A 57,671-nucleotide genomic window follows, 5' to 3' on the forward strand; every position below is an offset into this window, starting at 1 on the left:
ACCACCGCCGACATTGCCCGCGGCGATCAGTTCCTTGCCCTTCTTGACCAGGGCATCGAAATCGGGGCTGCGATCGGCCTTGCACGGGGTCATCAGGGCCGGGATCACGCCGGAGAAAATGCTGGATGTCATCTGTCTATCCTCTTGGCTGCAAGTGCATCGGCAACGATGTCCAGCCGCATTCCCGGCCGCACGTCACCCTGTCTCAGCATCCATACATCTTTGTATTCAATTTGTCGACAAGAAATATATAATGATCGGAATTCATGAATCGGGCCGCCGGCTGCCGTCAGCGACAGTTTCACCCCCGAAACCTGTATCGGGAAAGCGCTCTGCAAGGCTCGGGTGATTTTCGACCGGCAAATTGTACGTCCCGCAGAAAGCCGGAGCGTGGACGCCCCGACCTCCCACGGGAGGAGCCTCAAGATCCGGACACAGTCTTCCTGTGCAACGGCTCCTTCCGGTGCCAGTTCTCAAGAATCCTGCCATCCGTATGCTTCTGTTGCGCCCAGCGGATTCCGTTGGAGATCACCCTCAGAACATGCTGGTTATGATATACAGGATAGGTTTCGTGGCCGGGACTGAAGAAGAAGATGCGGCCGCGACCGCGCTGGAAGGTACAGCCGCTGCGGAACACTTCGCCGCCGGAATACCAGGAGATGAAGATCAACTCGTCAGGCTGGGGAATATCGAAGGGCTCGCCATACATTTCCGAAGCTTCGACTTCAAAATACGGGGGGAGCCCCTCCGCGATCGGATGGGAGGGATTGATGACTCACACGCGTTCGAGATCGCCTTCGGGGAGCTCGCGCCAGGAAAGGTTGGCATTCATTCCCATCAGGCGTCGGAAAAGCTTCGAATGATGGCCGGAGTGTAGGATCAGGAGGCCCATGCCCATCAACACGCGCTGCTGGATGCGGTCGATAAGCCCGTCGCTGACCTCATCATGCGCCACATGCCCCCACCAGAGTAAGACGTCGGTATCGTCTAGTAGCGAATCCGGCAGCCCCTCCTCCGGATCGTCCAAAGTCGTCAGCCGGATATCGAAATCCGAGCTTTCAATTCCGCTGGCGATCGCCCCACCCATTCCATCGGGATAGAGCTTTTGCACGATCTCATCGGTTTGCTCGTGCCGGCCCTCGTTCCAGATGGTCACTTTTATCGTCATTTCATGCTCCCCAGGCGGGCTTCAGGAGATTTATGCTCGGCAAGCACCTGCAAAAGGTGACGGGTCCGCGGCACATTCGCCGGCAAGAAGAACGCTCTTCAACATCTCTCCCCTTAGCTCCTCCCGCGACCTCCAATCACCACAACAATGTACACACGTACAGCAATAATTTTCGACACCGCGGTCAACCTATCACCAGATATATAGTTATCAATATGTTTTTCATTGAATATTTTTCGTACAGAGGCTACCAATCCTTATGCAAACGTGTGCGCAAATGGAGAAGTTTATGTCAAAGCCCGTTCGTCTTGCGGTCATCGGAGCCGGGCTGAAGGCCGCAGAATATGCCCGCAGCTGGGTGCGCATGCCTGAAATCGAATTCGTAGCGGCAGCCGATGTCAGCGAGGCATCGCGTCGACGGTTGGCCGACATTTGCGGCGCTGCAGGCTGCAAAGCGCCGCGGGACTTCGACGATTTTCGGGTGATGCTTGCTGAATGCCGGAACGATCTTGACGCCGTCTATGTATCGACGCCCCATGCCTCCCATGCCGAACAGGCGCTGGCCGTCACTGAAGCCGGCCTCGATCTGTTCCTGGAAAAGCCGATGGTGACTTCGGTGATCGAGGCAAGGGCGCTGATCGAGGCCAGATCGAAGGCCAACAACGTCGCCGTCATCGCATTCAACGGCGCGCTGTCACCACTCGTGCAAGACACCTACAGGCGCGCATCCGCAGGCGAATTCGGCGAGCTGGTCAGCGTGTCGGCAACCATATGGGAGGGCTGGTCCTCGCAGTATAACGGTCATTGGAAGCAGAAGCCCGAGCTTTCCGGCGGTGGCTTCATGTTCGATACCGGCGCGCACATGATGAATACCGTGTGCCTCCTCGTTTGCTCCGAATTCGAACGTGTATCCGCCTATATGAACAATTACGCCAAACCCATCGACATCACCTGCGCGGTCGCAGCGCGTCTCGAAAACGGCGCCCTGGTGACCTTCAACGCAGCAGGCGAAGGCCCTCCGGGATGCGCGTCGCACATGACATTGTTCTATTCGAAGGCGATCGTGCGAATAGACGCCTGGGGCGCCTGGCGCGAAATCGAGCAGAACGGGAAATCTAGCACCCGTGAGATTGCCGAGGCTGCCCATCAAGAGAATCCGTTGAAATCCTTCCTTCGTATTCGTCGCGGCGAGGAGGAAAACCTCTCCACCGTGGAGAATGGGCTTCGCTTTGCGCGCCTCTGGGATGCTATCAAGAGATCTGCGGCACGTGACGGAGAATCGGTGAGAATCTCCGATATCGGCTAGCCGATAGGAAACGGGAATGAACAAGCGCATCACCTCGAAGGAAATCGCAAAGCTCGCCGGGGTCTCTTCCTCGACGATCTCAAGGGCTTTTTCGGGGGATCAGCGGATCAGCGGTCGGACGAGAAAGCAGATCATGTCCATCGCCGAGGAGCATGGCTATCGTCCGAACGCGATCGCCCGTTCATTGAACAGCCAGCGGTCGCGATTGGTCGCCCTCGTCGTGAATTCGATAGAAAACCCGTGCGAAGGCCAACAGCTGCAATATCTGGCCCAGCGGCTGCAGGAGCGCGAGTTGCTGCCGATCCTGCTTTGCTGCGCGGGATACGACGATCGGGCGCACCTCATGCGCATGGCTTCCGCCTATCAGGTGGACCATGCTGTCATTTTCTCCGACATGGTTTCCATGGCGGACGCCATACAGATCTTCCGAACCGCCCGGCCGATCATGGTCTCCTTCGAGCCTATTTCCGATCCCAACATATCGCAACTGCTCGTCGATGGCTCGAAGGCGGCGGCGGAGGTAATCGAAAAGGCGTTGTCTGCGGGCCGCAGCCGCTTCGCATATCTGACCGGCCGCAACTCCAGCTGGATAGACAAGCAACGCAAGCGCTGGTTTGCCGATGCGCTTGCCAGACATGGTCTCGGCTTCATTGCCGAGAGCCACGGCGACTACTCCTACGACTCGGGCTTCAAGGAAGCCGTCATGCTTCTTCGCCGATCACCGGTCGACGCAGTGGTCTGCGGCAACGACGTGATGGCGATCGGCGTTCGCGATGCGGCGACGAAGGTTCTGGGGAGGAGGGTTCCCGAAGATCTTGCGATCATCGGACAGGATGGTGTCAATCTCGCAATGTGGGAATGCAACGACCTAACCACGCTTGCGCTGGATTACCCCGCCTACATGGATACGATCATCGGCTTCATCGAGGATCAGGCCCTCGGCAGGGAAAGCGCGACCATCGTCACCCACGAATATTCCGTTCGCTGGGGCTCTACCTGCTAGGGGCTCTGGCGTGCGCCCGTGATCTCTCATCTCATCACGACGCCAGGCTCGTAGTCGCGAACGCCAGCACGGCATAGCGACCAATCTTGGCAATCGCGACGAGCAAAAGAAACGTCGGCAATGGCTCGCGCAGCGCGCCAGCAGCGACAGTGATCGGATCACCAACAATCGGGAGCCAACTTGCCAGCAGCGACCAGCGGCCGTAGCGGCGATACCAGCCCTGCGCCCGCTCCATCGCACTTTCACCGACGGGGAACCAACGTCGATGGCGAAAGCGCTCGATCCAGCGCCCCAGGCCCCAATTCACCAGCGAGCCAAGTACATTGCCGAAGCTCGCGACGGCAACAAGCATGAAGGTCGAATAGGACCCAGTCGCAGCATGCCGACAAGCACGGCCTCGGACTGCATGGGCAGGATCGTTGCCGCGGCAAGCGCTGCCACGAACAGGCCGAAATAGGCTGCAAGATCGATCATGGCTCAACAAATCCCGTAGTCATCTTGCACCGCACAGGGAGCCAGTCCGTCTCCAGGAGCATGTCGTTGACGCTCTCTTTCATAATGCCTCTATCTTTCAGGAGAAGGTGCGTGTCAACGAGCCCTATCGCCTGGCGACCAAAGGTCCGAAACAGATCTGCTTTCCGGTGAGGAACAGCCGTGATATTCGCTTGCCCGCAGCAACTCTCGCGAGTATCCCTCGGCGGACAATGTCATAGTTCTCTACATAAGCTGAGCAATCAATGAACCCGATCTCCGACGATGCCTGGTCCCCATGGCCGCCTTCCGACCTTGCGGGCCGATTGAAGCATGCGTCCGGCGTTTGGTATGTGGTCGGCGGATGGGCGCTGGACCTTTGGCACGGCACTCAAACGCGCGAACACGAGGATCTGGAGTTTGCGATCCTGCCTGAGAGCATGCAGGAGTTTCGCGAAGTATTGGGAGAGCTGGATTTCTTCACCGTTCATTCGGAGGTCATCGAGCATCTCGCTCCGACTGAAGTGCCGCCAGCGCATGTTTCGCAATTGTGGGGCCTGGATGCTCGCAACGCATGTTGGCGCATCGACATGATGCTCGAAAGAGGAACGTCTTCGACCTGGATTTACAAGCGTGACCCGTCCATCCAGGCGCCTCGTTCCGAGATCATCCGGATCAGCGATACGGGAATACCCTATCTGGCACCCGCCGCCGTGTTGCTGTTCAAGGCCAAATATCTCCGGGACAAGGACGAGGCGGACTTCGCGCGTGCCCTGCCCCGGCTCGATTTTGCCGAAAGGGAAACGCTGCGGCGGTGGCTGGATTTAGCCCATCCGAACCATCAATGGCTGGCAGCACTTTGATCCAACGGCCGAGGCTACGGTGACCCGCAGCCTAGAAACGCAAAAGCCCGCGCCGGCAGGGCGCGAGCTTGCGAGGAGCTATCCCGCTTAAACCTGCTCTGCTTAGCGGCGTGAGCCGAAGGGGCGGAGCGTCATATGGCGATTGACGTCTTTGTAAAGCAGGTAGCGGAACGGCCCTGGGCCTCCGGCATAGCACGCCTGCGGGCAGAAGGCGCGCAGCCACATGAAGTCGCCGGCTTCCACCTCGACCCAATCCTGGTTCAGGCGATAGACCGCCTTTCCCTGTAGCACGTAAAGGCCGTGCTCCATCACATGGGTCTCAGCAAAGGGAATGACGGCGCCCGGCTGCAAGGTGACGATCGTCACATGCATGTCGTGGCGCAGATCGGTCGGATCGACGAAACGCGTCGTCGCCCACCGCCCATCCGTGTCGGGCATCACTGAAGGTGCTATATCTTTTTCGTTGAGGATCAGCGGCTCGGGATGAGCCAATCCTTCAACGGACTCATAGGCCTTGCGGATCCAGTGGAACCGCGCATGGCCACCAGAGCGGTTGTGGAGCGACCACTTCAGGCCCGGCGGCAGGAAGGCATAGCCGCCCGGCTGGAGAACGTGCTTGCCGGTCGGCAGCGTCAGTTCGATCTCGCCATCGACGACGAAGAGCACGCCTTCGGCCTCCGGATCCTGTTCCGGCCGATCGCTGCCGCCGCCCGGCGCCACTTCCATGACATATTGCGAAAAGGTCTCGGCAAAGCCGGAGAGCGGGCGGGCGATCACCCAGCAGCGCGTATCGTTCCAGAAGGGAAGGAAGCTGGTGACGATGTCCTGCATGACCCCTTTGGGAATGACCGCATAGGCCTCGGTGAAGACGGCTCGTCCCGTCAGGAGATCGCTCTGCGGCGGGTGGCCGCCAAGGGAGGAATAATAGATTTTTTGCATCGTCTCGCCCTTCGTTCTCACAATTTCCCGGGAGGCTGCAGCCTTCGCCCCATCTCTCTATTGGATGGCGGCAAAGCCTTAATACTGCGTCACTTCGCTCCCGCCTTTTCCAACAATGTCGCGATCTTGTTGTAACTGCGGCCACGAGCATGCTGCAACGGTGTCACACCTTCATGATCAGCAATATTGACATTCGCCCCAGCGTTGATCAGCAACTCGACGATTCGCAGATGACGCGGACCACCGTCGCTGAGGATAATGGCCTCCAGTAGGGCCGTCCAGCCGAGCCGATTGATGTGGTCGACATTGACGCCCGCCTTAATCAGCGTATCGACCGTCTCGACATGGCCGCGCTCCGACGCCGGAATGAGTGCCGTGCCGCCATAACGGTTTACGCTCGCAAGGTCCGCCCCATGGGCAAGTGTGAGCTTGAGGATCTCCAGGTGGCCGCGGGCGCCCGAATAGAGATAGGGGCTGTCCTGAATATCGTCCTTAGCATTGACGTTGGCGCCGGCCTCGATCAGTGCGCGTGCGGCATTTACCTTGTTGCCGTGCGTGGCGACAAGCAAAGCGGTGGCGCCGCTTTCGTCCCGTGCGTCGATATTGGCACCGCCCGCAAGAAGCCGTCGGATAGCCGCAACATCGTCCATAGCAGCCGCATTGTGCAATCGAAGATCCATGGAGTTACCGTTAGCAAGAAGAGGAAGGTAAAGAACCGTGAGGAGGAGCCATGCAGAGAGCAAGGCCAGCTTCCATAGGTGCCGCCACAATGGCCTGCCAGGAACAGAGGCGGCAAAAAGCAGCGGCAGCGCAAATCGAATATCCCAAACCCGGTTCATTCGGCATGAAAGCTCTCGATTGACGATCGGCTAGGCGCAGTTGCGGCGCGACATTTCCTTGACGCGAGGATAATCATAGGCATTGACCTTCGAGGTCGTGTAGCCAGCGCCGACAAGTGCTTCCGCAAGCTTGATGGCGGCCGTGACACCGTCGATGACTGGAACGCCGGTAGCCGCCTGCAGTCGATCGCAAAGGGAAGACATGCCCGCGCAGCCGAGAATGATGGCTTCGGCGCGGTCTTCTTTCTTGGCCCTCTCGATTTCGGCGACCAGCAGGCGCTCTGCCTGTACGGGATCCTCCTCCAGGCCAAGCACCGGCAGGTCGATGGCGCGAACATTGCGACAATGGCGTTCCGCACCGTAATCGCTCACCAGATCCTCGATAATGGGGATGGAGCGCGGCAGCGTCGTGATGATCGAGAACCGGCGGCTTATGGTCATGGCCACCTGTACGGCCGCCTGGCAAATGCCGATGACAGGCCCGCGGGCGACTTCGCGCGCCGCGTGAAGACCGGGATCATCGAAGCAGGCGACGACATAGGCATCGACCCCGAGCATCTCGCCCTTAAGGATTTCGGCAAGCATTCCCGGCACGGCAGCGGCCTCATCTGCACCGCCTTCGATGCTGACTGGCGTGTCCAGCGGGTTCACCGCCGATACTTTCGTATCCTGCTGCTTGACCCGCAATGCGCTGTCCAGCGCCTGGGACGTCATGGAAGCCGTGGAGTTGGGATTGATGAGACGAATATGCATGAGAAGGACCTTTCATCCATCCTTAGTCGCGCTGCGGCTTTATGAAGTCGGTGATTGGGGGAGCCTTAAGGACGAACTGGCGATCCGAAACGATGTAGTTGTCGGCATGCAGGCGGGCAATCGGTTGATAATGTTCCGGGTCGACGTAGTGACCTTCGGCGTCGAGACAATTGCGCCGCACATGCATGTGGACGACTTCGCCCAGTACCAGCGTGCGCCGCGGATAATCGATGAGGCGCTCGACCCGGCATTCGAAGACGCAGGGAGCCTCCTGGACAAAGGACGCATCGATCTTGCGGCAGGCGCTCGGCGTGAGGCCGGCCATGGTGAGCTCATCGAATTCGCTGTCAAAACCCAGGCCGCAGACCAGCATCTGCTGCGAGATCCCCATGTCGACCATATTGACCACGAATTCCTGGGTCCGCCTTATGTTGGCGAGCGTATCCTTTTCCTCGCCGCTCAGGCGCGGCTGTATGCCCAGCACCACGATCGGCGGATCGTGCGAGAACACGTTGAAGAAGCTCATCGGGGCCGCATTGTTGTGACCGGCGGGCGAACGCGTCGTGACCAAAGCGATCGGACGTGGCCCGATGAAGTTCGTCAGAAGCCGATATCGGCTTTGAGGCTCAAGCTCGGCAAAGTCGAATTCCATTGCGCCATCCTGCAGATTGATTTTGATTGACAATATAATTCCATATTGTAGACAATTTTGCAATCAAAAACCGATTGTTGTGATTGACTTTTCCCCTCGCTTCGCGCTTCTCTAGCCGCAACGAGGAGTGAGATTCATGACCGACCAAACAGGGGTCTCTGTTCAGCAGATTGTCGAGAAAGTCTGGCTGTCTATCGCCGAACGACGGCTGAGACCCGGTGTCCAGCTCAAGGAAGAGCAGATGGCCACCATCTTCAACGTCAGCCGCGCGCGCATTCGCCAGGCACTGGCACTGCTGCAGCGCGACGGCCTCGTCGCCATCATCCCCAATCGTGGCGCCTTCGTGTGCAAGCCTTCCGTGGAAGAGGCCCGTGACGTCTTCTTCGTGCGCCGAACGGTCGAGCGCTGCGTGGTGGAGCGGCTCTGCAAGGGAATCTCCAAGGCCGACATCAAGCGTCTGCGCGACCATGTCGCCAAGGAGCGGATCGCCAATACGCAGGACATCACCACCGACATCATCAAGCTTTCCGGCGGCTTCCATCTGCTGCTGGCGGAGACGGTCGGCTCGGATTTCCTCTTCGCTACCATGCGCGACCTGATCTCCCGCTCCTCGCTGATCACGGCCGTCTACCGCAACACCAACCGCTTCAATTGCGGTCCCGACGAACATGCCGAGATCGTCGAGGCCATTGTCGGCAACGATGCGGACAGAGCAACCCATCTGATGGCTCACCACCTCGAGCATGTCGAATCGGAACTCGACCTGACCGAGATCCGCGACCTCTCGCACGACCTGCGCGCCGCATTGGCCTGAGCCGGCCGAAACGTCCGCCTCGATCACGCGTCCGTCACGAGATGGCAGGCCACCCTCGTTCCATTCGACAGCCTGCGAACCTCAGGCACCTCCGCCGAACACCTCACGGTGGCAAGCGGGCACCTCGGATGGAAGGTGCAGCCCGATGGTGGCTTCAGGGGGCTAGGTACCTCGCCGCCCACCAGCTCCTGATCGCGCTTCGGGGCGTCGATGCTGGGGATGGTTTGCAGCAGAAGCTGGGTGTAGGGGTGTCGCGGGCGGGCGAAGAGTTCTTCCGTATCTCCTTCCTCGACGATCCGACCCAGATACATGACGGCGATGCGGTCGGACATGTGCCGCACGACGCTCATGTCGTGGCTGATGAAGAGATAGGTCAGGCCCAATTCGTCTTGCAGCCGGCGCATGAGGTTCAGGACCTGTGCCTGCACCGAAACGTCGAGCGCGGATGTCGGCTCGTCGCAGACGAGGAATTCCGGCTCGCTGGCAAGCGCGCGAGCAATCGATATGCGCTGACGCTGCCCGCCGGAAAACTCATGCGGAAACTTCTCGCCGTCCGAAACGGAAAGACCGACGGTCAGCAACAGCTCCTCGACCCGCTCCGTGATCTCGGCTGCGGTTTTACGCAGCTTCAGCTCGCGCAGCGGCTCGGCGATGATGTTCTTCACCCGCCAGCGCGGATTGAGCGAAGCGTAAGGATCCTGAAAGATCATCTGAGCGGACAGCGGCTCTCCGCTGCGCCCGGGCGAAAAGCGGATCTCGCCGCCCGTGGGAGCGTAAAGCCCGGTCACGAGCCTTGCCACCGTCGATTTGCCGCAGCCGCTTTCGCCGACGATGCTGAGGCAGCCGCCCGCCGGCACGGTAAAGCTGATATCGTTGACGGCCTGAAGAAACTGGCGCGGCTTTCGTTCCACAACCCGGTTGAGCCACGGAGCAGAAACGTCGAACGTCTTGACCAGCCCGTCGACGGTCAGGGCGGCCAAATTTCGAGAGGAAGTCGTCATGCGGTGCCTCCCGCGTTAAGCCAGCAGGCGCTTAAGCCATTGCCGGCCGGCATCAGTTCGGGCCGCTCGCGCCGACAGCGCGGACCGGCGGATTTGCAGCGTGGATTGAAAGCGCATCCTTGCGGGATCGCGTCGAGCCGCGGCATCGAGCCATCGATCTGGTTCAGCTTCTTTACCCGCGCTCCGAGCGAGGGAATGGAAGCCATCAGCCCCTGCGTATAGGGATGGCGCGGCGCATGGAGCACCTGCTCGACCTCGCCGATTTCGATGAGTCTGCCTGCGTAAAGCACAGCCACGCGGTCCGCAGCCTCGGCGATCACGCCCATGTCGTGCGTCACCAGCATCACCGCCGCCTGCTTTTCCTTGCACAGCCGGCGGAGCAGCGAAATGATCTGCGCCTGGATCGACACATCGAGCGCCGTGGTCGGCTCGTCAGCGATGATCAATTTCGGCGAGGCCGCAAGCGCAAGGGCAATGACAACACGCTGGCGCATGCCGCCGGAGAACTGGTGCGGATAGTGATTGACCCGCTCCTCCGGCGAGGGAATGCCGACATCCCGCAATAGCTGTACGGCGCGCGCCTTTGCCTCGGCCTTGCCGAGTGACAGATGCTGGCGGATCGTTTCCGAAAGCTGCGCGCCGACGGTGAACAGCGGGTTCAGCGACGTCAAGGGATCCTGAAAGATTGCGCCGATCTCGCGGCCGCGAACGCGCTCCATCGCCCGGTCGTCGAGCGTGTCGATCCGCTGCGTACCGAGCCAGATTTCGCCACCAGCGATACGGCCTGGACGCTCAAGAAGCCCCTGGATGGCAAGGCCGGTCATGGATTTACCCGCACCCGACTCCCCGACGACGCCGAGGATTTCGCCGGCCCGGATGGACAGGCTTATATCCGACAGCGCCGTAACCGTGCCCCGGCGGTTTGGAAACTCCACCTTCAGGTTTCGGACGTCGATAACAGGCTGTTGTGCCTCAAGCATGGCTCTCCACCTCGATCGGATAGCTGGGCGGGAAGATCTCCGAAACGGGCGGATGGTTCCAGCTTCGCTCGGGATACTTCGCAATCAGCCCGTCATACTGGGCCTGCGCCTGAACGCGCGCCTTTTCCATATCGAAGCCGGCCAATTGCCGATCCAGCATGGATACCCGGCCGTCGACGAAGACAGCGCGCGTCACCTTGCCGGAACCGCCAACGACCAGTGTCGTGATCGGATCGACCGATGGCGCCATGATCGTGTCGTCCAGGCTGAAGACGGCGATGTCGGCACGGGCTCCCGCCTGCAGATGGCCGAGATCGGAGCGGCCGAGCGCCCTGGCCCCGCCGAGCGTAGCCGCATCGAACAGGTCGGCAGAACGCACCCGGTCCGGCGCATGATCGCTGATGCGGCAGGTGATGAGCCCGGCAAGTAGGTTCATCAGCATGTCGGACGGCGTCGTATCCGTGCCCATGGCGATGTTGATGCCGCGCTTGCGGCAACTGGAGAAGGAATTGAGGATCGAGCCGCTGCGGGCGGAAACCAGCGGGCAATGGACGATGGAAACGCCGTTTTCGGCATAAAGCCCGAGGTCTTCTTCTGTGGCATTCGTTGCATGAGGCGCAATCATCCGGTCGCTCAGCAGCTTATGCTTGGCGAGCCAGACGGGAGCGGTCGAGCCATGCAACATGCGCACCGTGTCGACTTCCATCGTGCCCTGCGCCATGTGCAGGCGGAACTTGCAGCCGAGATCGCGCGCGGCCGCATCGGTCCGCTGCAGAAGGGCAAGCGTCGACGTCTCCACCCGATCCGGCGCCAGAAGGCCGCGCACGAGATCGCCATGCCGACCATTCTGCCGCTCGATATAGGCGACGGCGTCCTTCAGGCCCTGAAAGCCGCGCTCTTCGTCGAAGACCGGAACCATCTTGCCCGGCGCTTCCAGCACCATGCCGCCCGAGCGATAGGCGGGGCTGAGATAGACGCGCAAGCCAAGATCGCCGGCAGCCTCAGCCGCCGCGTCGAACTCGGCGACGGTCTCGCCCCATTCGCGATAGAACAGCGAGGCGATCGGAGCGGCGGTGGTGATGCCGTTCAGCAGCAGCTGTCCGAAGGCAAAACGCTTCTGGAATGCCAGCTCTTCCTGCGAATACATCTCGTAGGGGCCAGCTTCCACATAGCTGCGCGGCCAGACGCGTCCCTTGGCCCAGCCGGGATGGCAGTCGATGCCGAGGATGGTGGTATCGAAATCGGACAGGGCATCGAGGTCGATCAAGCCGGGGCTGATAACAGCATTGCCGAAATCGATGCGGCGCGCGACTTCGCCGGAAAAGTTGTGGCCAACGAAGAGAATGGCGCCGTTTTCGAACACGACCTGGCCGTTGCGGAGCAGCCTGTGGCTGCCTTCCTTGTGGCCGACGACCCAGTTCGCGGTGATCAGCGTGCGCCCTTCCGGGCACTGGCCGAGCGAGAGACTTTCCATTGCATGTGCCATCAGGGCATCTCCACCACGGCTTGGCCGCCGCGTGCCGTTACACGGCCACCCTTGACCACGAGCGGGCGGGGCGCGATATCGACGACGGCGTGAGCGAGCGTTTCACCGGCGAGCAGGGTGAAATCGGCGTCACAGCCGACCTTCAGGCCGTAGTTCTCGATCTGCATGACATCGGCGCCGCCCTGCGACACGACATGGAGGACGTGTTCCAGATCGCGGTCGGAGCGCAGTCCGTTCTTCATACCGATGACCTGGGCGCGATCGAGCATGTCCGGGTGGCCCCAAGGACCCCAGGTATCACGGATGCCGTCACAGCCGCCGCCGACGCGAACGCCCGCTTCCTTGAGGCGCATGATCGAAGGCACGGCTGCCGAAGGCGCGCCCGTGGTGAGGATCGCCACGTCCAGTTTTGCAATCTCGTCGATCAGTTTCCCGACGCGCAGATAGTCGTTCATGCCGAGCGCAAAGGCATGGCTGATCGCCACCTTGCCCTGCATGCCGTTGGCGCGGATACGCTCGAACATCAGTTCCATCGTGAAGGCGCCGAGCTCGCCCGCCTCGTGCAGGTGAATGTCGATCGGAACGCCGTGTTTGGTGGCAAGGGCAAACAGGATATCCAGCTGGCCCTTGGGATCGCGGTCGATGCCGCAAGGATCGATGCCGCCCAGGACTTCACAGCCCTGGCGCAGAGCCTCGTCGAGCAATTCCACAGTCCCGGGCATGACCATCACGCCGGACTGCGGGAAGGCGACGATTTCGATATCGATGATGCCCTTGAGCTTCTCGCGGGTTTCCCATACGCCTTCAACGAGCCGCAAACCATGGGTCGGATCGATATCGACATGGCTGCGGATATGCGTGCCGCCGTGCGCCGCCAGACCGATGGCATGTCGCATGGACTGACGATGCGGATCGATGCCGATTTCCAGACGGTGCTCGCGCTCGAAATCGATGCGTTCGCGCAGGACAGCGGCACGATTATTGACATGCCACGGCATGCCCCAGGTGGTCTTGTCGAGATGGGTATGGGCGTCGATCAGGCCGGGTGCGGCGATTGCGTTGCCGCCATCCTCGATCGCCATGCCCGGCTCGGCTTCAAATGTTCCAAAACCGGCAATCTTTCCGTCTCGGATCAGGATGTCGCAGGTTTCGCCGGCCATGGGCCTGACATTGCGGAGCAGAAGATCGTTCATGAACTTACCTCAGTTTGGGATTAAGGGCGTCGCGCAGCCAGTCGCCGAGCAAATTGACGGCCACGACCAGCAGGCAAAGCTGAATGACGGGGAACAGCACGATCCACCAGGCGCCGGAAAACAGGAGCTGGTTACCGATGCGGATGAGCGTGCCGAGTGACGGCTGGCTCGGCGGCATGCCGATGCCAAGGAAGGACAGCGTGGCTTCGGTAAGGATCGCCATGCCGAAATTGAGCGTCGCCGCCACCATGATCGGCGTAAGGGTGTTGGGCAGGATGTGTTTGGCCATGATGCGGCGGGCGGGCACGCCGATCAGTCTCGCCGCCTGGACATAGTCCTTGCCGGACTCAACGATCGCCTGCGCACGCACCGTGCGGGCATACTGCACCCAGCTCGACAGCGCGATGGCAAAGACAAGCACGGCCGAAGCGCCGATCTCTCGCAAGCTTTCCGGCAGCATCTGCCGCACGACGGTGGAGACCAGGATCGCAACGAGAATGGTAGGAATGGACAGCATGATGTCGCCGATGCGCATCAGCAGATTATCGATGAAACCGCCGAAGAAGCCGGCGACCAGACCGGCGACGAGACCGATCAGCAGCGAAAGCACGACCGAGGCAATGCCAATGACGATGGAGATGCGCGTGCCGTAGAGAACGGCAGACAGCATATCGCGCCCTTGAGTATCCGTGCCGAGAAGATAGGGCATTTCGCCGCCCTCGTGCCAGATCGGCGGCAATTCCGCCTTCCACATATCGAGCTGCGCGCCGTCATAGGGATTCTGCGGTGCAATCAGCGGCGCCAGCAACGCCGTCAGGATCAGTATGGCAAGGATCGTCGCGCCGATGATCGCCGCCTTGCTATGGGTGAAGGACCACCAGAGGTCGCTGCTGCGAAGGCGCTTGAACAGCGACGGACGCAGGGGCTTTTCCAGTTTCGACGTTTCGGACAGTTCCATGGTCATCGAGCGGGCTCCTGGTTTCGATCAGCGTGCGGTGCGCAGGCGGGGATCGATCACCGCATAGGCGATGTCCACCAACGTGTTGAGAACGACAAAGATGAAGGAGATGATGCAGAGATAGGCCGCCATGACAGGAATATCGAGGAAGGTAACCGCCTGGATGAACAGCATGCCCATACCCGGCCACTGAAACACCGTCTCGGTGATGAGCGCGAAGGCGATCAGCGATCCGACATTCATCGCCGTCATGGTGACGACAGGCATAAGACAGTTGCGCAAGGCATGGCGGAAATAGATGCGCCAGCGCGGAATGCCGCGGGCGCGGGCAAACTTGATGTAGTCGGAGCGCAGTCCTTCGAGCATCTCGGCGCGCACCAGACGCATGACGAGCGTGATCTGGTAGAGCGAAAGCGCAATCGACGGCAAAATGAGCGCGGCACGGCCGGACGAGCTCAAGAATCCAGTCGACCACCAGCCAAGCTGCACCACGTCGCCGCGACCGAAAGCGGGCAGCAATCCCAAAGTGACCGAAAAGCCGAGAATAAGCAGAATGCCAACGACGAAGCTCGGCAGGGACACGCCGACGATAGAGAGGAACTGCAGCCCCTCCGTATACCACTTGCCGCGCTTGATCGCCGTCAGCACGCCCAAAGGAATGCCGAACACCAGCGAAATCAGCGTTGCAACGAAAACGAGCTCCAGCGTGGCGGGGAAGCGCTCGCCTATCAGCGGCAGCACTTTCTGGCCATTGCGGTAGGAGACGCCGAAATTGCCCTCCGCCGCATTGACGACGAACCGCACATATTGCGTCGGGAGGCTGTCATTGAGGCCAAGCCGTTCGCGCAGTGCCGCGCGATCCGCTTGAGACGTTTGTTCGCCGACCATCAATTCGACCGGATCGCCTGCGAGCCGGAAGATCAGGAATGCCAGCAAGGCAACGGCAAGCATGACCAGGATTGCATTCCCGAGACGCTTGATGATGAAAACCAGCATGGGGACCTCTAAGCTTCGCTTCGGTCTCCGACAGACTTATCTGGGCGGCCCGAGGGAATTCACGTTCAGCAATGGGGTGGGGAAAATCGGCGGCAGCGAGCTACCAAATGCATGCCGCATATTGCTTGAAGCCATCATCGCTGACGGCCACGGCAATGCGAGCATCGCTTGCTGCGGACCTCCTCCCTCACTCTCTTGGTGAACCATTAACGCAGATATTTCGATGTTGTCAACGAGATTGTCGACAATATAGTACGCTAATGTTGAACAGAGAGACCCTAACTGGCCGGAGCCCTGCGTGGGAGGGCTATCTGCGGGATAACGCGATTGCGACAATTCCTGTCGACGGGAGAAATCGGCAAAAAGGAAGAGAGCGCCCTGCGGGATCGCAAGGCGCTCTCTCTTATTTCGATGCTAGGACGTGCCGGCCGTTATTGGGCCATTTGCGTCAGCCAGAGGCGCGGCTTGTTGTCGGCACGGAAGTCGATGCTCTTGACCTTGCCCAGAACTGCCCAGGCGATCGGCTGTTGATGGAGCGGTACGAGCATGACCTGGTCCTTGGCGATCTTCAGCGCCTGCCCTTCCAGGGCGAGCCGCTTCTCATTGTCCGGCTCCTGCGCTGCCTGCGCTACCAGCTTGTCTAGATCCGGATTGGACCAGCCACCGTAGTTCGATACGCCCATGGCGCCCTTGCGGGTGGACAGAACCTGCGACAGCAGCGAGTAGGCATCGAGCGTCGGCTCGTTGGCCCAGCTCAGGTTGAAAACATCGGCTTTGCCATTGCTGCGCTTGGGCGTCTGCACTGCACGCGGGCCGATATCGATGTTAGGCTGAAAGCCGCTGCGTTTCAGCATGTTGGCGAGGCCGGAGCAGATATCTTCTTCGTTGATGCTCTCGTCGTTCATGCAGGTGTAGGTGAAGGCGAGATTCTTCTGGCCGGCGTCGTCCAGCAGCTTTTGCGCGAGCTTGGGATCAGCAGGCTTGAAGGTATCGAGATCCTTCGCATAGCCGGAGATTTCGGGTGCGATCAGCGAGCCGGACGGACGGGCCAGGCCACGCATCACCTTCTTGTTGATCAGATCACGATCGACCGAGGCTTCGAAAGCCTGGCGCACGCGGATATCGCTGAACGGATTCGGCCGACCGTCTTCCAGCTTTTCCTTGCGATTGAAGGCGACAAAGACGGTGCGCAGTTCCGTGCGCTTCTTCACCGTGATGTTCGGCGTGGACTCCAGACGAGGCAAATCCTGGATCGGTGCGGAATCGATGAAGTCGATCTCGCCCGAAAGCAGAGCGGCGACGCGTGTGGCGGCCGAGGCGATCGGCACGAACTCGATGCGATCGAGATTATGCTTCTTCTGATCCCACCAGCTGGTATTGGCAACCAGCACCGTCTTGGCGTCAGGAACACGGCTGTCGAGCTTGAACGGCCCGGTGCCGTTGGTATGCATCGTGGTATAGCCTTCGACCTTTGATGCAAAATCCGTCGGCTTTTCGCTGTTATTGTCCTTCAGCCACTTGGCATTGAAGACGAAGATATTGGTGATGTCGTTCAGGAACAGCGAGGTGGGTGCGGAAACCTCAATGTCGACAGTGTAGTCATCGACCTTCTGAATGCCGGCATAGAGCGGAATATTGCCGCGCAGCGGCGAAGCAGGATCCGAAGCGCGCTTGAACGATGCGACGACGTCATCGGCGGTGAAATCGGCGCCGTCGTGGAATTTCACGCCCTTGCGCAGGCTAAAGCGCCAATGCTTGTTGTCGATCAGCTTCCACTCGGTGGCAAGCGCCGGCTCGATCTTGAAATTCGCATCATAGCGAACCAGCCCCTCATAGATGTGATTGAGGAAGGCGAGGTTCGACGTGGACGGAACCGAATCCGGATCCAGCGAGTAGATGTCCGCCCTGCTACCCCAGCGCAATGTCGCAGCATCGACGGGCGCGGCCAGCGCAGCTGTGGCCAGTGCGGCGATGATGATCTTCTTCAAGCCAATCAATGTTTCCTCCCTCAGTTATTTGCTGGGTCCCGATCTGACGAGCCTGCCCAGTTTGACCGGAGTATCAATGCGGCACCCGCTATTGTCAATTAAATTGTTGACAATTATCGTACCCAAAATTCGGCCAGATCGGCGCCAAATCGGACAACTGAAATATCGGAGGAAAATATGGAAGACCTGCTTCTGCTGCATGGAACGATTGTTACCGTCGACAAGGAGCGGCGGATCATAGAGGATGGCGCGCTCGCGATTTCCGGCGATCGGATTGTCGACATTGGCACCGCAGAGGAGCTGGCACCCCGTCATGCCGGGAAAAAGGTGATCGACTGTCGCGGCAAGATGATCATTCCCGGCCTCATCGACGCGCACGGCCATGCGGGCCATGCACTGATCCGCAGCATCGCCGCCGATACCAACTCCCTATGGATGCGGGTAGTGACGCCGACCTACTATCATTATGTTACCCGCGACTTCTGGTATGCGGACGGACTTGTGTCGGGCCTGGAGCGGCTTCGCGCCGGGGTGACGACGGGAGCGAGCATCATTACCTCGATGCCGCGCGCCGACGACCCTGTTTTTGCCATCAACCACGCACGCGCCTACACCGAACTCGGCCTGCGTGAGATCGTCTGTGTCGGACCATCAGGCCTTCCCTGGCCGCATCCCGTCACCCGCTGGGAAAGCGGCAAGCCCGAGCGGCGCAACATCGCCTTCGAAGAGATGATCGAGGGCTCGGAAGCGGTGATAGAGGCGGTGAACGGCAGCGCAGACGGACGCATCAGCGTCTTCCTGACGCCGTTCACCATCGTACCGTCGGTGGAGCCTTCCAACGCATCGACGCCGGACCAGGCAATCAATCTGACGGATGGCGACCGCATGCAGGCGCGCCGGGTTCGCGAAACAGCGCGCAAATGGGGCGTGCGCATCCATTCCGACGCCTTCGCCGGGCAAATCCGCATGGCGTTTCAGGACAGGGAGAACGCGCTTCTCGGGCCCGACATCCATCTGCAGCATTGCTGGGGTATCTCGCATGAGGAGATGGACATCCTGGCCGAGACGGGCACCCACGTTACCCACGCTCCACCCGGTCGATCTACGCCCGTCCTGGAAATGATGGCAAGAGGCATCTCCTTGGCCATCACCTCGGACGGCGTCTCTCCCAGCCGGCACTTCGACATGCTCCAGACCGCTCGACTGTTCCAATCCACGCAACATATCCTGCACAACCACGACCGGTACCTGCTGCCGCCGGGCAAGGTCTTCGAGATGATCACCATCGATGCCGCCAGGGTTCTTGGCATGGAGCGCGAGATCGGGTCGCTCGAAGTTGGCAAGAAAGCCGATATTGCCATCATCGACATGCGCAAGCCGCATCTGATGCCGAACTGGATGCCGGTTCACCGCCTCATTCATCAGGTTCTGGGAAGCGATGTCGACACGGTGATCGTCGATGGCAAGGTGCTGATGGAAGCCGGCAAGGTGCTCACGACGGATGTCGATGCCGCACTTGATTTCGGCCAACAGGAGGCCCTTGCCCTTGCCGACCGGGCTGGCCTGCATGCTCATATGCACGATCCTGGCTGGGGCAAGCTGCAGCGTACTTTCTCTGAACCGGTAAAGCTGCCGCAGGCTCCGGACTGTTAAGGCCAAAGCCTTCCGATATGCCGATCGATTGCTGACGCTTTAAGGCTTCAGCGGTCGTCGGCCACCTTCGGAGAAGCGGCAGCCGGCGAAGAAAGCCAGTTTTCGATCACCTCGACCAGCAATTCCGGGCACTCCTTATGCGGGGTATGCCCGACGCCTTGCAAAATACGGCATTCTCCATGCGTCCCCGCGATCCGGCGGGGATGCGCAACCGAGCCGAATTCATCGTGTTCGCCATGGATCGTCAGTTGCGGGCAACGAAGTGCCTGAAGCGCTGCGTCCAGGTTCCAATCGCCAAATTCCGGGGCCAGCCATGTATCGATCCAGGCATGCAGAACCCATTTTGCTTTGTCGCCATGGTACTTGGCCAAACGGTTCATGTTTTCTGGCAATTCGAACTCTTTTTCGGCGACCCTGATCCCCGTCAAGGTTCGGTCCTCTACAAAGGCCTGGGCGGCGATGCTGATTACCGCCTTGCACTGTACTGGAAATCTCGCTCCCGCCCATATCGCCATGCCACCGCCGACGCTGTGCCCGCAGGCGATGAATTCCTTGATCGATAAGTTCTCGCAAAGAAGAGGCAGATACTGCTCTGCCTCCACAGCGATGAAATCCCGGCTCAGAATATCCGTGCGGCGGTCTGAGCGCCCGAAGCCGAGGCGGTCATAAGCGATGACCTGCCGATTGAGAGCCGCGGCGAGCAATTGCGGAAACTGCCTCCAAAGCGCTACGCATCCGAGGGAGTCGTGAAACAGGATCAGCGGCGTGTTCGCAACCGGATCGAGCGGCGTCCAGGACTTGGCAAAAAGCCGTCCGCCCGGGCTCTCGATCCAATATTCCTTCTCGCTGATCTCAGTCACGTCAACTCTCCGAACCGTTATGTCGCCCCCATATATCCAGCAAGAGTGTCATGTCTGGATGGCGCCCGCCTGGCAATATGATTTTGGTACCGTTTCTCATTGGCTCACGCTGCGGCCGGCTCGGCAAGGATCAGATCTTCCGGGCCTTGCGACGGCCGGCCTTGGTTCCGGCCGGAGCGGCAACGGATGCCCGCTTGACGAGCGAGCATTCGAGCTTCGTGATCTGATAGCGGCGCTCCCGCGGCAGGACCGCGGTTTCCAGATGTTCGATCGCCCATTGCCCCATGGCCATGTGCGGAAGAACCGAGGTGGTCAATGGCGGTACGAGGTGACGGCAGATGTCTTCATCGTCAAACCCCATGACCGACATGTCCTCCGGAATGCGAAGCCCCGCCTCCTTGAGAGCCTCATAGCAACCGATGGCGGTGCGGTCGTTCTGGCAGAAGATCGCCGTCGGGCGTTCGGCAAGGGAAAGCAGCTTCATCGTCGCGGAGTAGCCGGCGCTAGCCGACCAGTCGCCTTCTATGACCAGCTCCGGATCGAAGGGAATGTCGGCGGTCGCCAGCGCTCGGCGGTAGCCCGTCAACCGATCCTGGGCTGCCTGCATCCATGGTTCGCCAGTGATCGTCGCAATCCGATGGTGGCCATGCGAAATCAAATGTCGGGTCGCCGTCTGGCCGCCCGCAATCTCGCTTGGAACGACTGCCGGAAATGCATAATCCGAGGTGTAGCAATTGAGGAGCACGATCGGGATATTAAGATCGTAGAGATAATCCGGAATTTCCACCTCGCGGGTGAATATGGTCATATAGATCAGAGCCGAAATGCCGCTGCTGCTGAGCGCCTTAATCGCCCTCGGCTCCATGGTCGGATCGCTCATGGTCTGGGCGACGAGCAAAACGTTGCCGGCGTTCCACGACGCCTGCCGCGCGCCTTCGATGGCGACGACCGCTTCCGGGCTGGTGGCGAGCTGGTCGACGGCAAAGCCGATAATGCCATCCAGTTTCGATGGCGACAGCAGCGCCGGCGGCGTGGAAAATACCGGAGCGACATAGCCGAGCTGACGCGCCGCCTCGATAACCCTTTCGCGGGTTTGCTGCGATAGGCGCATGCCGGGCGTGTTGTTCAGAACGAAGGACACCGCACTTTGCGAACACCCCGCAGCCTTGGCGATGTCGGTCATCGTGACCCTGTTGCCGGGACGGCGGGCATTTCGTTTCGGCGCCTTGTCGTCGTCAACCATCTGATCGCCGTTTGCGGCCGGCATTTTCTTCATAATGACGTTTCATCTCCCATCAAGCGAAACCGACCAATTGCCCCACCGCCGGCCTCGCGCGCTAATGTCTATTATCACCAATGAATCAATCTCGGCAACTGGCGCAGACGCGAATGCGGATACCATCCACAGCTTCGAGCCGAAGATCGCTTGAAATTGAAGCAAGTAGCGAGATTGCCGGCGGCTTGACGTCTCATACCCGTGATATTGTAGTACTAATTCTATTTACTAATCGAAATTAGTCGTATACCGTCGCGCCGTGGCTGGACGTGCCGTGTCTCGCTTGGCGAGAGACCCTAGGAGGGGGTGCAGGACCGATCTGCCGCGAGTTGCAACTAGATCCCGCCAGCGGATCTATGGGAGGATGATCATGAAGTACCTAACACGGGGCGCTGCCGCCTTTGCGGCAGGGCTGATGTTAAGCTATGCAACGGTGACTTACGCAGCCGACAAGCCGACGCTCGCATTTGTCGTCAACGGCGCATCCGATTTCTGGAAGGCAGCCGAGGCCGGCGTCAAAAAAGCCCAGGCCGAGCTGCCGGACTTCAACATGGAATTGAAATATCCCGAGCAGTCTTCGGTCGCGATCCAGCAGCGACTGATGGACGATCTTGTTTCCGCCGGCGTCAAAGGCATCATGGTTTCCGCCGTCGACCCCAAGACCTCGACCGACGGTCTGAATAAGATCGGTTCCGAAACCGCCCTGTTTACGACCGACAGCGATGCGCCGGATACCAACCGCGTCGCCTATATCGGCTCCTCCAACGTCGATGCCGGCAAGCAAGCCGCCGAAATCGCCAAGAAAGCCATGCCGAACGGGGGCAAATGCATCGGCTTCGTGGGTCTGCTCGGCGCAGACAATGCGAAGGAGCGCATCCAGGGCATGAAGGACGGACTGGCGGGCACGACGATCGTGCTGACCGACGTGCGTGGCGACGATATCGACCAGACCAGAGCCAAGAAAAACGTCGAAGATGCACTTGTTGCAAGCCCCGATGTGACCTGCATGGTCGGCTTCTACTCCTACAACACGCCGCGCATCTACGAGGCGCTGCGTGAAGCAGGCAAGCTCGGTCAGATCACCGTCGTCGGCTTCGATGACGATCCGATCACGCTTGGCGGCGTCAAGGAAGGAACGATTGCTGCCACGGTCGTGCAGCAGCCCTATCTCTGGGCCTATCAGGGCATGAAGCTGATGGCCGCCTATCTGAAGGGCGACAAGTCGGGAGTTCCGGCCAACAAGCTGATCATCATCCCGACGAAGATCATCGGCAAGGATGATGTGGACGCTTATGCTGCAAATCTGAAAGCGATGGCTGGCAAGTAAGGCCATCCTGCAGCGGCGCCGGTTGCGAGGACCGACGCTGCTCGAATGCGATTGCACACGACGCAGGGGCTTTTGAAGTCACATCGTACAGGCGCAATATTCGTATGAATCAAAGATCTGATACATTGGCATCAACGGAAGCCGCGCTGCCATTTCTCAGCCTTTCGGGAATTGGCAAGACCTACCCTGGCGTCATCGCGCTCGACAATTTCTCGATGGATGTCAGCCCCGGCGAGGTCATCGGCCTCGTCGGAGAAAACGGCGCCGGCAAATCGACGCTCATGAAAATCCTGGGCGGCGTGGTCAAGCCGGATCGCGGCGCCATTCGGCTTGATGGGGCCGAACACGGTGCCTTTACCGTGGAGAGCAGCATTGCCTCCGGGATCGCCTTCGTCCATCAAGAGCTCAACCTGTTCGAAAATCTCGATGTCGCTGCCAATATCTTCCTCGGTCGCGAACCCTTGCGCGGCGGCGTTCTCAAGCTGGTCGACCGAGATCGCCTTCGAACGATGGTCGCTCCTCTGCTGAAACGCGTCGGCGCAAATTTTTCCCCGGATACGCCGGTGGCTTCGTTGTCGCTGGCGCAGCAGCAGATGGTCGAGATCGCCAAGGCGCTTTCCATCAATGCGCGCCTCGTCATTCTCGATGAGCCGACGTCCAGCCTGCCGCTTGCCGAGACCGAAAAGCTGCTCACCGTCATATCGTCGCTCAAGGCGGAAGGCATCAGCGTCATCTTCATCTCGCACCGCCTGCATGAGGTCGAGCGCGTCGCCGATCGCGTCATCGTGCTGCGCGACGGAACACTTGTCGGGACATTGCCCAAAGACTCGATCGACCATGATCGCATGGTCAAGCTGATGATCGGCCGCGCGTTGAGCGCTCGCGATGCGGAACCTGCCCGCCCCCCGGGTGATGTCGCGCTGAAAGTTTCGGCCATCCGCACCGCGGCCTATCCGACCCGGCCGGTCGACCTCGACATCAGATATGGCGAGATCCTTGGGCTCGCCGGCCTTGTCGGATCGGGCCGGACGGAGCTTGCACGCGTCCTCTTCGGGATCGACAGAAGCTATGGCGACGGCGCTACCATCCTTAATGGGCGAAAGGTAAAACTTACCTCTGCCCGGGAAGCGGTCGCCAACGGCATCTTCCTCATCCCCGAGGATCGCAAGCTCACCGGCATACTGCTGGACATGCCGATCTCGCAGAACATATCCTTGCCCAACCTTCCGACCTATGCACCTCATTTCATGGTGTCGTCGGAGTTGGAAAATGCAGCAGCCGAAACGCAGCGCCGGCAGCTCGGCATCAAGGCGCCCTCGATTTCGACCCGCACCGGTACTCTTTCGGGCGGAAACCAGCAGAAGGTGGTCCTAGCCAAATGGCTGTCGATGCGCCCGAAGGTTCTGATCTTCGATGAGCCGACGCGCGGTATCGATATCGGTGCGAAGAATGAAATTTATAGCTTGATGCGCAAGCTCGCCGATGCCGGCGTCGCGATCCTGATGATTTCCAGCGACATGGAAGAGGTCATCGGCGTTTCCGACCGCATCGCGGTCATGCACGAAGGCCAGATCGCCGGCATTCTCGACAAGGACCAGTTCAGTCAGGAAAACGTGCTTTTGCTGGCCGTCGGCAAGACGCTACACTAGAGCGGTTCGGCTTTTCATGGAATCTCTGAACCGCTCTGTCTTATTGTTTTTACACAATTCCGGACGGAAAACCGCTGCGCACTTTTCCTGGAATTGCTCTAACGGCTGCAGCCAATAGGAATTGAAATCGATGAGCAAGAAAGACCTGGGCCTGCTCCTGTTGATCGTCGTCGTCGGCGTTGTCGTGACGATCATCAATCCGCGCTTCCTTTTGCCGATCAATCTGGCCAATACGTCCAATCTCATCGGCCTTTTCGGGATATTGTCGATCGGGCAGGCCTTCGTCATCATCACCGGCGGTATCGAACTGTCAGTCGGTTCGCTGGTCGCTTTGCTCGGCGTCCTGTTCATCGATTTCATCGCTGTCCAGAACATGCCCTGGGCCGTGGCATTGCCCTTGATCCTGATCCTCGGCGGCGTCCTCGGTGCCATCCACGGCTGGCTGATTACGCGGCTCAATCTTCAGCCCTTCGTCGTCACGCTTTGCGGCCTGCTGATCTATCGCGGCGCCGCACGCTTCTACACGGCGGACGGCACTGCCGGCTTCGCCTTCGGCCAGAACTTCCCTTCCTTGGAATTTCTGACCGCAGGCCGCTTCTACGGTGTGCCGAACACCTTCATAGCGCTTGTAATCATCGCAGCCATCATGTGGATCGTCCTTCATCGCTCTGTCTACGGACGCTATCTCTACGCCATCGGCAAAAATGAGGAAGCCGCCAAATATTCCGGCATCCGCACCTCGAAGATGGTGATGATTTCCTATGTCATATGCGGTGTATTGACGGCACTTTCTGCGATCTATTTCGCGATGTACACACGTTCGATCTCGCCGGCGAGCCATGGGCAGTTCTATGAACTCTATGCCATCGCCGCTGCTGTGCTCGGCGGCTTTTCGCTACGCGGCGGCGAAGGATCCCTGATCGGCGTGGTGCTGGGCACGATCCTGCTGCAGGAATTGCAGAATCTCGTGAATCTCCTCGGCATCCCCTCCTCACTCAACTTCGCCGTCATGGGTGGGGTCATCCTGATCGGCGTGCTGATCGATCAACAGTGGAGCGCAATCCGCGCGCAACGGCGCTTGCTGTCCGCCGCCCGTCAGGTGGACGTAAGACAGCCCGCTGAATAGGGCATGTCATCGCGGCAACGTCGCACCGCTGCACCGAAGGCTGATATCATCGAACGGGGGTGACCTACCGCGTCAGGTAGCGGCCAGCTTCTGACCCAAGCTTCGCCTCGACCTCGTCGCCACCAACTACCCAGCGACGGTGTCCTCCAAGGCCAGGGCCGCCGTCAGCAACCGCTCATCCTGGTCCTTCGGAGCCGACAGCAGGAACCCGACCGGCATGCCGGCGCTGCCGCTGCCGCAAGGCAGCGACACGCCGCACCAGTCGAGGAAGTTGCCGATCAGGGTATTTCGCAACGTCTTGAAGTTGACCTTCACGAACAGCTCGTCACCCGCCTCCAAGGGGCCAAGCGCCGGCGCGACATGGGCAACAGAGGGATAGGCGATAAGCTCATTCGGCCCGAGCGTGCTTGCCGCGTCCTTGATCAGTTGCTCGCGGACCTTCAGTATTTCGAGATAGCCGACCAGCGTGATCTTTTCGCCGAGACGCGTGCGGGCGACGACACGCCGATCCATGGCTTCGGCTTCCGGGCCGGCCAATCGGCGATGGTGAAGGGCAAAAGCCTCGGCTGTCACCAACGGCCCATGTTCTGCCATCACTTGGAAGAGCGCGTCGAAAGCTGGAAAAGCCGCACGCCGCACCTTGACGCCGGCAGCACTCAGCCGTGCGAGCGCCGCCTCGAAAGCCCGGATCACGCCCTCTTCAGCATCGTCCATGACAACAGTGGTCGGCACCACAAGCGAAAGCCCGGCAGGGACCGTGCGGATGATATCCGGCACTGTGCGCCCACGCATCGCCGCATCGATCCAAATGGCGTCCTGAACGGTACGGCTAAGCGGCCCAAGTGAATCGAGGCTGGTTGCCAAGGGAAAGACCCCGGCCATACTGTAGCGACCGCGACTTGCCTTATAGCCGACGAGACCGTTGAAGGCTGATGGAATGCGAACCGAACCGCCGGTGTCGGTGCCGATCGATACCGGCACCAGCCCGGAAGCGACCGCGACGGCAGAACCGGAGGAGGACCCTCCGGGTATCCGCGGCACGTCCAAGGCCATCGGATTGAGCGGTGTGCCGTAATGTGGATTGAGGCCGAGGCCAGAAAAGGCAAATTCGCTCATATTGACCCGGCCGATGGCAATCATGCCCGCAGCCTTCAGCGCCTTGACCACATCCGCATCCTCTTGCGCGGGCGCTGCATCCGCGAGCACGACCGATCCCGCCGTCGTCGGCAGGCCGGCGATGTCGAAGAGATCCTTCCAGGCGATGGGTATGCCGTCGAGCAGTCCGCGAGAACGCCCATCCCGCAGTCGCTTTGACGATGCGGCCGCTTCCTCTTTCGCGCGTTCCGCAAGCAATTTCGTGAAAATCGCCTGATCCTTGTGCGAACGGATCGCATCCAGGCTTTCCTCGATCAGCGTGACCGGATCGAGGCTACCGGACTGGATCTGGGCCGACAGCTGCGCGATCGACTTGCCGAGATATGTCTGTGTCATAAAGCCTGTTCTCTCCCGCCAGCGACGAATTGCGCCCAGCGAAGTTTCGAAATCAATGCGCGGGAGCCGGCTCGGCTTCCGACGCCTTTTGCTTGTGGTGGTCGGCGGCGAGCAACATGTAGACCGCAGGCACGACAAAGAGCGTGAACAAGGTACCGATGGCAAGCCCCGTCGCAATTACCAGGCCCATATTGAAGCGGGATGCCGCACCGGCGCCGGTCGCCAGGATCAGCGGTATCACACCGAGAACCATGGCCCCTGTCGTCATCAGAATCGGGCGCAACCGGATACTGCAGGCACCCTCGATCGCTTCGCGCTTGGACTTCCCCCCCGCCTGCAGCGTGTTTGCCACTTCGACGATCAGGATGCCGTGCTTGCTGATCAGCCCCATCAGCGTGACCAAGCCGACCTGGGTGTAGATATTCATCGTTGCCCCGCCGATGCCGAGGCTGATGAAGGCGAGCGCGCCTGCAATCGACATGGGCACCGACACGAGAATGATCAGCGGGTCGCGGAAACTGTTGAACTGTGCCGAGAGCGCCAGAAAAACAATGATCAGCGCCAGACCAAACGTGGTGGCCATGCCGCTGGATTCCTGTTCGAACTGGCGGGACTGGCCGCCATAGTCGACCGAATATCCCTGTGGCAGCGTACGCGCAGCAATCGACTTGAGGGTATCAAGAGCATCGCCGACGGCAACGCCCGGCGCCGGAACGCCCGCGATGGTGGCGGAGTTCAATTGCTGGAAATGCGCAACCGAGCGCGGCGTTGCCTCAAGCTTTGCCGTCGCGATCGCCGAAAGCGGGATCTTCGAGCCGTTCACGCTCGCGATCGGATAATTCATGATCTGATCGATGGTCTGGCGCGCGCGCTGCTCCACCTGCGGGATGACTTGGTAGGAGCGGTTGTCGATACTGAAATAGTTGACGTAACCGCCACCCAACATGGAGGCGAGCGCCGCACCAACATTGTTCATGGACAGGCCAAGCGCCGAAGCTTTGCTGCGGTCGATCTGGATCGAATATTGCGGATTGTCGATATTGAGATCTTTTATCACGAAGATGAACATGCCGGACTTTTGCGCTTCCTGCAGGAAAGTGTTGGACACTTCGTTGAGCTGTTGGAAGCTGCCGGTGCTGCCGATGGCGAATTGCACCGGCAGGCCGCTGGCGCCCGGCAGCGGCGGTATCTGGAAGACCACCGCCTGGCCGCCGGCAATTTTCGCCAAGTCGGCCTGCACCAAGGGCTGAAGATCATTCGCCGTTCTCTTGCGCTGATCCCACGGCTTCAGCACCATGCCTTCGAAGGACGTGCCTGGCGCCTCGACCTGCAGGTTCTTGTCGGTTTCCGGGAAGCTGCGGAAGATCTTGGTAACCTGGTCGGAATTGAGAAGCTTCTGCTGAAGCGTCGCGTTGGGCGGGTTGGTCACCTGCGCGCCGAGGAAGCCCTGATCCTCGTTCGGAGCTAGCTCATTTTTTGCGCTCGTATAGAGGAAATAGATGCTGCCGAGGACGATCGCGGCGAAGACCACCGTCACCGCCACCGTGTTCAGGCTGCCATGCAGCATCCAAACATAGGGCCGATGGATCTCCGAGAAGCGGCGGTCGATGAAATCGGATATCCGTTCCTCCCAGCCGCGACGGTCCGTCAGATGCGGCTTGAGGATGCGCGAGCACATCATCGGCGTCAGGGTCAGCGCGATGATCATGGAGACGGTGACAGCGCCCACCAGCGTAAAGGCGAACTCGGTGAAAAGCGCACCCGTGAGACCGCCTTGGAAGCCGATCGGTACATAGACAGCGACCAGCACGACGGTCATCGCCAGGATCGGCCCGACCAATTCATGCGCGGCCGCCAATGCTGCCTGCATGGGTGCGGCCCCTTCTTCAATATGACGGTTGACGTTCTCCACGACGATGATGGCGTCGTCGACCACAAGGCCGATGGCCAGCACCAAGGCGAGCAATGTCAGAAGGTTTATCGAGAAGCCGAAGATCAGCATCATCGCGAAGGTGCCGACCAGCGATAGCGGTATGGCGACGATGGGAATGGCGACCGAACGCGGCGAACCGAGGAATGCGAACACCACGAAAATGACGATCGCCAGAGCTTCGGCCAGGCTCTTCACCACCTCGTCGATCGACTTGGTAACGAAGGTGCTGGAATCGTAGACGATGTAGCCCTCAAGCCCCTGTGGCAGCTGCGCCTGAATTTCCGGGAACACCGCACGCACGCCCGCAATCACATCGAGCAGGTTTGCCGTGGGCGCGATTTGGATACCGATGAAGACACCGGTCTGCGCATCAAAACCGATCTGCACCTCGGTATTCTGCGACCCGAGCGCAACAGTCGCGACGTCTTTCAGGCGCACGCTCGTGCTGCCGATCTGCTTGACCACCATCTCGTTGAATTCGTCGGCCGAATGCAGATCTGTCCGGGCGGTGAGGACCGTCTGCGTCATCTGGCCGCGCGTGGTGCCGATACCGGAGATGTAGTTGTTGGCTCCAAGCGAGGTCCACACGTCGCCGGCGGTCAGGCCATAGGCGGCCAGTTTTTCGGGCTTCAACCAGGCCCTCAGTGCGAACGTTCTACCGCCAAGAATTTCGGCCGTCTGGACGCCTTTGACCGTCTGCAATTTAGGTTGAACCACGCGCGACAGATAATCGGTGATCTGGTTGCTGGCGAGAACGTCGCTGCGGAAGCCGATATACATTGCGTCGATCGACTGACCGACAGAAACCGACATGATGGGCTGCTGCGTGCCTGTCGGCAATTGATTGAGAACCGAGGATATCTTGGCGTTGATCTCCGTCATCGCCGCGTCCGCGTCATAGTTGAGGCGCAGGTTGACGGTGATGGTGGAGCTGCCGCTGGTGCTCGACGAGGTCATATAGTCGATGCCGTTGGCCTGAGCGATGGCGGTTTCGAGCGGCGTCGTGATAAAGCCGGCGATCACGTCGGGCGCAGCACCCGGATATACGGTCGTCACCGTGACCACGGCATTCTGGGTCTGCGGATACTGGCGCACGGTCAGCGAACGGAACGACTGGTAGCCGATCACGACAATCAACGCGCTCACCACCAGGGCAAGCACGGGGCGCCGGATGAAGATGTCGGTGATGTTCATCGCCACACCTCAGTTGGGGTTTGCCGGTTTCGCATTAGGATCGTTCGACGGCTGCACCTCATTGTTGATGATGACGGGCGAACCGTTGCTCAGTTTCAGCTGGCCTGATGTCACCACCACCTCGCCGACATTCAATCCTTTGGTCACCGCAATCTGGTCGCCGCGCGCCTGTCCGGTGCTGACGAACTTCTGATTGGCAACGAGCTGCGGCTTTCCATCCTGCCCCTTGCCCTTTTCGGTCACCACATAGACGACATTGCCGTAAGGGTTGATGGTGACTGCGGTCTGCGGCAAAGCAATATAGTCTTGCGGCTCGCCGATCACCACCGATACATTGCCGAACATGCCGGGAAGAAGCTTGCGGTCGGCATTGGCGAACGTCGCCCGGATGGTGAGATTGCGGCTTAGGGTGTCGACCAGCGGGCTGATCGCGGTGATCTTGCCGTCGAAGGCCTCACTGCCGTAGGCGTCGACCGTGGCAGACACCGACTGGCCGACTTTCAGCTGTGATAGTGCCTGCTGTGGCATGGAAAAATCGAACTGAATCGGATCGAGCGACTGCAAGGTCACCACAGCGGTGCCGGGTGCCAGATATTGGCCAAGGCTGACGAGCTTGATGCCGAGATGCCCGTCGAAGGGCGCGCGTATGGAATATTGATCTACCAACGCTTGCTGGGCCGCGACCTGCGCCTGAGCGGCCTTCAAGTTCGCCAGATTGGTATCGACCTGGCTTTGTGCGATGGTGTTGGCCTTGATCAGCTTGGAATCGCGTTCAAAGGCGATCTGCGCATTGGCGGCCGAGGCCTGGTATTGCTGCAGCGTTGCCATCTGCTGGTCGGCGAGCAACTGCACGATCAGGTCGCCGCTCTTGACGTCCTGGCCATCCTGAAAGCCGATCTTCTGGACAATGCCCTGAACCTGGGCCGAAAGGCTGGCGCCCTCGACGGCATTGAAACTGCCGACCGACTGCAGCGTCGTCTGCCATGGGCTCATCGCCGCCGGAATTGTCGAGACCGTCTGCGGCGGCGCCTTCAGATTGGCCAGATACGCCGCAATCATACGGTTCTTGAATGCCTGAAAGCCGAAGATCCCGCCCAGGATCAGGCCTATGACGATCAGCATGATCACCATGCGTTTTATCATGACGACAGACTCTGCTCTTCAGGGATGGGTTCTATGAGGTTTGATGGCATGGGCTTTAGCGCATCTCACCTAGAGCGGCTTTCAGCCAGCCCGGGAGCGAGCATGTCGCGACTTGCTTTCACGGCCTGCCGGACGATCGATAGCCACGCGGATTGCAGGCGACGCGCAGACGAGCGCTCTTGCATCGAAGAGCAACGCGGGCCGGCACTTTCTGCCCGCTTCAGGCAATTTTCACTCTCGCCCGCTGGAAGCTGGCAATGCCCATGCCGACCATTCTCACGCAAAACGGACCAGTCAAACGTCATGGGCGAGCCTCCGCTCCGATCGCACACGAGCTACCGCGATCAGGCTTAGGATAACCGATTTGTTCTACCCAGACCATATCCAAGAATCTGAAGCGGTGGCCATGGTTGCGGCAACGCTCTCATAACGGTTCTGCCTTTCTCCGGTGGCCAAGCAGATTTACGCGCACCTTTCTACTGCCGGATGATCACATTCAGCAGCAGGCATTGATAACTTCGGCAGCTAGCCCATGTTTAAGAAGACGTAGGAGGAACGTCATGGAGTTGAGTACCGAGGAACTTGAAGGACGGTTTTCAGAGCTCACGGTTTCCACCCGGCGAGCCCTTGTTGACCATCTCAGGGCGACGATCGCAGATCTCGCCTACGATCTGGCGGTAGACGGACTTTCGGACCTTATTCCCCCGATGCTGGTCATAAACGACGCCCTCGGGAGCTTGATGGATGAAATCTCCGAGGCCGATACCAGCTATTCGGACGAGATTATCTTGGCGACGGTTCGTCTCATCAGGACATCGCGAGCCCTGCTCACCGAAGGGGTCACCATGCAGACGATCCATTGAGGATCAGGCATAAGAGCGACGCAAGCCGCTCGTTATCAGGTTTACTACTCAAGCGGCAGCGGCAAACGCCCGTTCAAGATCAGCAAGAAGATCGCCGACATCCTCGAGACCAATCTGCAGCCGGATCACCGGGCCTTCCTGCGGTGGCTGCAGGATGCGTCGATCGCTGAGGTCCACCACCAGCGCCAGGCTCTGATATCCGCCCCAGGAATAGCCGAGGTCGAACAGAGAGAGCCCATCGAGAAATTTTTGCGCCCTGAGCCTAAATTCCTCTTTGCGATCGGTCGCCAGCACAAAGGAAAGGATGCCGCCGGCTCCCTTGAAATCGCGCTTCCAGATTTCGTGACCGGGAAAACTTTCCAGGGCAGGAAAAAGAACTCGGGCGACATCGCCGCGTCCCTCCAACCACTTCGCTACGACCAGAGCATTTGCCTGATGCCGCTCCAGCCGGATGCCCATCGTGCGAAGCCCGCGAAGCACCTGATAGGCGTCATCGGGCGTTCCGCAGAGACCGAGCGCACCATTGGCGTGTTTCAATTGCCGCCAGTGCCTGGCATTGGCGGAGATGGTCCCCATGAGGATATCGGCGTGACCGGCGGGATACTTCGTCGATGCCTGAATGGAGACATCGACTCCGAAATCCAAAGGTTTGAAATGGAGCGGCGTTGCCCAGGCGTTATCCATGGTCACGATCGCATCATGGCGATGCGCGACCTCGGCAATGGCCGGAATATCCAGTATCTCGAAGGTATTCGAACCCGGAGCCTCGGTGTGCACGAGCCTCGTATTGCTGCGAAACAAGGCCTCGATACCCGCACCGACGCCCGGATCGTAGTAATCGACCTCGATCCCGAAGCGCGCGAGCATCGTATCGCAGAAATGCCGGACATTGCCATAGACGGAATCAACAATCAGCGCGTGATCGCCCGGCGAAAGATAAGCGAGCAGCGCGATGGTGACGGCGGCAAGTCCGGACGGCACGAGGATTGTACCGGCCGCTCCCTCCAATTCGTTGATCGCGTTACAGAGCGCATCGGTGGTCGGTGTTCCGCGGGTCGCATAGGTATATTTCTGCCCGTGCTGCGCCATTGTCTGCGCGTCAGGAAACAGGACGGTCGAAGCGTGAACGGTCGGCGGATTGATGAAGCCGTGATAATCGAAAGGATCGTAGCCCGCCCGGACGAGCTGGGTATTGGGGCCAATCGAGTTCGGTCGGTCGTTTTCCTCGCTCATGGGGCATCAAGACCGCGCTTCCGGCGGTAATTATGCAATTCAAGGAGCGGCGTGTTGCCGATCAGCTCCGAGAAACCATTGTATATTCTCGTCATTCAGCTCTCCCGTTATCGAATGATCGACGGATAAAGGCGCGCAGAGGCGAAGGCTGAGATTGCCCCCGACCTCACGCTCCGCAAATGGCGTGCACGAGCAGAAAGAAGGAAACGAGAACCATTACGCCCGCTGCCAGATGGTGAAGGAAAGGCCAGATGTGCCGGCTTGTCGCCACTGCGGGTCGGGTGGCGAGAGAGGCGAGATAAAGAACAGTATCCATGAAAGCTCCCGGCGAGGGCCCCGCTACTTTCCAATCACGGCAACGGCGCCCTATAGAACAGAGATAGGCGTTTATGAATCCAATATTATCTATAAAATTAGTGCATTAAAGGAATGATTTTCCCCTAGACGATGTCGCCGATAAATTGAACGTTCGAAAGGCACCTTCGAGGCAGCAGAATGAACGCCGAATTCTGAGGCCCATGCGGAACCATCCGGCCCGACAACTGCCTTTTGTCGTCTCCGGAGGAAAGGAGATCGACACGGCTACTTCGAAGCGATAGCGAACTTAATCGGGAGCAGAATTTCTGCTTTTCTGAAAGTACCATGTGCGGACGAAAAACTCGTTGCCCGAAATATCAGTCCAGCGCGTAAAGTCCCGCAGCGTGGGCGGCCCGGTCCAGTTCCTCGCGAAAATCGGGGTGAGCCAACCCGATCAACGCCTTTGCCCGCTCGGCCAAGGATTTGCCCTTGAGGTTTGCCCATCCATATTCGGTGACGACGATATGCGTGTCATTGCGCGGTGTCGTCACCGGCCCTGCCAGCGTTGGGACGATACGCGACAGCGTGCCTTTCGCCGCCGTCGAATGACAGGCGATGATCGATCGCCCGCCGCGCGAGGCATAGGCGCCGCGCACGAAATCCACCTGTCCGCCGGTTGCGCTGAATTGCCTGCCGTTGACGAATTCCGAGTTGCACGCGCCATTCAGGTCGATCTGCATCGTCGCGTTGACCGACACCGCCCGGTCATTCCGGGAAATCACAAAGGGATTGTTCACATAATCGACGGGATGGGCTTCGATATCCGGGTTGTTGTTCAGGAAGTCGTAGAGCGACTGGTCTCCGAGCGCGAAAGTGAAGATCGAGCGACCGACATGGGTCTGCTTGCGGCTGTTGTCGACCACGCCTGCCTTGATCAGATTGGCAAGGCCCGTCGTCATCATTTCCGTATGGATGCCAATATGGCGATGATGCGAAAGCCGCGAGCACACCGCATCCGGCAAGGCGCCGATGCCCATTTGCAGGCAATCGCCGTCTTCCACGAGGCCAGCGACTGTTGCACCGATAGCATCGTCGACCTCGTTGCGCGGAGCGGCTGGCAGGATCGGCAGGCTGACGTCATGTTCGACCAGCGCCGTCACGCTCGATACGGGGATCATGCAATCGCCCCGCACATAGGGCATATTGGCGTTGACTTCGAGGATCAGTCGTATTCCGGGCTTTCGCGACACTGTGAGCGCATAGTCGGTGCTGGCGCCAAGGCTAAAATTGCCATCCGCATCCATCGGCGCGACGGTCGCGATCAACGTATCCACCCCGACATGCTCGACGAGCGAGCGCGGCACCTGGCTGAAGTGGCAGGGCACCAGATCGACGGCGGGCAGCGCCTCCGCCAATCGCCTCTTGTCGAGCGCGCGCTCCACCCCGCCGTGAAAGTAGCTTATGGGAATAATCCGATGGCGCAGATCGAAATCGAAGACGCTGGCGCCTGCGACGCCTGTGCAAAGGAGATAGTAAAGCCGGATGTTTTCGACTGCGTGCGCCCGGGCGCGTTCCGCGAGCGCCGCAAGGATGCCGGGCGGCTGGCCCGCGGCTATCGGCATTGCGATCTTCGCGCCCGATGGGATTAAAGCGACGGCCTCTTGTGCAGGCCGCAGGCGTTCACGATACAGCGTCTGATGGATACTGGTCATTGGGCCCTCCTCCCAACGCTATTTCAGAGCAAAACAGCATCGATTGCAATGGGCGGCTTCTCACCGGCATTCGCAGGAACTTTCGGAGAGGGGCGAGGGCTTATTTCGTCACGCAAGCAGGGCAATAATATCCACAAAAAAGCGACGGTCTTGTTTACCTGACCGTCGCCCAGCAAGTTTCAGCTTCGCTGAAGCCGCCAAGTGCGGTCGGCTTAGAACTTCACACCGACGTTGAGCTTGAAGGTATGATCGGTGGCATTGCTCGCGACCTGCCCGGAATAGGAAGCGCTGATCGCTGCATTGGGCGAAAGAGCAAAGTCCAGACCGGCCTCCATGGCCAATGCGTCTCTGGCGATCGGCGCACCGTCTATGCCGAAGCTGGCTCCCGAATTGAAAGCGAACTCGGAGTTCGGCGTGACGCCGCCATAGGCATGCTTCCAGCCAAGCATTCCGCGCGCCTTCACCTTGGTATCGGAGAGAGGAATATCGGTGGAGGCGCGCAGGCCGAGCGTGGTGAAGGTGGCGTTGGTCGTGCTGCTGTCGCTCGACAGTCCTGCGATCGTTCCGCCAGTTTCCGAAAAGCCGTCACTTTTTAGATGAACGTAGGCGGCATTGGCGAAGGGTTCGAGGGCAACATCACTCAGATTGACCTTGTAGCCCAACTCCGCAAATGCCTGGGTCGTGCGCGCATCATAATCGGCGGAAAGTGTCTCGTTGAAGGCCGGGAAAACAACGTGGCGCGTGGTTTTCAAGGAGTGAGCCGAATAGAAAACACCGGTTCTGAAACCGATCGCATCCCACTGCGATCCGCCGTAGAGACCGAAATGGTAGTTGTCGCTGGAGCCTGACGAGGAGCGGGCATCGACATCAAAACTGGTGTTGGTATATCCGCCAACCATACCCAATCGCCATGTTCCGGCGGATGCATCGGCGCCGATGAGGAACCCTCCAGTCGTATGGTCGATCTCTGCGGCATATCCCTCGCCGTCCGCTTTGCTTTTCCCGCCGAGCGCCTGGCTCCAGATCCCAATGCCCTCCGTACTGCCGGCTGCCTGCCGCATGCCCTTCTCATCATAGGTCGTCACCATCGACGACGGTGCGGCGACATTGTCGAAAGCGGAGCGGATGCGCTCGCTCACTGCATCGCGCAGATAGGCGCTATCCGTTAAGAACGTCCCCTTGACGCTGGCATGGATTTCTCCGGACAGAGCGTTGCCGTAGGGGCGCAAATAACGATAGAAGCCGATGGCATCGTCGCCGCTCGGGTCCAACTGCTCTCTGTTCAGGATATAGAGCGACCACCCATCCTTGGTCTGGCCGAAGGACAGTCCCTCAACCTCCTGGTCACCCTTGATCTTGAGGTTCCCCAATACTTCCACCTGGCCGGTAGCAAGATTGGCGCGATAGATGATCTTCGAGTCATTGTCGGTGGAGAAATACATCCAGCCATCCAGAACCTTGCCGCCCTGGGCCTGATCGATGGTCTGCGACAAAGGGATGTATTTCTTGAACGTCCAGTCGGAGAGATTATAGACCGCAATTTCGGTGGCATTGTCATAGGCCATGCCGTAGCCAACACCGTTCTTGGCATCCACCGCGACCCAGCTGGCGATATCCTGCTTGCCATGCGGCGGATTGAGAGCAAAGGCCTTGCCCGTATAGGTGAGGTCGCTTGCATTGTAGATCGCAAAGACCGGCGTGTTGTATTTGCCGCCGGTGACCGGGTCGCGTCGGCTGGAGTCCAGGGAGATGTAAAGCAGCCCGTTGGCGTAATCGATATCGCCGATATGGTTGAGGCCCTTGGGCGCAGCGGCAGAGGGATTTGCCAGCGCAGCGGCGATCGCGGAGGATGTCCGCTGGCTGGTCTGGAAGTTTGCGTTGGTCTTATCCAAAGCGTTCGTGCCGGAAAAATACCAGTTCGTTCCGTCGGTCGTTACCCCCTGGCCGCGATAGGTAATCGGATTGTCGGTAAAGGTCTTCTTTTCGACCATGATCCAGGGCTCGACGGCATAGGCTGGTGCCGACATCAGGCACGCAAGGCTCGACCACAAGATAAGCGGCATCGTGAGCGCAAGCGTGCGATCCGGCACGGACTTGGCCGAAGCGACATCGGCTATTTGCCCGGGAGCCACCCGCACGGTTGACTTGCGACCGCTGTTTCTGATTTTCAAACGCATTTCAGAACTTCCTTTTCGTGGGTGTTGAATGGCCACACGAATGCCTCCGATGCAGAAATGATCGGCAGCGCGACATGCGGCAGCAATGAGGGTCAGCCCGCCGAAACGCCGGGCCGGGAACAAGCCGGCGGGCGCTAGTCGCCGCCGAACGAGTGTTGTTGGCCCGCTATGCGAAGGATCTTGATATTCGCAGCGGAGCGGCGAATTGGGCACCTCGCGGCGGGGTCCGCGATATCGACGCGGCCATGATGCGTGCGGCAATCGCCTCCGATCCAGAGACGCATACCATTCGCTTCCATCTGAACTGCTTTTCTTTGTCTGTAACCTCGAGCAGAATTGGAGGCACGGATCACCTTTCGCTGAAAGAAGATCCAGTGACGCGCAAGCAGCCGGCGATAGATCGCGCCTGCCGAGAACGACCGTGGCGCTCCGTCAATTTGGAGATAATTGCCGTTTAGTGTGAATATCGGGACATCTTTAGATCGATGGCCGAAAAATCCACGCTTCCTACAAGCTAACACCACCAAATTATATGTGAACAATCCACAAATATATTTATAATTCCAACATTTATACATTGAAATCTCGTAGTAATATTAGATTTCATTCGAGTAAGATAATGAACACGCTGATTTCTCACTTGTTGACGTGTCCACGAAACGCATGTTCAATAATAGGATAATTAGAAGAGTGAAGTGACAATAATATGAATAGTATGAAGAATGGAGGCGCGTTGTTGAAGAAGCTGATGGGCGTTTCCCGCATGGAGGGATCTGCGGGCGTCAGTCTCCATGGGCGGGTACTCAACGAAATTGGCCAGAGCATCGTGCGCGGCGAGTTTTTGCCGGGCGATCAATTGCCGAACGCGGACGATTGGAGCGCAGCCTATGGCGTCAGCCGCACCGTACTTCGCGAGGCGATAAAGGTTCTCGCGGGCAAGGGCATGGTGGAATCGCGCCCCAGAACCGGAACCCGCGTGCGGCAGCGCAGGGATTGGAACTTCCTTGATCCCGATGTGCTGGTGTGGCGCTATGGATCGAGGACCACGATCGAGGAGGCACGCTCCTTATTTGAGCTGCGCCGCGCGATCGAGCCGACGGCTGGAGCGTTGGCGGCCCAGCGTGCCACCGAGACGCAAATCGCCGAGTTACGGCTCTTGCTCATCGAGATGGAAAAGGCCGGCGACGATGGCGAACGTTTTGCCATACCGGACCTCGCCTTTCACCAGGCCATCCTTCGCATGTCCGGCAACGAACTCATCGGCTCCCTTGCCGCGTTGACCGAGACGGCGCTGGTCATCAGCTTCCGTCTCACCGACGACAATCCAGAGGGCCAGCGTCACTCCTTGCCATTGCACCGCAATGTGGTGGAAAGTATTGCGGCACGCGATCCGGATGCCACGAGCAATGCTCTGATCACATTGCTTGATCGAGCCGAGGAAGACGTGAAATCCGCGTTGGCGGCGCGCTCGGCGCGGAAGGGCTGAACCTGCCCTTCTGCACCGGCAGGTACGAGGTGCCCGATGCCGAGGGTATTGCAGCGCTTGCAACCATCGGCACAACCAAGAATTAACGCGTTGATGGTTCTGTACAGCCGAGTTTGCGCACGGGGAAAGCGCCATGAAAATTGCCGTGGGTGTGGCCACTAGCGGTCGCAGAACGATTTTGGCTTGTTTGATCGACCGGCTGGCGGCACAGACACGCAAGCCGGATCATCTGTATCTCAGCCCCGCCACCGGTGAAGACATCGATATGGAGCACCTGCGCTCGGCACCGTTTCCGGTGAGTATCGTATCGTCTCCAAAGGGCAGCTGCCCGCAGCGAAATGCGATTATCAACGCAGCCGCCGGTATGGATGCTCTTATCTTTTTCGACGACGACTTCTTTCCGGCTGCCAATTATCTTGCCGAAACGGAAGCGCTGCTTAAGGTCGACGAGACAATTGTCGTGGCGACCGGACACGTTATTTTCGACGGCATCCACGGGCCTGGCCTGCAGCCGGAGGAAGCGGACCGCATCATCAGGGAAGACCCGACTCCGGACCCTGCCCCGGCCATTGTCCCCGCGCATAATGCCTATGGCTGCAACATGACGTTCCGCCTGCAGCCGATCCTTGCCCACCGCATCTATTTCGACGAAGAGCTGCCGCTTTACGCCTGGCAGGAGGATGTCGATCTTTGCCGGAGGCTCTCTCCCTATGGCAAGATCGTCAGCTTCAACCGGCTGCGCGGCGTTCATCTCGGGGTCAAAGCCGGGCGCACGTCCGGCTTGCGCTTTGGATATTCGCAAATCGCCAATCCGCTCTACCTGGTCAAGAAGGGCTCGGTGTCGCTGAAATGGGCGCTGAGGCTGATGGGCGGCAATGTCGCCTCGAATATCATCGGCTCGATCAACCCGCCGCCCTATGTCGATCGCCGCGGCCGCCTTCGCGGCAATCTGATTGCGCTCAGGCATTTGCTGGTCGGGTCGCTCGACCCACGGCACATTACCCATATGTAGTATTTCACTTACATAAATGTCCGACCGACTTCGATACGTTTCTGTGCCGATCGGCCTCTATTTCGTTGCCGAACCTTTTGCCTTCTTATCCTTTGCGAGCGCGACCTCGACCGTGCGGAAAAGACCTTTCAGTTCCGGTTCCCGTACCAGACTGGCCGCGTCATTCGGGGAGAGCCACCGAAGCCGACGCTGGCCGCTTTCCGGAAACTCTGCGCTCATCGCGGCAGCTTCAAGAAGATGAACCTGCACCACCGACGGCACGGTCTCACCGGTATCAAGGGATTTGAGATAAGTGTAATAGCCGAAACTCTTCTTCCTGGCCTTTCCCTTGACCCCCGCTTCCTCCCAGGCTTCACGCTCGGCGACCTGATGCGGCAATTTCTTCTCCATGGCCCATCCCTTGGGGATGACCCACCGGCCGCTTTCGCGCGATGTGATCAGCAGGACCTCCACTTCCTCGTGGCCATCGTCCCGCCATCGGTAGCAGATTGCCGCATATTGCTCGATTGTCTGGCCGGAGAAGAGCTTATCGGCCTCGCCCGCCAGATGTCTGAGATAGGTTTTCCTTGTCATCTATCTGCTATCACGGTTGCACATCCAGCCGAACCGGGCCTGATCCATGCTCCCAAAAAACAAGTCGGAACGACCTGCCAAAATAATGGGTTCGCGAATGACCGCCATGTACGCCTCCCAAGTCTGCGCCGCCCGAGCTGAAACCGGGCATCATATTACAATCAACTCAATCTCTTTAGCCGACTATAGTTCCTCCATGTCATAGCGCTTGCGACGCGGATTGTCATATAAACGTTATGAAATATTTTTTACCATGTAATAACAAACATATAGAGGTAGAAAAATCTTGTCACAAAGAGCGCTAAATTATCCTCTTTAACGGTGTCATGGCATACAAGCAGAGCAACACGGCTCAGCCGCTGCTCAGCTTAGTACAGACGGGCAAACGAAGGGTCTGATATGGCCTGTAAAAACCGTTAGGTTCGCCGCCCAGGAAGATGATGCATCAAGGACTGGCAGGCACGCATCATGTGCGCGGTCAGAAAGTCAGCCGCCTTCTCCGCATCGCCTGTCCTACAAAGCGCCAACAACTCGCGATGCTCGCGGTCCGCTGTTTCCAGTCCGTGCGACAGGGTGAGTTGAATCCGCAAATAGCGCTCCAGCCGATCGTTGATGGACCGGATCGTGCTGACGAGATAGGGCCTTTGAGCATCCTCATAAAGACAGCTATGGAATTGCCAGTTCAATTCCGACCAGCGCGCAACATCAGCCTCCTGCGCAAATGCATCGCAGTAAGCCTCCGCCTTTTCAAAGGTCTTTTCCGTCATGAAAGGAATGGAGAGCTTGAGAGCGTTCGATTCCAGAATGGCCCTAACCTCGAAGATCTGGACGATTTCAGGCTCCGAAACGGTAGTGACAATCGCACCCTTGTTGCGATGGAACTCGACCAATCCCTCGGCCTCAAGCCTCTTCAGCGCCTCTCGAACCGGGATCTTGCTCACATTGAAGAGACGCGCGACGTCATCCTGCCGAATAGGTTCGCCTTCGTCGAGGGAACCGTCCGCGATGGAATCTCGGATGAATTTCAGGATCACATCGGACGTGCTCGGCACCTTACCCAGGTTGGGAATCTGATCAATGTTAAGCGGCATTCAGTCGTCGTTCCCGGGATAAGACGTAAGATTGGCAGAGGATTGGAGATCGCAATCCCCCCCTAAATACAGTGATCTCGTTCTGCGACGCAAGAGCGCATGCCGCCTGTGCAACCAACGGAACTATTGACATTTTCCCCCACTCAATAGCGCTTGACGCCCATAACAAATCGTATACGTTATCCGAAATTTCAAGATAACGTATACGATCTTGACGTTCAAGGGAGGAACAATAGTTGTCGGCTCTTCGGGCAGCAACCATTCGCGCCTCCCTCTCCGTATTCGAAAGGGACTGAAGCAGAAATGCGTACATCGAAAGTCGTCCATGTCGTGAGCTGTCACGCCGAGGGAGAAGTCGGCGATGTGATCGTCGGCGGGGTCGCTCCCCCTCCCGGCGCCACCGTCTGGGAACAGTCACGCTGGATTGCGCAAGACGAAACCTTGCGGAATTTCGTTCTCAACGAGCCGCGTGGCGGCGTCTTCCGGCATGTGAACCTGCTGGTTCCGCCGAAAAATCCCAAGGCGCAGATGGCCTGGATCATCATGGAGCCGGCGGATACGCCGCCCATGTCGGGATCGAACTCGATCTGCGTGTCGACCGTTCTGCTCGACACCGGCATCATTCCCATGCAGGAGCCGGTCACGCGGATGGTTCTGGAGGCGCCGGGCGGCCTGATCGACGTCGAAGCGGAATGCCGCAACGGCAAGGCTGAACGCATCCATGTGCGCAACGTACCGTCCTTTGCCGACAAGCTCGACGCCAAGCTTGAAGTGGAAGGCATCGGCACGATCACGGTGGACACGGCCTATGGCGGCGACAGCTTCGTGCTCGTCGACGCAGCGTCACTCGGCCTCACCCTGCAGCCGGATCAAGCCCGCGATATAGCGCGCCTCGGCGTGAAGATCACGCAGGCCGCCAACGAACAGCTGGGATTCAGCCACCCCGTCAACGACTGGAACCATATTTCCTTCTGCCAGATCACCGATCCTGTTCGAATGAAGGACGGCGTCCTCTGGGGGAAGAACGCCGTCGCCATTCGCCCGGGCAAGATCGACCGCTCGCCGACCGGCACCGGCTGTTCGGCCCGCATGGCCGTTCTGCATGCGAAAGGTCAGATGAAGGTCGGAGACAAATTCGTCGGCACGTCGCTCATCGACACGGAATTCCACTGCAGCATCGACGGCGCGGTCGATCTCAATGGCAAATCTGCCATCAGCCCGATCATTTCCGGGCGCGCATGGATCGTGGGTACGCACCAGCTGATGGTGGATCCTGCAGATCCGTTCCCGGCTGGATATCGACTGTCGGACACCTGGCCGATGGATCTCTGAAGGAAAAACTGCCTCATCGCTGGGAAGGCATTTGGAGGAATGCCTTCCCAGCGATTTGAAATATACGCAAATAAATTGGGAGGATAAACGTGCGTACTTTATTGAAATCGACCGTTTCGGTCGCATCTTTGCTTATTGCTCTTTCGCTGCCGGGCTTTGCCATGGCGGACGAGCCCGTCAAAGGCGGCACGCTGCGAATTCTTGCCACCGGCGAGCCTGATCACGTCGACCCGGCGCTTGCCGGCATGGTGAATACTAACAACCTGCTGCGCGCCATATCGCGGCAGCTGATCAGCTATCAGGCGTCCACCGACCCGGATGTTGCCATCAAGCCGGTCGGTGATCTGGCGACGGAAGTGCCGCAGCCGACGGATGACGGGCTGACCTATACGTTCAAGCTGCGCCAGGGCGCCATGTGGAACGCACCTTCCGGCGCGCGGCAGATTACGTCGGCGGATGTTAAACGCGGCTTCAAGCGGCTTTGCAATCCACACATGCAGGCTTCGACGCTCACCTACTTCACGGCGCTCATTTCCGGCCTGAGCGAATTCTGCGATGGCTTTGCCAAGGTTCAGCCGACCACGGCTGCCATGAAGAAGTACGCAGAAGAAAACGACATAAAGGGCATCGAAACGCCCAATGACCAGACCGTCGTTTTCCGGCTCAAGGAACGCGCCGGCGACTTCATCTACATGCTCTCGCTGCCCATGCCGGCGCCGGCGCCGGTCGAGGTACTCGACTATATTCCCGACAGCCCGGAATACCGCACGCATTTCGTCGGCAGCGGCCCTTACACGATCGGCGAATACACGCCCGACACCAGCCTGAAGCTGGTGCGCAATCCCGCCTGGAAGCCGGAAAGCGACCCGTTGCGCAAAGCCTATGTGGACGATATCGAGATCACCATGGGGCTGCAGGCCGATGCCATCATGCAGCAATTGCAGTCAGGCGACGCCGATCTCGCCTATGACATCAATGTCCCGACGGCCATTTTGGCGACCCTCGCCGCCAATGGCGACGAAAAGCTGACCGCACTATCGGCAGGCAACACCAACTTCCTGTTCATCAACACCGTCTCCGGCAACAACAAGGGCGCCTTGAAGGACATCCGCGTACGGCAGGCGCTATCATATGCCATCGACAAGGCCGCGATCGTACAGCAATGGGGCGGCTCGAAGGTGGCGGAGCCCGCCACGGGCATTTTCGGACTTGGCGTGCTCGGTCATCACAAGTTCGACCTTTATCCCTCGCCGGAATCGAAGGGCGATCCGGAAAAGGCCAAGGCCCTGTTGGCCGACGCCGGCTTCCCGAACGGCATCACGCTGAAGATGCCTTATCGTAACAAGGATCTTGAAGTGGCGACCGCCGCCACCATTCAGGCCAGCATGGCGCGAGCCGGCATCAAGCTCGAACTGGCGCCCGTGACCGCCGCCGACTACTACTCCAAATTCATGACCAATCCAGTGAACACGAAAAACGGCACCTGGGACATTGCGCCTGTGGGCTGGACTCCGGATTGGGTCGGCGGTGCCGCGCGATCGGTCTTCCAGCCGCAATTCACCTTCGACGGCACGCATCAGACCTACAACTACACAGACTACAACAACCCGAAGGCCAACGAGACTGCGGCGAAGGCAATCAACGCCACCACACCGGAGGAAACCGGAAAATTGTGGGCCAAGGTCGACGAGATGGTCATGGCCGATGCGCCGGTGGTTCCGCTGATCGCCAACAAGAACCCGCGCTATCGCAGCGAAGCGGTAAAGAACTTCCAGCCCTATGCCTTGGGTGTGGAGGGCGATTGGACGAACCTCTGGATCGAACGCTGATCCAGCACTTTCGCGCATGGCGCCGCAGCCTGGCTGCGGCGCCTGGACGCAACCCCGATTAAAAATGCGAGTTTACCCTTGACCATTCTGGAGGCAAAGGGGCTGACGGTCGATATCCCGACCGAGGATGGCGTCGTGCACGCGGTGCGCAACGTATCCTTTTCGATCAGACCCGGTTCGATTTTCGGTATTGCAGGCGAATCCGGCTCGGGAAAGAGCGTGTTGACACAGGCCGTCATGGGGCTCCTGCCCAATGCCGATATTCGTGGTGAGGTCTGGTTCGGAGGCCAGAACGTGATCGGCCTGTCGCAGTCGAACATGCGCCGCCTGCGGGGCGGACGTATCGGCATGGTGTTTCAGGATCCGTTGTCGAGCCTGCATCCCTTCTACACCATTGGCTCGCAGATTGCCGAAGTCCTGCACACGCATGAGACGATCGATCGCGAAGCCGCTCGTGCTCGCGTGATCGATATGCTCGGCAAGGTCGGCATCCCCTCGCCCGCCGAGCGTTTCGACAGCTATCCGCATCAATTTTCGGGCGGGATGCGCCAGCGCGTGATGATCGCCATGGCGCTGATCCTCAACCCCGCCCTCATCATCGCCGACGAGCCGACGACGGCGCTTGACGTCACCGTACAGACACAGATCATCGACCTGCTCGATACCATGCGGCGCGATTTCGGCACCACGATCGTCCTGATCACGCATGACCTCGGCCTGCTGTCGAGCGTCGCCGACGATGTCATGGTCATGTATGCCGGCAACCGGCTCGAATATGGTCCCGCCCGCAGCGTATTCCGCTCGCCGGCCCATCCCTATACGGCTGGATTGCTGCGATCGACGCCGGCAAACTACGAGCCCGGTGCGCAATTGGTTCCAATCAAAGGACGCCCGCCGAGCTTACTGGCGACACCTGCCGGATGCATCTTCGCACCACGCTGCAGCCAAGTGCATGCCGACTGTACGAAGCACGTTCCGCCGCTGCACGTCTATAGCGACGGCGTAGAATCCCTCTGTCTGCTGGAACCGAATGCATCGCCCCTGCCCCTCGCTGCAACGGCTGAGAAAGCCGAGCCTAAGACGATCCGCTCCGAACAGATCGCAGCGGTTGAAAATGTTCACCTCACCTATCATGTCGGCAGCTTCTTCGGGCAAAAACGCACCCTCGAAGTCCTGAAGGGTGTCGACCTTACAATAGCGCGCGGAGAAACGATCGGTCTCGTGGGCGAAAGCGGTTGCGGAAAGTCCACGCTGGCGCGCATCGTCGCCGGACTGACGCCGGCGACATCGGGTAGGATCAATGTGCTCGGCCACGATATGAGCAATCTTAAGGGTCGCGAATGGCGCGAGATGCGCCAGCAGATCCAGCTCGTCTTCCAGGACCCGTTCGGATCCCTCAATCCGCGCCGTCGGGTGGGTGCGATCATCGGCGATCCCTTCCGTCTGCACGGTGTGGCGGCAGGAGAGGAACGCCGCGAAAAGGTGCGGCATCTGATGGAGATGGTCGGCCTCAACCCCGAGCACTACAATCGCTTTCCAGCCGAATTTTCCGGCGGACAGCGCCAGAGGATCGGCATCGCGCGAGCTTTGGCGCTCAATCCGGCGCTCATCATCTGCGACGAGCCCGTCTCGGCGCTGGATGTATCGATCCAGGCGCAAGTCCTCAACCTGCTCAAGGAATTGCAACAGGAGCTGGGCTTGACCTACCTCTTCATTTCGCACGATTTGTCCGTCGTTCGCCACATCTGCGACAGGATCGCTGTCATGCAAGGCGGCAAGATCGTCGAGCTGGCCGCGGCCGAGCAGCTCTTCGTCGCACCCCAGCACCCCTATACCCGCACATTGCTATCCGCATCGAAAACGCTCTCCATCGCCGACGATGGAGGCCCCGCGCGGTCATTGATCGAGACAAGACAGGTGACAGCATGAACGACGTTGCGACATCAGATGCTTCGACGCGGACGGACGTGGTACAGCGCGGCTCGCTCGAACTGACGCTGCGCCGCCTGCGACGCGACAAGGCGAGCGTGATCGCTCTCGGCGTCATTCTGGCCGTCGTCGTGCTGGCCATCACGGCTCCCTGGATCGCCACGCTGACGGGGCATTCGCCGATCGAGCAGTTCCGCGATATCGGCCTTTCGCCGGCAGGCATTCCCGTCGGCCCAGGTGAACAATTCTGGCTCGGTACGGACCAGCTGGGCCGCGACGTCTTGGTGCGGCTCGCCTATGGCGCCCGCATTTCCCTGCTGGTGGGAGTATTTGCCTCGGTGCTGGCGTCGACGATCGCCGTGATCGTCGGCACGGCGGCGGGCTATCATGGCGGCTTTACCGATATCGTGCTCAGCCGGCTGACGGATCTCGTCATGAGCGTCCCCTTTCTGCTCTGCGCCCTTGCGCTCGTTTCGGCCTTCGGCCCCAGCCTGACGCTCAGCGTCTGCGTGATCGTCTTCTTCAGTTGGGCTCCGATGGCGCGCGTCATCCGCGGTCAGGTGATTTCGCTGCGCAAGCAGGATTTCGTTCAGGCAAGCCGCTCGCTCGGCGCTGGCCCGCTTTCGATCATGGTCGTCGATATCCTGCCCAATCTCGCTGCTCCCATCATCGTCTATACCACCATGCAGATTCCAAGCTCGATCGTCTTTGAGGCGACGCTGTCGTTTCTCGGCATGGGGATCGTGCCGCCAACGCCGAGCTGGGGCGGAATGCTGGCGGACGCCTCGTCCAACTCCCTCTACCTCGTCGCCTGGTGGCTGGTCTTCGTACCCGGCACGGCGCTTCTGCTGACGACGCTTGCTTTCAATATCCTCGGCGACGGCCTGCGCGACGCGCTCGACCCGAAGAGTGCGCGCACCGTCCGTCGTTTCAGGCTGCAATCCAAAGGAGCGTCGAAACGATGATCCGCTTTCTTACCCAGCGCCTGATCTTCGGTGCAGGCGTCCTTCTGATGCTCTCCGCCTTCGTGTTCTTCCTATTCTTCGTCGCGCCCGGCGACCCCGCCCGCATGATCGCAGGCGACAAGGCAACCGAGGCGCAACTGATACAGATCCGCAAGAATCTCGGCGTGGACCGCCCCATCGCCGTTCAGTACGGCAGTTTTCTCTCCAGGGCGATCAGCGGCGATCTCGGCTTTTCCTACCGCAACCAGCAGCCGGTCGCGCCTATCATCGTTCGGCGTATTCCAATCACTCTGTCTCTGGTTCTGGGCGGCGCGCTGCTCTGGCTCGCCATCGGCATTCCGATGGGGATCATGTCGGCACGGTTCGCCGGCAGCCTGCGCGACCGCATCGGACAGGCCTTCATCCTCGTTGGCCTGAGCTTTCCGACCTTCGTGCTTGGCATGATGTCGCTCTATCTCCTCTATTTCGTCCCCAAGCAGGCAGGATTCACCCTCTTTCCTCCCGGCGGATACAAGGCGCTGACCACCCAGCCGTTGCTTTGGGCATGGCATCTCGTCCTGCCGTGGACCACGCTCGCCTTGACGATGGCAGCGGTCTATGCCCGGCTGACGCGCGGCCAGATGCTCGACGTGATGGGCGAGGACTATATCCGCACCGCCCGCGCCAAAGGCCTCAGCGAACGGCGCGTGGTCTGGAAACATGGTCTTCGCGCGGTGCTGACGCCGCTTGTCACCCAGCTCGGAGCCGATATCGCCATGCTGCTCGGCGGTGTCATCATCATCGAGCAGGTCTACGGGCTGCAGGGCGTTGGCGCACTCGCGGTTCAGGCCGTCGCCAATCAGGATCGCCCGATCATCATCGGTGTCGTATTGCTCGGCGGCGTGTTCATCGTCATATCCAATATCGTCGTCGACCTCTTCTATGTGTTGCTCGACCCCCGCGTACGCTGAAAGAACATCATCATGATCGTTTCCGAATACACCATCCCCGGAATGCATATCCGCGATCACGTCTTCACCGTGCCGCTCGACTGGTCCGATCCATCGGGCAGGGCCATCGAGTTTTTTGCGCGCGAGGTCGTCGATCCGGTTCGCAAGACCGAAACGCTGCCGGTTCTCTGCTTCCTGCAAGGTGGTCCCGGCGGCAAATCGCCCCGCCCAACCCGCGGCGGGCCGTCATGGCTGGCCGAAGCCCTGAAGACGCATCGCGTCATTCTGCCGGACCAGCGCGGCACGGGGCGCTCGACGCCGGTCGACACGGCGACGATCGGCCAGCTCGATGGCGAGGCAGGTGCGGATTATCTTGCCTGCTTCCGCGCCGATTCCATCGTTGGGGATCTGGAGCATTTCCGCAAAACGGTGCTTGAGGGCCGGCGCTGGCAGACGCTTGGCCAGAGCTATGGCGGCTTTCTTACCCTCACCTATCTCAGCCAGGCGCCCGAGGGACTATCCGCCTGCTATATCGCCGGCGGCATTCCCAGCCTTCAGCCTGATGCCGATGAGGTCTATCGCCACACCTATCCCCGCGTGCGGGCCAAGAATGCCGCTTACTACAAGCGCTACCCCGGCGATGTCGCGCTCGTCGGCAAGATTGCAGATTTCATCGATGGCAACGACGTGCGCCTGCCCGACGGCGACCGGTTGACGGTGCGCCGCCTCCAGACCATCGGCCTCGATTTTGGCATGGCACATGGCTTCGAGAACATTCACTGGCTGGTGGACGAGGCCTTTGCGGACAGGAAGCAAGACAGGCTTTCAGACCATTTCCTGGCCTCGGTGATGAACCTGACCTCCTATCATAGCGGTCCGCTGTTTGCAGCCATCCATGAGGCGATCTATGGCGAGGGCGACGGCGCGACGGCTTGGTCCGCCGAACGGCTGCGGGCAGGCTTCCCCGAATTCGATCCTGCCGCCCGGCCTTTGCTGTTTACCGGCGAGATGATCTATCCATGGATGTTCGAGGAGATTTCCTCTCTCAAGCCGTTCAGGGCAGCAGCGGAAACGCTGGCTCAGCGGCCGCATCATAGCGCGCTCTACGATCGCGACCGCCTCGCCGCAAACGAGATCCCGGTCTCCGCGGCGATCTACCATGACGACATGTATGTCGACGCCGGCCTGTCGCTGCAAACCGCACGCGCCGTCGGCAATCTGGATTTCTGGATCACCAATGAATTCGAGCATGACGGCATTCGCCAGTCGGCATCGGTGTTTGAACGGCTCGCCGCGCTTGTCGCGCAAAAGGGCGGGCCGCTTGCGGCGGAATGATCGTGTGGGGATGACGATGAGCAATACTAAAAATGCTGGCAAGCTGGCCAATGTACGCTCCTGGCTTGCGAGGGCGAAGCTGGACGGCCTGATCGTCCCGCGAACGGACGCCCACCAAAGCGAAGTCACGGCAGAACATGACAATTGCCTGGAGTATATAAGCGGCTTCACCGGCTCCGCTGGTTTGGCGCTCGTACAGCCGGAGCAGGCGCTGATCTTCGTCGACGGACGCTATCAGGTGCAGGTGCGCAATGAGGTGGATCTATCCGCCTTTGCGGTTCATCATCTCCATGACGATCCGCTTGATCTCTGGCTGAAGCATCATGGAAAGCCGGGCTGGCGGATCGGCATTCACACCCTGCTGATCAGCGGCGCCCTCTATGAAAGGCTGCTGGCGGGATGCAAGGCGGCGGGCGTCGAACTGATCGCGCTCGACGCCGATCCGTTGGATGAAATATGGATCGACCGGCCGCCTCGTCCGGTCGGCCTCATCCGGGTAATGCCGCCTGCGGCTTCCGGCGAGACGTCTGCAAGCAAGCGCGATCGGATCGCGAGCAAACTGAAGGCGTTGGGTGCGCACCAGCTCATAGAAACCTCACCCGACAGCATTGCATGGCTCTTGAACGTGCGCGGCTCCGATGTGGCGATGGACCCCGTGCCGCATTCCTTCCTGCTGCTCGATGCTGACAATCGCGCGCAATGGTTCGTCGATCACCGCAAGCTCGGCAACGATCGGGCCGAGTTCGAATTGTCCGATGTCACGATAGCCGACCCGGAGGATTTTCTCGGTGCCGTCGGAAGGGCGTCAGCCGGGAAGACGACGCTGATCGATCCCGATTTCGCGCCGCAAGCAATCCGCGCCCGTATCAAGACGGCTGGCGGCCAAACGCTCGAGCAAACGAGCCTTCTTGCAAGCGCCAAGGCCACCAAGAATGCCACCGAACTAGAGGGGTTTCGCGCCTGCCATATCGAGGACGGGATCGCGCTCACCAATTTTCTGGCCTGGCTCGACAGCGAATGGCATCGCCGGCGAGCCGCAGACCTGCCCTTGACCGAACTGGACGCAGAAGAGCAACTGATTGCCTTTCGCGCCAAACATCCCGGCTATTTCGAACCAAGCTTCCGCACGATCTCAGCCGCCGGCGGCAATGCGGCCATGTGCCACTATCACGCCCAACCCGACACGAATGCCGCCATTGAAGAAAATAGCTTCTATCTGATCGATTCCGGCGGCCAATATGCCAATGGAACGACGGATGTGACGCGCACCGTTCTGTTCGGCGAGGCCAGCGATGAGATGCGGGAGACCTATACCGCGGTTCTGAAGGGCTTTATCGCACTGGTGACCGCGCGTTTCCCGCTTGGAACGCAGGGACATCAACTGGACGCACTGGCGCGTCGTCCTTTATGGGACATGGGGCTCGATTACGACCACGGAACGGGACATGGCGTCGGTCACAACCTGCTGATCCACGAATATCCGCACCGCTTCGCGAAGAAACCCAACCTGCACAATCTGGAACCCGGCACGATCATGACCGTCGAGCCCGGCTACTACAAAGCAGGCGTCTTCGGCATCCGGATCGAAAATCAGGTGGAGGTTGTCACCGACAAGCCGGGCTTCTGCCGCTTCGATAGTCTGACGCTGGCACCCATCGATCTCCGCATGGCCAAGTTCGATAGCCTGACGGCGGGGGAAATCGATTTTCTCGACGGGTATCACGCCGAAGTCCGCACGCGGCTTTTGGACAAGGTCGAAGAGGAGACCCGACCCTATCTCGTCTGGCACACGCGGCCGATCACCGAACGCTGAAATTCATCGTTGCCGGCCGACGCGGAGTTCATCCGCGTCGGATCAGATTCCGTTGCGATTTCGCTCAGATCCAGTCCGGCAGGCCCGAAGGAACGCGTCCGGTCACGGCTGCCTGCACGCAGTCAGCGAGGCTGCCGAAGCGTACGACCCGGCCGCTGAGGCCCGGCCCGTAATGGGCATATTTGCCCGAATTCGTCATGACCGAACGTGTTCCCGGCGGAAAGACCGGTTCCGAAATCGAGCACCAGCAGAGATCGGGCAGAACCTGCACGCCGCTCTCACGCAGCCGCGCCAGCGTACCGTCCGCCTCGGCAGCAGTGATGACGTCGCGTCCCGCCGTGACGATAACCATCACCCCAGGCAAGCGACGCCGACCCGCGAATGCGTCGGCAAGCGCGCGACATTCGTCGAGCGAGGCGTGCGGGCTGCCGATGGCGACGAGCTCCACCTCCTCCGGTCCTTCGTTCAACATCGTCCAGGCGGCAGCCATGTCCGCGCGCGTGATGGAACGACGATCGGCATCGAGATGCTCGGCACCAGCAGCCTCGGGCGTTGCGCCCTCGACATGCAGCATGGGCGCTGCGGAGGTCGTGCCGAAGGCGGCGCAGAGCGCCTTCAGATCGTCGCGGGAAGGCTTTCCGGCAGCAAGACCGCGCAGCAACGGAATACGATCCGGTGAAGCCTTGCCGGCGAGATAGCCGATCAGCGGCCAGAAGGCATCGTCACGATTTTCGGGCAGCTCGACGTCGAGGATACGGGCCGCCTTGCGATTTTCGTCGAGATAGACGCCCGAAAGCGGCGCGCGGCCCGTCAGGGCAATGCAGAGATCGAGGAAATCGGGATGCTTGGCCGTGCGTGCACCAAGCACGCTGTTTGCGAAGATGACCGCATTGGACTCTGCCCAGCCGATGGCTTCGCCGGCGCCCGGCGCGCTATCGAGCAGATAGGGCGAGCAGGTAAATGTCGGGCGACAGCCCATGCGCACATAAGCGTCCGCCAGTCGCGCGGCGGGATCGCCGAAATCATCGGGCACGCCCTGCGACTGCCAGTTGGCGCGATCGACGGAAATGGCGTTCATGGTGGTCGGCACGCGCACGCGGCCGTCGAGTTCGGCCATTTTTTCCGCGAAGGTCAGATTGGCGGGGCTTGCGTAGATACACCCGTCGATGTGGCCCTGCGTCACATCGATCAGAGAAGTGGCGCCCTGCTGCGCCGCCATGGCGGTCAATATCCGCATGGCCTGCGCAACCGCAACGCCGTCACCACCCTCAAGCATGGACCTGTCCATGTCCGTCAGCGAAAGCGCCGAGGTAGCGGGCGGGAGAAGCGGGATCGTCTGTCCATCCGCAACAATGGCTGCCGCTTCAATCGCAATGGTCTTTGCCTCGGACAGGCTGGCAAAGACATCAGGCCTAAGACGCACGACCGGCAGCTGCCGGCCGAACATCTCGGCAGCAACAAGCGCGCCGAGCGTCAGCACATCCTCTGCCTCGCAAAAGACCAGCGCAGCCGGCGCACGGCCCGTCAGCGCCAGATCGAGCAACACGCCGGAACCGGTGCAGGAGCCGCGGCTCGACGGCATCATCAGTACCGTGCCGGTCAGACATTCGCCATGCAGAGGATGATGGATGTCGATGACCCTACCGGTGGCGGGATCGACACCGCCCCAGAAGCTGAGCGCCTCTTGCGTGGCGACGACACGGCCCTCGGCCGTGCCCCCCATGATGCTGCGAGCGGGTGCCGTGTCGTTCATGTCACCAAGGTCCATATGCGAGAAGATCACGATCGCCGATGCAGGAGAAGGCGAGCAGGACCTTGCGGTTTCTGTCAGAAGCGTTGCGGCGAGAATGGCGTGAGATCGATTGCCGGCGCCCGCCCCATCAACAGATCGGCGACGAGACGCGCCGTACCCGCGGACTGGGTCAAGCCGAGATGACCGTGGCCGAAGGCATAGATCACATCAGGGGTCGCCCTCGCGCGGCCGATGGCGGGCAGACTATCGGGCAGCGACGGCCGGAAGCCCATCCACTGCACGCCGCCTTCCGGCTTGAGACCCGTCAAGAAGGTACGGGCCTTCTGCAGCATGGCCTCGGAGCGACGGAAATTCGCCGGCAGCGCCAATCCACCAAGCTCCACCGCGCCGCCGACACGAATGCCGGTCGAGAGCTTGCTGACGACGAAGCCGTGGCCGCCGAAGGTTATCTGCGTGCGCAGATCGAAGGCATCGGACGGAAGCGTCGTGTTATAGCCGCGTTCCGTTTCGAGCGGGATGCGCTCGCCGAGCGTTCTGGCAATCAGATGCGAGAAGGCCCCGGCAGCCAGGACGACCTTGCCGGCTTGGCGAAGCTTTCCATCCGTCGCGGCCACCTCGACACCACCAGGGATCGCGCGGAGCGTTGAAATCTCCGCCGTCTCGATGACACCGCCTCGGCTGCGAAAATGCGCAGCCAGCGCCAGCGTATAGAGCTTGGGATCGGCAATGGAATACCAGCCGGGCGTAAAGGTGCCGAGCACGAAGCGGGATGCCAACCCCGGCTGGATCGCCGCCATCTCCTCGGCCTTCAGATGCCGGAATTCGATCCCATGATTGCGACGAACCTCCCAGCTGGGCAGCGAAGCACGGAATTCCGCCTCGCTTTCATAGACTTGGAGATTGCCCTCCTTGCGCAGCATGGAGAGCGCATCGGTCGCGGCAAGAAAGGGCTCGAGCTCCGCCTTGGAAAGGTCCATCAAGCTTGTCTGGGCTGCCGTGGAGTGGGCAACGCGCGACGGCTGGCAGGCACGCCAGAAGCGAAACATCCAGGGCGCGATCTGAAGCGCATAGGCAGGCGGCACCGAGAGCGGCCCGAGCGGATCGAGGAGCCATTTCGGCGCCTTTTTCAGAATGCCGGGGGAGGCAAGCGGCAGGATATCCGTGAAAGCGAAGGCACCGGCATTGCCGGCGGAAGCGCCGGCGGCCGGTCCCTCGCGGTCGAGCACCACGACAGAGAGGCCGCGCGACTGAGCCGCAATCGCGGCGGAAAGGCCGACCACGCCGGCCCCGATGACGATAACCTCCGGTCTCGCCATCAACGCACGCTCGAGAGAAACTTCTGCGTTTCGGGATGCTGCGGCGCTCCGAAAATCTGCTCCGGCTTGCCGATCTCGGCCATAACGCCCTGATGGAAATAGGCGACGCGATCCGAGACATCGCGGGCAAACGCCATTTCATGCGTCACGCAGATCATGGTCATCCCCTCTTCCGCCAGCATCTTCAGCGTATCAAGCACCTCGCCGACCAGCATGGGATCGAGCGCGGACGTCACTTCGTCAAACAACATGTATTCCGGCGACATGGCAAGCGCTCTTGCGATCGCCATACGCTGCTGCTGGCCGCCCGACATGCGCGTCGGATAGACCGAGAGCTTCTCGGCAAGACCGACATGGGTGAGCTGCTTGACCGCCATCTCCTCAGCCTGCTTCCGGCTGATGCCGAGCACCTTGCGCGGTGCCAGCATCACGTTTTCAAGCACCGTGAGATGCGGGAATGCGTTCCACTGCTGGAAGACGATGCCGACCTTGCGGCGCAGCTTGTTGAGGTCGGTCGATTTTGCGTGCACTTCCGTGCCATCGATGCGGATGCGGCCGGAATCGATAGGCTCCAGACCGTTGATGCAGGTCAGAAGCGTCGACTTGCCGGAGCCGGAACCGCCGATGATGGTAACCACCTCGCCTTTGTTGACGGTGAGGTTGATCCCCTTCAGCACTTCGAGCTGACCGAAGGACTTGCGGACATTTTCGATCTCAATCATTGGGGGACCACCGTTTTTCGAGATAACCGCCGAGGCGGGCGATCGGGAAGCTGATGATGAAGTAGATCACACCGCAGACCGTCAGGATCAGCAGCGGCTCATGTAGACGGGTCACGAGGACCTGCGAGGCGCGCAGCAGCTCGATCAGACCCAGCCACAGGACAAGCGCGGAGTCCTTCATGACACCGAGCGAAAGACCGATCCACGAAGGTAGCGCGACGCGTGTGGCAAGCGGCGCCACGATGTAGCACATGTCTTGCTGCCAGCTCATGCCAAGCGAACGTGCGGCGCGGCGAGTATTGGGCGGGACGGCGCCAATGCCGCCGCGCACGATTTCAGTGCAATAGGCGGCTGTGTAGAGCGACAGCACCACGCAGGACGTGGTGAATGGCGCCCAGCCGAGCTTCAAGATCGCCTGTAGCGCATTGCCGAGAACCAGCTGAATGAGCAGCGGCACCGAACGGAACACGTCGAGCGCGAAGGTCAGCGGCGCCGACCAGATGGGACCGGCCTGGACACGGATCACCCCGAAGACGATCCCGAAGATCGTGCCCACCGCAACGGACACACCGGTGACCAGGAGCGTCATCCAGGCGCCTTTGGCCAGGAAGAGGAGGTCATTCCAGGTGAGTGCAGTATCGAACATCTCTCACCTCTCTCAGTTGCGGAACATGCGCCAGGCCGCGAGCCGGGCGACGAGCGTGACGAGCTTGGCGATCAGGTAGTAGATCACGGCGGCCAGCGCGAAGAATTCGAAGGTGCGGAACGAACGTGCATTCAGTTCCTGCGTGATACCTGCAAGGTCCGTGTTCATGCCGACGGTTACACCGAGCGAGGTCATCAGAATTGCCCAGACCATCTGGTTGGTGACGGGCAGGAAGGCGATGCGAAGCATCTGCGGCATGACGATCAGCCGGAAGGCTTTCAGCGAGGTCATGCCGAGAGACCGTCCGGCGCGCGTCTGCGTATCGGGGATTGCCTTGAGCGCACCGCGGAAATTCTCGGCGAGATATCCGGCATTGTTGAAGGCGATGCCGACCAGCAGCGCCATATACGGGCTGAGGTGAATACCGAAATTGCCAAGCCCGAAATGAGCCATGTAAATCTGGAAGAGCGCCGGTGTATTGCGGGCGACTTCCACCCAGGTCGAAGCGATACCGGTCAGCAGTCGGCTGCCGGAAAGCCTGAAGAGCGTAAGCGCTATGGCGCAGGCAAGGCCGATCGCCATCGACAGGATCGCGATCTGCAGGGTTACGACCGCGCCGTCCAGCAGCTGCGGCAATACCTTGAAGGCCTGGTTCCAGTGGAAGGTGTAGCTGAACATGAACGTCCACCTCTCGGAAGGTCAAACGGCGCGGCCATCGTGGCCACGCCGTCGTTAAAAGCGATCCGATTAGCGATAGACGCTGTTCACCGTCAGCGACGGCAGGGCGCCGCCGACCCACTTCTCGTAGAGTTCGGCGTAACGGCCCGTGCGGACCTGCTGATTGATGAACAGATTGAGGTAGTTGATGAGGCCGTATTCTTCGCGATTGGCGAAGAGGGAGACATAGTCCGTCTGGAACGGCGCCTTGCCAACCACGGAGATACCGGCGAACTTGCCGGACTTCACAGTTGCCTGGGCAACGGTCGAGGTGGAAACGGTCGCGTCGATCTGGCCCTGGCTCAGCGCCAGGAAGACGTCGGCCTGCGTCTGATAGGGGCGGAATTCACCGCTACCCCAAGCCTTGACCTGCTTTTCGAGGGCGATCGCCTCGAATGTGCCGGCGGTCGCACCGACGGTCTTACCCTTCATGCCCTCGAAGGACTTGATACCCGACTTGTCGTTGGACGTGACGGCCATTTCGAAGGCGAAATAGGGAACGCTCATGCCGACGGTCTTGGCACGCTCCAGCGTGTCCGAAGTCGAAGCAACGCCGATATCAACGCGACCGGACATCAGGGCCGGAATGCGCTCGGGGAACGGCGTTTCGACGATCTCTGCGGTAACGCCGAGCGCCTTGGCGAGATCGTTGCAATAGTCGACGTCGAAGCCAATCGGATTGTTGTTTGCGTCGCGCGAGCCCATGGGCGGGAAATCGAGCACGACGGCGCAGCGCAGCGTTCCCGAGGAAATGATGTCGTCCAGCTTATCGGCCTTGGCCGGCGAGATGGCGGAAGCGGCGGCCAGAAGGCCGAATGCGATGACCATTTTTTTCATTAGATTCTGCTCTCCCAGTTGGTCGGCCATTTGCGGCCGCCA

At 59.9% G+C, this 57,671-nt stretch carries 46 protein-coding genes and 2 pseudogenes; 18 read left to right on the plus strand and 30 right to left on the minus strand.

The window, feature by feature from the left end; genetic code table 11:
* Positions 1–421: 421 nt before the first annotated feature.
* A pseudogene (locus QD409_RS25575) lies at positions 422–1,168 on the minus strand (ThuA domain-containing protein).
* A 289-nt stretch (positions 1,169–1,457) separates the two neighbouring features.
* Between QD409_RS25575 and QD409_RS25580 the strand changes: the two are divergent.
* Positions 1,458–2,474 (plus strand): Gfo/Idh/MocA family protein, encoded by a 1,017-nt coding sequence (locus tag QD409_RS25580; protein WP_430763991.1) that lies wholly within the window; start codon positions 1,458–1,460, stop codon positions 2,472–2,474.
* A gap of 16 nt (positions 2,475–2,490) precedes the next feature.
* The gene (locus QD409_RS25585) at positions 2,491–3,477 is read left to right on the plus strand and encodes a LacI family DNA-binding transcriptional regulator (RefSeq protein WP_430763992.1); all 987 of its coding nucleotides are present in this window, start codon (positions 2,491–2,493) and stop codon (positions 3,475–3,477) included.
* A 34-nt stretch (positions 3,478–3,511) separates the two neighbouring features.
* Here QD409_RS25585 and QD409_RS25590 read toward each other — a convergent pair.
* Positions 3,512–3,951: pseudogene (locus QD409_RS25590) on the minus strand (YqaA family protein).
* Positions 3,952–4,214: 263 nt separating this feature from the next.
* Between QD409_RS25590 and QD409_RS25595 the strand changes: the two are divergent.
* Positions 4,215–4,811: a nucleotidyltransferase domain-containing protein gene (locus QD409_RS25595; protein ID WP_430763993.1), complete on the plus strand. Its 597-nt coding sequence runs from the start codon at positions 4,215–4,217 to the stop codon at positions 4,809–4,811.
* Positions 4,812–4,913: 102 nt separating this feature from the next.
* Here the strand turns inward: QD409_RS25595 and QD409_RS25600 are convergent, their stop codons facing one another.
* The 4 genes from QD409_RS25600 to QD409_RS25615 all read right to left on the minus strand — a co-directional run bounded on the left by QD409_RS25600 (position 4,914) and on the right by QD409_RS25615 (position 7,994).
* Complete coding sequence (locus tag QD409_RS25600) at positions 4,914–5,750, minus strand: bifunctional allantoicase/(S)-ureidoglycine aminohydrolase (protein ID WP_092856233.1); 837 nt, start codon at positions 5,748–5,750, stop codon at positions 4,914–4,916.
* Positions 5,751–5,839: 89 nt separating this feature from the next.
* Positions 5,840–6,430, minus strand: a complete 591-nt coding sequence (locus tag QD409_RS25605) for an ankyrin repeat domain-containing protein (RefSeq protein ID WP_430763994.1) — start codon at positions 6,428–6,430, stop codon at positions 5,840–5,842.
* Positions 6,431–6,619: 189 nt separating this feature from the next.
* Positions 6,620–7,342 (minus strand): aspartate/glutamate racemase family protein, encoded by a 723-nt coding sequence (locus tag QD409_RS25610; protein WP_430763995.1) that lies wholly within the window; start codon positions 7,340–7,342, stop codon positions 6,620–6,622.
* A gap of 22 nt (positions 7,343–7,364) precedes the next feature.
* Complete coding sequence (locus tag QD409_RS25615; RefSeq protein WP_430763996.1) at positions 7,365–7,994, minus strand: flavin reductase family protein; 630 nt, start codon at positions 7,992–7,994, stop codon at positions 7,365–7,367.
* Between the two features lie 136 nt (positions 7,995–8,130).
* Between QD409_RS25615 and QD409_RS25620 the strand changes: the two genes are divergently transcribed.
* Entirely contained in the window at positions 8,131–8,808 is a 678-nt protein-coding gene (locus QD409_RS25620; protein ID WP_400665331.1) for a GntR family transcriptional regulator, read from the plus strand.
* Positions 8,809–8,831: 23 nt separating this feature from the next.
* On the opposite strand, the gene QD409_RS25625 is transcribed toward QD409_RS25620, so the two are convergent.
* The 7 genes from QD409_RS25625 to QD409_RS25655 all read right to left on the minus strand — a co-directional run bounded on the left by QD409_RS25625 (position 8,832) and on the right by QD409_RS25655 (position 17,419).
* Entirely contained in the window at positions 8,832–9,809 is a 978-nt protein-coding gene (locus QD409_RS25625) for an ABC transporter ATP-binding protein (RefSeq protein ID WP_430763997.1), read from the minus strand.
* A complete protein-coding gene (locus QD409_RS25630) occupies positions 9,806–10,789 on the minus strand; it encodes an ABC transporter ATP-binding protein (protein WP_430763998.1) in 984 nt (327 codons plus the stop codon). Before QD409_RS25630 ends, QD409_RS25625 begins: the two co-directional genes overlap by 4 nt.
* Positions 10,782–12,275, minus strand: a complete 1,494-nt coding sequence (locus tag QD409_RS25635) for an amidohydrolase family protein (protein ID WP_430763999.1) — start codon at positions 12,273–12,275, stop codon at positions 10,782–10,784. Before QD409_RS25635 ends, QD409_RS25630 begins: the two co-directional genes overlap by 8 nt.
* On the minus strand, positions 12,275–13,468 hold the full coding sequence (locus QD409_RS25640; RefSeq protein ID WP_430764000.1) for an amidohydrolase family protein: 1,194 nt from the start codon (positions 13,466–13,468) through the stop codon (positions 12,275–12,277). The genes QD409_RS25635 and QD409_RS25640 overlap by 1 nt, the downstream gene beginning before the upstream one ends.
* Before the next feature lie 4 nt (positions 13,469–13,472).
* Complete coding sequence (locus tag QD409_RS25645; RefSeq protein ID WP_430764031.1) at positions 13,473–14,426, minus strand: ABC transporter permease; 954 nt, start codon at positions 14,424–14,426, stop codon at positions 13,473–13,475.
* Positions 14,427–14,453: 27 nt separating this feature from the next.
* Positions 14,454–15,422: an ABC transporter permease gene (locus QD409_RS25650; RefSeq protein ID WP_430764001.1), complete on the minus strand. Its 969-nt coding sequence runs from the start codon at positions 15,420–15,422 to the stop codon at positions 14,454–14,456.
* A gap of 431 nt (positions 15,423–15,853) precedes the next feature.
* Entirely contained in the window at positions 15,854–17,419 is a 1,566-nt protein-coding gene (locus QD409_RS25655) for an ABC transporter substrate-binding protein (protein WP_430764002.1), read from the minus strand.
* A gap of 168 nt (positions 17,420–17,587) precedes the next feature.
* Between QD409_RS25655 and QD409_RS25660 the strand changes: the two genes are divergently transcribed.
* On the plus strand, positions 17,588–19,063 hold the full coding sequence (locus QD409_RS25660) for an amidohydrolase family protein (protein WP_430764003.1): 1,476 nt from the start codon (positions 17,588–17,590) through the stop codon (positions 19,061–19,063).
* A 47-nt stretch (positions 19,064–19,110) separates the two neighbouring features.
* Here QD409_RS25660 and QD409_RS25665 read toward each other — a convergent pair whose 3' ends face one another.
* Both QD409_RS25665 and QD409_RS25670 read right to left on the minus strand, forming a co-directional pair.
* On the minus strand, positions 19,111–19,923 hold the full coding sequence (locus QD409_RS25665) for an alpha/beta fold hydrolase (RefSeq protein WP_430764004.1): 813 nt from the start codon (positions 19,921–19,923) through the stop codon (positions 19,111–19,113).
* Between the two features lie 130 nt (positions 19,924–20,053).
* Positions 20,054–21,166 carry a LacI family DNA-binding transcriptional regulator gene (locus tag QD409_RS25670; protein ID WP_430764032.1) on the minus strand — a complete coding sequence of 371 codons (1,113 nt, stop codon included), beginning with the start codon at positions 21,164–21,166 and terminating at the stop codon, positions 20,054–20,056.
* A gap of 403 nt (positions 21,167–21,569) precedes the next feature.
* On the opposite strand from QD409_RS25670, the gene QD409_RS25675 reads away from it, so the two are divergent.
* From QD409_RS25675 to QD409_RS25685, 3 genes are all read left to right on the plus strand, one after another.
* Positions 21,570–22,526, plus strand: a complete 957-nt coding sequence (locus QD409_RS25675) for a sugar-binding protein (protein ID WP_430764005.1) — start codon at positions 21,570–21,572, stop codon at positions 22,524–22,526.
* 104 nt (positions 22,527–22,630) lie between these two features.
* Positions 22,631–24,175 (plus strand): sugar ABC transporter ATP-binding protein, encoded by a 1,545-nt coding sequence (locus QD409_RS25680; RefSeq protein WP_430764006.1) that lies wholly within the window; start codon positions 22,631–22,633, stop codon positions 24,173–24,175.
* A gap of 130 nt (positions 24,176–24,305) precedes the next feature.
* Positions 24,306–25,301, plus strand: coding sequence for an ABC transporter permease (locus QD409_RS25685; protein WP_430764007.1), 996 nt, complete (start codon positions 24,306–24,308; stop codon positions 25,299–25,301).
* Between the two features lie 126 nt (positions 25,302–25,427).
* On the opposite strand, the gene QD409_RS25690 is transcribed toward QD409_RS25685, so the two are convergent.
* From QD409_RS25690 to QD409_RS25700, 3 genes are read right to left on the minus strand one after another with little or no spacing between them, the layout of a single operon-like run.
* Positions 25,428–26,792, minus strand: a complete 1,365-nt coding sequence (locus tag QD409_RS25690) for an amidase (protein WP_430764008.1) — start codon at positions 26,790–26,792, stop codon at positions 25,428–25,430.
* Positions 26,793–26,844: 52 nt separating this feature from the next.
* Positions 26,845–29,919, minus strand: coding sequence for an efflux RND transporter permease subunit (locus QD409_RS25695; RefSeq protein WP_430764009.1), 3,075 nt, complete (start codon positions 29,917–29,919; stop codon positions 26,845–26,847).
* Positions 29,920–29,928: 9 nt separating this feature from the next.
* The gene (locus QD409_RS25700) at positions 29,929–31,062 is read right to left on the minus strand and encodes an efflux RND transporter periplasmic adaptor subunit (RefSeq protein WP_092855734.1); all 1,134 of its coding nucleotides are present in this window, start codon (positions 31,060–31,062) and stop codon (positions 29,929–29,931) included.
* Positions 31,063–31,622: 560 nt separating this feature from the next.
* Here QD409_RS25700 and QD409_RS25705 point away from each other — a divergent pair.
* On the plus strand, positions 31,623–31,925 hold the full coding sequence (locus tag QD409_RS25705; protein WP_430764010.1) for a hypothetical protein: 303 nt from the start codon (positions 31,623–31,625) through the stop codon (positions 31,923–31,925).
* Positions 31,926–31,973: 48 nt separating this feature from the next.
* Here QD409_RS25705 and QD409_RS25710 read toward each other — a convergent pair whose 3' ends face one another.
* From QD409_RS25710 to QD409_RS25725, 4 genes are all read right to left on the minus strand, one after another.
* Complete coding sequence (locus QD409_RS25710; protein WP_430764011.1) at positions 31,974–33,158, minus strand: cystathionine beta-lyase; 1,185 nt, start codon at positions 33,156–33,158, stop codon at positions 31,974–31,976.
* A 166-nt stretch (positions 33,159–33,324) separates the two neighbouring features.
* On the minus strand, positions 33,325–33,474 hold the full coding sequence (locus tag QD409_RS25715; RefSeq protein WP_159432222.1) for a hypothetical protein: 150 nt from the start codon (positions 33,472–33,474) through the stop codon (positions 33,325–33,327).
* Positions 33,475–33,832: 358 nt separating this feature from the next.
* On the minus strand, positions 33,833–35,167 hold the full coding sequence (locus tag QD409_RS25720) for an acetyl-CoA hydrolase/transferase family protein (protein ID WP_430764012.1): 1,335 nt from the start codon (positions 35,165–35,167) through the stop codon (positions 33,833–33,835).
* A gap of 212 nt (positions 35,168–35,379) precedes the next feature.
* Positions 35,380–37,344, minus strand: coding sequence for an autotransporter outer membrane beta-barrel domain-containing protein (locus QD409_RS25725; protein WP_430764013.1), 1,965 nt, complete (start codon positions 37,342–37,344; stop codon positions 35,380–35,382).
* A gap of 706 nt (positions 37,345–38,050) precedes the next feature.
* Between QD409_RS25725 and QD409_RS25730 the strand changes: the two genes are divergently transcribed.
* Positions 38,051–38,830 carry a FadR/GntR family transcriptional regulator gene (locus tag QD409_RS25730; RefSeq protein ID WP_430764014.1) on the plus strand — a complete coding sequence of 260 codons (780 nt, stop codon included), beginning with the start codon at positions 38,051–38,053 and terminating at the stop codon, positions 38,828–38,830.
* A 133-nt stretch (positions 38,831–38,963) separates the two neighbouring features.
* Positions 38,964–39,842, plus strand: coding sequence for a glycosyltransferase family 2 protein (locus tag QD409_RS25735; protein WP_430764015.1), 879 nt, complete (start codon positions 38,964–38,966; stop codon positions 39,840–39,842).
* 57 nt (positions 39,843–39,899) lie between these two features.
* Here QD409_RS25735 and QD409_RS25740 read toward each other — a convergent pair whose 3' ends face one another.
* Together QD409_RS25740 and QD409_RS25745 are read right to left on the minus strand one after the other, a co-directional pair.
* Entirely contained in the window at positions 39,900–40,415 is a 516-nt protein-coding gene (locus QD409_RS25740; RefSeq protein WP_430764016.1) for an NUDIX hydrolase, read from the minus strand.
* Positions 40,416–40,831: 416 nt separating this feature from the next.
* Positions 40,832–41,506 (minus strand): GntR family transcriptional regulator, encoded by a 675-nt coding sequence (locus QD409_RS25745; RefSeq protein ID WP_430764017.1) that lies wholly within the window; start codon positions 41,504–41,506, stop codon positions 40,832–40,834.
* A 303-nt stretch (positions 41,507–41,809) separates the two neighbouring features.
* Here QD409_RS25745 and QD409_RS25750 point away from each other — a divergent pair, with 303 nt between their 5' ends.
* The 7 genes from QD409_RS25750 (at position 41,810) to QD409_RS25780 (ending at position 51,638) form a co-directional block, all read left to right on the plus strand.
* Positions 41,810–42,838, plus strand: a complete 1,029-nt coding sequence (locus tag QD409_RS25750) for a trans-3-hydroxy-L-proline dehydratase (RefSeq protein ID WP_092855720.1) — start codon at positions 41,810–41,812, stop codon at positions 42,836–42,838.
* A gap of 89 nt (positions 42,839–42,927) precedes the next feature.
* Positions 42,928–44,667 (plus strand): ABC transporter substrate-binding protein, encoded by a 1,740-nt coding sequence (locus QD409_RS25755; protein WP_430764018.1) that lies wholly within the window; start codon positions 42,928–42,930, stop codon positions 44,665–44,667.
* 78 nt (positions 44,668–44,745) lie between these two features.
* The gene (locus tag QD409_RS25760) at positions 44,746–46,596 is read left to right on the plus strand and encodes an ABC transporter ATP-binding protein (protein WP_430764019.1); all 1,851 of its coding nucleotides are present in this window, start codon (positions 44,746–44,748) and stop codon (positions 46,594–46,596) included.
* Complete coding sequence (locus tag QD409_RS25765; protein WP_430764020.1) at positions 46,593–47,561, plus strand: ABC transporter permease; 969 nt, start codon at positions 46,593–46,595, stop codon at positions 47,559–47,561. Before QD409_RS25760 ends, QD409_RS25765 begins: the two co-directional genes overlap by 4 nt.
* Positions 47,558–48,511 (plus strand): ABC transporter permease, encoded by a 954-nt coding sequence (locus QD409_RS25770; protein ID WP_430764021.1) that lies wholly within the window; start codon positions 47,558–47,560, stop codon positions 48,509–48,511. The genes QD409_RS25765 and QD409_RS25770 overlap by 4 nt, the downstream gene beginning before the upstream one ends.
* 12 nt (positions 48,512–48,523) lie before the next feature.
* Complete coding sequence (locus QD409_RS25775; protein WP_430764022.1) at positions 48,524–49,825, plus strand: alpha/beta fold hydrolase; 1,302 nt, start codon at positions 48,524–48,526, stop codon at positions 49,823–49,825.
* 16 nt (positions 49,826–49,841) lie between these two features.
* A complete protein-coding gene (locus QD409_RS25780) occupies positions 49,842–51,638 on the plus strand; it encodes an aminopeptidase P family protein (RefSeq protein WP_430764023.1) in 1,797 nt (598 codons plus the stop codon).
* A gap of 64 nt (positions 51,639–51,702) precedes the next feature.
* Here the strand turns inward: QD409_RS25780 and QD409_RS25785 are convergent, their stop codons facing one another.
* The 6 genes from QD409_RS25785 to QD409_RS25810 form a co-directional block, all read right to left on the minus strand.
* Positions 51,703–53,391 carry an aconitase X gene (locus QD409_RS25785; protein WP_430764024.1) on the minus strand — a complete coding sequence of 563 codons (1,689 nt, stop codon included), beginning with the start codon at positions 53,389–53,391 and terminating at the stop codon, positions 51,703–51,705.
* Between the two features lie 74 nt (positions 53,392–53,465).
* A complete protein-coding gene (locus QD409_RS25790; protein ID WP_430764025.1) occupies positions 53,466–54,707 on the minus strand; it encodes an NAD(P)/FAD-dependent oxidoreductase in 1,242 nt (413 codons plus the stop codon).
* Entirely contained in the window at positions 54,707–55,429 is a 723-nt protein-coding gene (locus QD409_RS25795) for an amino acid ABC transporter ATP-binding protein (protein WP_092855708.1), read from the minus strand. Before QD409_RS25795 ends, QD409_RS25790 begins: the two co-directional genes overlap by 1 nt.
* Positions 55,422–56,075, minus strand: a complete 654-nt coding sequence (locus QD409_RS25800) for an amino acid ABC transporter permease (RefSeq protein ID WP_430764026.1) — start codon at positions 56,073–56,075, stop codon at positions 55,422–55,424. The genes QD409_RS25795 and QD409_RS25800 overlap by 8 nt, the downstream gene beginning before the upstream one ends.
* A 12-nt stretch (positions 56,076–56,087) precedes the next feature.
* Entirely contained in the window at positions 56,088–56,753 is a 666-nt protein-coding gene (locus QD409_RS25805; RefSeq protein WP_430764027.1) for an amino acid ABC transporter permease, read from the minus strand.
* Positions 56,754–56,822: 69 nt separating this feature from the next.
* Positions 56,823–57,629 carry a transporter substrate-binding domain-containing protein gene (locus tag QD409_RS25810; RefSeq protein WP_430764028.1) on the minus strand — a complete coding sequence of 269 codons (807 nt, stop codon included), beginning with the start codon at positions 57,627–57,629 and terminating at the stop codon, positions 56,823–56,825.
* Positions 57,630–57,671 lie beyond the last annotated feature (42 nt).

Origin of the sequence: Rhizobium sp. BR 315, from assembly GCF_050577975.1 — a bacterium.
Taxonomy (GTDB): domain Bacteria; phylum Pseudomonadota; class Alphaproteobacteria; order Rhizobiales; family Rhizobiaceae; genus Rhizobium; species Rhizobium miluonense.

Bases quoted from the DNA above. Each gene is read 5' to 3' on its own strand.
- QD409_RS25580 (WP_430763991.1), top strand. From the start codon at position 1,458: ATGTCAAAGCCCGTTCGTCTTGCGGTCATCGGAGCCGGGCTGAAGGCC.
- QD409_RS25585 (WP_430763992.1), top strand. From the start codon at position 2,491: ATGAACAAGCGCATCACCTCGAAGGAAATCGCAAAGCTCGCCGGGGTC.
- QD409_RS25595 (WP_430763993.1), top strand. From the start codon at position 4,215: ATGAACCCGATCTCCGACGATGCCTGGTCCCCATGGCCGCCTTCCGAC.
- QD409_RS25600 (WP_092856233.1), bottom strand. From the start codon at position 5,750: ATGCAAAAAATCTATTATTCCTCCCTTGGCGGCCACCCGCCGCAGAGC.
- QD409_RS25605 (WP_430763994.1), bottom strand. From the start codon at position 6,430: ATGGATCTTCGATTGCACAATGCGGCTGCTATGGACGATGTTGCGGCT.
- QD409_RS25610 (WP_430763995.1), bottom strand. From the start codon at position 7,342: ATGCATATTCGTCTCATCAATCCCAACTCCACGGCTTCCATGACGTCC.
- QD409_RS25615 (WP_430763996.1), bottom strand. From the start codon at position 7,994: ATGGAATTCGACTTTGCCGAGCTTGAGCCTCAAAGCCGATATCGGCTT.
- QD409_RS25620 (WP_400665331.1), top strand. From the start codon at position 8,131: ATGACCGACCAAACAGGGGTCTCTGTTCAGCAGATTGTCGAGAAAGTC.
- QD409_RS25625 (WP_430763997.1), bottom strand. From the start codon at position 9,809: ATGACGACTTCCTCTCGAAATTTGGCCGCCCTGACCGTCGACGGGCTG.
- QD409_RS25630 (WP_430763998.1), bottom strand. From the start codon at position 10,789: ATGCTTGAGGCACAACAGCCTGTTATCGACGTCCGAAACCTGAAGGTG.
- QD409_RS25635 (WP_430763999.1), bottom strand. From the start codon at position 12,275: ATGGCACATGCAATGGAAAGTCTCTCGCTCGGCCAGTGCCCGGAAGGG.
- QD409_RS25640 (WP_430764000.1), bottom strand. From the start codon at position 13,468: ATGAACGATCTTCTGCTCCGCAATGTCAGGCCCATGGCCGGCGAAACC.
- QD409_RS25645 (WP_430764031.1), bottom strand. From the start codon at position 14,426: ATGGAACTGTCCGAAACGTCGAAACTGGAAAAGCCCCTGCGTCCGTCG.
- QD409_RS25650 (WP_430764001.1), bottom strand. From the start codon at position 15,422: ATGCTGGTTTTCATCATCAAGCGTCTCGGGAATGCAATCCTGGTCATG.
- QD409_RS25660 (WP_430764003.1), top strand. From the start codon at position 17,588: ATGGAAGACCTGCTTCTGCTGCATGGAACGATTGTTACCGTCGACAAG.
- QD409_RS25670 (WP_430764032.1), bottom strand. From the start codon at position 21,166: ATGGTTGACGACGACAAGGCGCCGAAACGAAATGCCCGCCGTCCCGGC.
- QD409_RS25675 (WP_430764005.1), top strand. From the start codon at position 21,570: ATGAAGTACCTAACACGGGGCGCTGCCGCCTTTGCGGCAGGGCTGATG.
- QD409_RS25680 (WP_430764006.1), top strand. From the start codon at position 22,631: ATGAATCAAAGATCTGATACATTGGCATCAACGGAAGCCGCGCTGCCA.
- QD409_RS25685 (WP_430764007.1), top strand. From the start codon at position 24,306: ATGAGCAAGAAAGACCTGGGCCTGCTCCTGTTGATCGTCGTCGTCGGC.
- QD409_RS25690 (WP_430764008.1), bottom strand. From the start codon at position 26,792: ATGACACAGACATATCTCGGCAAGTCGATCGCGCAGCTGTCGGCCCAG.
- QD409_RS25695 (WP_430764009.1), bottom strand. From the start codon at position 29,919: ATGAACATCACCGACATCTTCATCCGGCGCCCCGTGCTTGCCCTGGTG.
- QD409_RS25700 (WP_092855734.1), bottom strand. From the start codon at position 31,062: ATGATAAAACGCATGGTGATCATGCTGATCGTCATAGGCCTGATCCTG.
- QD409_RS25705 (WP_430764010.1), top strand. From the start codon at position 31,623: ATGGAGTTGAGTACCGAGGAACTTGAAGGACGGTTTTCAGAGCTCACG.
- QD409_RS25710 (WP_430764011.1), bottom strand. From the start codon at position 33,158: ATGAGCGAGGAAAACGACCGACCGAACTCGATTGGCCCCAATACCCAG.
- QD409_RS25715 (WP_159432222.1), bottom strand. From the start codon at position 33,474: ATGGATACTGTTCTTTATCTCGCCTCTCTCGCCACCCGACCCGCAGTG.
- QD409_RS25720 (WP_430764012.1), bottom strand. From the start codon at position 35,167: ATGACCAGTATCCATCAGACGCTGTATCGTGAACGCCTGCGGCCTGCA.
- QD409_RS25725 (WP_430764013.1), bottom strand. From the start codon at position 37,344: ATGCGTTTGAAAATCAGAAACAGCGGTCGCAAGTCAACCGTGCGGGTG.
- QD409_RS25730 (WP_430764014.1), top strand. From the start codon at position 38,051: ATGAATAGTATGAAGAATGGAGGCGCGTTGTTGAAGAAGCTGATGGGC.
- QD409_RS25735 (WP_430764015.1), top strand. From the start codon at position 38,964: ATGAAAATTGCCGTGGGTGTGGCCACTAGCGGTCGCAGAACGATTTTG.
- QD409_RS25740 (WP_430764016.1), bottom strand. From the start codon at position 40,415: ATGACAAGGAAAACCTATCTCAGACATCTGGCGGGCGAGGCCGATAAG.
- QD409_RS25745 (WP_430764017.1), bottom strand. From the start codon at position 41,506: ATGCCGCTTAACATTGATCAGATTCCCAACCTGGGTAAGGTGCCGAGC.
- QD409_RS25750 (WP_092855720.1), top strand. From the start codon at position 41,810: ATGCGTACATCGAAAGTCGTCCATGTCGTGAGCTGTCACGCCGAGGGA.
- QD409_RS25765 (WP_430764020.1), top strand. From the start codon at position 46,593: ATGAACGACGTTGCGACATCAGATGCTTCGACGCGGACGGACGTGGTA.
- QD409_RS25770 (WP_430764021.1), top strand. From the start codon at position 47,558: ATGATCCGCTTTCTTACCCAGCGCCTGATCTTCGGTGCAGGCGTCCTT.
- QD409_RS25775 (WP_430764022.1), top strand. From the start codon at position 48,524: ATGATCGTTTCCGAATACACCATCCCCGGAATGCATATCCGCGATCAC.
- QD409_RS25780 (WP_430764023.1), top strand. From the start codon at position 49,842: ATGAGCAATACTAAAAATGCTGGCAAGCTGGCCAATGTACGCTCCTGG.
- QD409_RS25785 (WP_430764024.1), bottom strand. From the start codon at position 53,391: ATGAACGACACGGCACCCGCTCGCAGCATCATGGGGGGCACGGCCGAG.
- QD409_RS25790 (WP_430764025.1), bottom strand. From the start codon at position 54,707: ATGGCGAGACCGGAGGTTATCGTCATCGGGGCCGGCGTGGTCGGCCTT.
- QD409_RS25795 (WP_092855708.1), bottom strand. From the start codon at position 55,429: ATGATTGAGATCGAAAATGTCCGCAAGTCCTTCGGTCAGCTCGAAGTG.
- QD409_RS25800 (WP_430764026.1), bottom strand. From the start codon at position 56,075: ATGTTCGATACTGCACTCACCTGGAATGACCTCCTCTTCCTGGCCAAA.
- QD409_RS25805 (WP_430764027.1), bottom strand. From the start codon at position 56,753: ATGTTCAGCTACACCTTCCACTGGAACCAGGCCTTCAAGGTATTGCCG.
- QD409_RS25810 (WP_430764028.1), bottom strand. From the start codon at position 57,629: ATGAAAAAAATGGTCATCGCATTCGGCCTTCTGGCCGCCGCTTCCGCC.